This window comes from Haloleucobacter ellipsoideus (genome assembly GCF_052491725.1).
In genome coordinates this window covers 1-56202 of the sequence record NZ_JBQWAR010000020.1, presented here as the reverse complement: position 1 = coordinate 56202, position 56202 = coordinate 1, and the positions used below count along the sequence as shown (strand labels likewise).

Annotated in this window: 53 protein-coding genes and 2 tRNA genes (1 of these 55 only partly in view); 31 read left to right on the top strand and 24 right to left on the bottom strand. The window is 63.7% G+C overall.

Annotated elements, in window-relative coordinates; all coding sequences use genetic code 11:
- Positions 1-337 carry the start of a DUF3108 domain-containing protein gene (locus tag ACT6QG_RS12225; protein ID WP_444977853.1) on the bottom strand. Its footprint begins 554 nt before the window's first position, so the window shows 337 of its 891 coding nt (coding positions 1-337); its start codon is at positions 335-337; its stop codon lies beyond the left edge, outside the window.
- Between the two features lie 351 nt (positions 338-688).
- On the opposite strand from ACT6QG_RS12225, the gene infC reads away from it, so the two are divergent.
- The 13 genes from infC to ACT6QG_RS12160 all read left to right on the top strand — a co-directional run bounded on the left by infC (position 689) and on the right by ACT6QG_RS12160 (position 12627).
- Complete coding sequence (gene infC, locus ACT6QG_RS12220) at positions 689-1213, top strand: translation initiation factor IF-3 (protein WP_444977852.1); 525 nt, start codon at positions 689-691, stop codon at positions 1211-1213.
- A 351-nt stretch (positions 1214-1564) separates the two neighbouring features.
- The gene (locus ACT6QG_RS12215) at positions 1565-2155 is read left to right on the top strand and encodes a BA14K family protein (RefSeq protein WP_444977851.1); all 591 of its coding nucleotides are present in this window, start codon (positions 1565-1567) and stop codon (positions 2153-2155) included.
- A 236-nt stretch (positions 2156-2391) separates the two neighbouring features.
- On the top strand, positions 2392-2592 hold the full coding sequence (rpmI, locus tag ACT6QG_RS12210; protein ID WP_444977850.1) for a 50S ribosomal protein L35: 201 nt from the start codon (positions 2392-2394) through the stop codon (positions 2590-2592).
- 34 nt (positions 2593-2626) lie between these two features.
- A complete protein-coding gene (rplT, locus tag ACT6QG_RS12205) occupies positions 2627-2989 on the top strand; it encodes a 50S ribosomal protein L20 (RefSeq protein ID WP_444977849.1) in 363 nt (120 codons plus the stop codon).
- A gap of 277 nt (positions 2990-3266) precedes the next feature.
- Positions 3267-4376, top strand: a complete 1110-nt coding sequence (gene pheS / locus ACT6QG_RS12200) for a phenylalanine--tRNA ligase subunit alpha (RefSeq protein WP_444977848.1) — start codon at positions 3267-3269, stop codon at positions 4374-4376.
- Between the two features lie 16 nt (positions 4377-4392).
- Positions 4393-6807: a phenylalanine--tRNA ligase subunit beta gene (gene pheT / locus ACT6QG_RS12195; RefSeq protein WP_444977847.1), complete on the top strand. Its 2415-nt coding sequence runs from the start codon at positions 4393-4395 to the stop codon at positions 6805-6807.
- Positions 6808-7005: 198 nt separating this feature from the next.
- Positions 7006-8505, top strand: a complete 1500-nt coding sequence (locus ACT6QG_RS12190; RefSeq protein WP_444977846.1) for a phosphomannomutase/phosphoglucomutase — start codon at positions 7006-7008, stop codon at positions 8503-8505.
- 253 nt (positions 8506-8758) lie between these two features.
- On the top strand, positions 8759-8923 hold the full coding sequence (locus ACT6QG_RS12185; RefSeq protein WP_444977845.1) for a Flp family type IVb pilin: 165 nt from the start codon (positions 8759-8761) through the stop codon (positions 8921-8923).
- Between the two features lie 15 nt (positions 8924-8938).
- Complete coding sequence (locus ACT6QG_RS12180) at positions 8939-9415, top strand: A24 family peptidase (RefSeq protein WP_444977844.1); 477 nt, start codon at positions 8939-8941, stop codon at positions 9413-9415.
- An 83-nt stretch (positions 9416-9498) separates the two neighbouring features.
- The gene (locus tag ACT6QG_RS12175) at positions 9499-10866 is read left to right on the top strand and encodes a leucyl aminopeptidase family protein (protein ID WP_444977843.1); all 1368 of its coding nucleotides are present in this window, start codon (positions 9499-9501) and stop codon (positions 10864-10866) included.
- A gap of 26 nt (positions 10867-10892) precedes the next feature.
- A complete protein-coding gene (locus tag ACT6QG_RS12170) occupies positions 10893-11744 on the top strand; it encodes a C40 family peptidase (protein WP_444977842.1) in 852 nt (283 codons plus the stop codon).
- Positions 11745-11777: 33 nt separating this feature from the next.
- Positions 11778-12449 (top strand): YggS family pyridoxal phosphate-dependent enzyme, encoded by a 672-nt coding sequence (locus ACT6QG_RS12165; protein WP_444977841.1) that lies wholly within the window; start codon positions 11778-11780, stop codon positions 12447-12449.
- Positions 12450-12551: 102 nt separating this feature from the next.
- A tRNA-Glu gene (locus ACT6QG_RS12160) sits at positions 12552-12627 on the top strand.
- A 394-nt stretch (positions 12628-13021) separates the two neighbouring features.
- On the opposite strand, the gene ACT6QG_RS12155 is transcribed toward ACT6QG_RS12160, so the two are convergent.
- The 9 genes from ACT6QG_RS12155 to adh form a co-directional block, all read right to left on the bottom strand.
- Positions 13022-14611 carry a gamma-glutamyltransferase family protein gene (locus tag ACT6QG_RS12155; RefSeq protein ID WP_444977840.1) on the bottom strand — a complete coding sequence of 530 codons (1590 nt, stop codon included), beginning with the start codon at positions 14609-14611 and terminating at the stop codon, positions 13022-13024.
- A gap of 10 nt (positions 14612-14621) precedes the next feature.
- Positions 14622-15332, bottom strand: coding sequence for a GntR family transcriptional regulator (locus ACT6QG_RS12150; RefSeq protein WP_444977839.1), 711 nt, complete (start codon positions 15330-15332; stop codon positions 14622-14624).
- Positions 15329-16330 carry an ABC transporter ATP-binding protein gene (locus ACT6QG_RS12145; RefSeq protein WP_444977838.1) on the bottom strand — a complete coding sequence of 334 codons (1002 nt, stop codon included), beginning with the start codon at positions 16328-16330 and terminating at the stop codon, positions 15329-15331. Before ACT6QG_RS12145 ends, ACT6QG_RS12150 begins: the two co-directional genes overlap by 4 nt.
- The gene (locus ACT6QG_RS12140) at positions 16327-17370 is read right to left on the bottom strand and encodes an ABC transporter ATP-binding protein (RefSeq protein WP_444978278.1); all 1044 of its coding nucleotides are present in this window, start codon (positions 17368-17370) and stop codon (positions 16327-16329) included. Before ACT6QG_RS12140 ends, ACT6QG_RS12145 begins: the two co-directional genes overlap by 4 nt.
- A gap of 53 nt (positions 17371-17423) precedes the next feature.
- Positions 17424-18326, bottom strand: coding sequence for an ABC transporter permease (locus tag ACT6QG_RS12135; RefSeq protein WP_444977837.1), 903 nt, complete (start codon positions 18324-18326; stop codon positions 17424-17426).
- A gap of 1 nt (position 18327) precedes the next feature.
- Positions 18328-19281 carry an ABC transporter permease gene (locus ACT6QG_RS12130; RefSeq protein WP_444977836.1) on the bottom strand — a complete coding sequence of 318 codons (954 nt, stop codon included), beginning with the start codon at positions 19279-19281 and terminating at the stop codon, positions 18328-18330.
- 80 nt (positions 19282-19361) lie between these two features.
- Positions 19362-20984 (bottom strand): ABC transporter substrate-binding protein, encoded by a 1623-nt coding sequence (locus tag ACT6QG_RS12125; protein WP_444977835.1) that lies wholly within the window; start codon positions 20982-20984, stop codon positions 19362-19364.
- A 530-nt stretch (positions 20985-21514) separates the two neighbouring features.
- Complete coding sequence (gene adhP / locus ACT6QG_RS12120) at positions 21515-22543, bottom strand: alcohol dehydrogenase AdhP (protein WP_444977834.1); 1029 nt, start codon at positions 22541-22543, stop codon at positions 21515-21517.
- An 81-nt stretch (positions 22544-22624) separates the two neighbouring features.
- Positions 22625-24145 (bottom strand): aldehyde dehydrogenase, encoded by a 1521-nt coding sequence (gene adh / locus ACT6QG_RS12115; protein WP_444977833.1) that lies wholly within the window; start codon positions 24143-24145, stop codon positions 22625-22627.
- A 270-nt stretch (positions 24146-24415) separates the two neighbouring features.
- On the opposite strand from adh, the gene ACT6QG_RS12110 reads away from it, so the two are divergent.
- Positions 24416-26458, top strand: coding sequence for a sigma-54-dependent Fis family transcriptional regulator (locus ACT6QG_RS12110; RefSeq protein ID WP_444977832.1), 2043 nt, complete (start codon positions 24416-24418; stop codon positions 26456-26458).
- Positions 26459-26497: 39 nt separating this feature from the next.
- Here ACT6QG_RS12110 and ACT6QG_RS12105 read toward each other — a convergent pair whose 3' ends face one another.
- Positions 26498-27223, bottom strand: coding sequence for an IclR family transcriptional regulator (locus tag ACT6QG_RS12105; RefSeq protein WP_444978277.1), 726 nt, complete (start codon positions 27221-27223; stop codon positions 26498-26500).
- 378 nt (positions 27224-27601) lie between these two features.
- On the opposite strand from ACT6QG_RS12105, the gene ACT6QG_RS12100 reads away from it, so the two are divergent.
- Positions 27602-29689 (top strand): TonB-dependent receptor, encoded by a 2088-nt coding sequence (locus tag ACT6QG_RS12100; protein ID WP_444977831.1) that lies wholly within the window; start codon positions 27602-27604, stop codon positions 29687-29689.
- Positions 29690-29794: 105 nt separating this feature from the next.
- Here the strand turns inward: ACT6QG_RS12100 and ACT6QG_RS12095 are convergent, their stop codons facing one another.
- Complete coding sequence (locus tag ACT6QG_RS12095) at positions 29795-31084, bottom strand: NtaA/DmoA family FMN-dependent monooxygenase (protein WP_444977830.1); 1290 nt, start codon at positions 31082-31084, stop codon at positions 29795-29797.
- Positions 31081-31908: an ABC transporter ATP-binding protein gene (locus ACT6QG_RS12090; protein WP_444977829.1), complete on the bottom strand. Its 828-nt coding sequence runs from the start codon at positions 31906-31908 to the stop codon at positions 31081-31083. Before ACT6QG_RS12090 ends, ACT6QG_RS12095 begins: the two co-directional genes overlap by 4 nt.
- A 484-nt stretch (positions 31909-32392) precedes the next feature.
- Here ACT6QG_RS12090 and ACT6QG_RS12085 point away from each other — a divergent pair, with 484 nt between their 5' ends.
- From ACT6QG_RS12085 to ACT6QG_RS12070, 4 genes are all read left to right on the top strand, one after another.
- Positions 32393-33256: a siderophore-interacting protein gene (locus ACT6QG_RS12085; protein WP_444977828.1), complete on the top strand. Its 864-nt coding sequence runs from the start codon at positions 32393-32395 to the stop codon at positions 33254-33256.
- 61 nt (positions 33257-33317) lie between these two features.
- Positions 33318-34286, top strand: coding sequence for a Fe2+-enterobactin ABC transporter substrate-binding protein (gene fepB, locus ACT6QG_RS12080; RefSeq protein ID WP_444977827.1), 969 nt, complete (start codon positions 33318-33320; stop codon positions 34284-34286).
- Between the two features lie 9 nt (positions 34287-34295).
- Entirely contained in the window at positions 34296-35339 is a 1044-nt protein-coding gene (locus ACT6QG_RS12075) for a FecCD family ABC transporter permease (RefSeq protein WP_444977826.1), read from the top strand.
- A gap of 65 nt (positions 35340-35404) precedes the next feature.
- Positions 35405-36373: a FecCD family ABC transporter permease gene (locus tag ACT6QG_RS12070; protein ID WP_444978276.1), complete on the top strand. Its 969-nt coding sequence runs from the start codon at positions 35405-35407 to the stop codon at positions 36371-36373.
- A gap of 212 nt (positions 36374-36585) precedes the next feature.
- On the opposite strand, the gene ACT6QG_RS12065 is transcribed toward ACT6QG_RS12070, so the two are convergent.
- From ACT6QG_RS12065 to ACT6QG_RS12055, 3 genes are all read right to left on the bottom strand, one after another.
- The gene (locus tag ACT6QG_RS12065) at positions 36586-36987 is read right to left on the bottom strand and encodes a tyrosine-type recombinase/integrase (RefSeq protein WP_444978275.1); all 402 of its coding nucleotides are present in this window, start codon (positions 36985-36987) and stop codon (positions 36586-36588) included.
- An 88-nt stretch (positions 36988-37075) separates the two neighbouring features.
- A complete protein-coding gene (locus tag ACT6QG_RS12060; protein WP_444977825.1) occupies positions 37076-37519 on the bottom strand; it encodes a hypothetical protein in 444 nt (147 codons plus the stop codon).
- The gene (locus ACT6QG_RS12055) at positions 37516-37638 is read right to left on the bottom strand and encodes a hypothetical protein (RefSeq protein ID WP_444977824.1); all 123 of its coding nucleotides are present in this window, start codon (positions 37636-37638) and stop codon (positions 37516-37518) included. Before ACT6QG_RS12055 ends, ACT6QG_RS12060 begins: the two co-directional genes overlap by 4 nt.
- A gap of 155 nt (positions 37639-37793) precedes the next feature.
- Here ACT6QG_RS12055 and ACT6QG_RS12050 point away from each other — a divergent pair, with 155 nt between their 5' ends.
- Positions 37794-38033, top strand: coding sequence for a hypothetical protein (locus ACT6QG_RS12050; RefSeq protein ID WP_444977823.1), 240 nt, complete (start codon positions 37794-37796; stop codon positions 38031-38033).
- Between the two features lie 50 nt (positions 38034-38083).
- Here the strand turns inward: ACT6QG_RS12050 and ACT6QG_RS12045 are convergent, their stop codons facing one another.
- From ACT6QG_RS12045 to ACT6QG_RS12035, 3 genes are all read right to left on the bottom strand, one after another.
- Positions 38084-38269, bottom strand: coding sequence for a hypothetical protein (locus ACT6QG_RS12045; RefSeq protein ID WP_444977822.1), 186 nt, complete (start codon positions 38267-38269; stop codon positions 38084-38086).
- 42 nt (positions 38270-38311) lie between these two features.
- Entirely contained in the window at positions 38312-38797 is a 486-nt protein-coding gene (locus tag ACT6QG_RS12040) for a hypothetical protein (RefSeq protein WP_444977821.1), read from the bottom strand.
- A 78-nt stretch (positions 38798-38875) separates the two neighbouring features.
- Positions 38876-39559, bottom strand: a complete 684-nt coding sequence (locus ACT6QG_RS12035; protein WP_444977820.1) for an XRE family transcriptional regulator — start codon at positions 39557-39559, stop codon at positions 38876-38878.
- Between the two features lie 832 nt (positions 39560-40391).
- On the opposite strand from ACT6QG_RS12035, the gene ACT6QG_RS12030 reads away from it, so the two are divergent.
- From ACT6QG_RS12030 to ACT6QG_RS12015, 4 genes are all read left to right on the top strand, one after another.
- Positions 40392-40649, top strand: a complete 258-nt coding sequence (locus tag ACT6QG_RS12030; protein ID WP_444977819.1) for a hypothetical protein — start codon at positions 40392-40394, stop codon at positions 40647-40649.
- Between the two features lie 102 nt (positions 40650-40751).
- A complete protein-coding gene (locus ACT6QG_RS12025; RefSeq protein WP_444977818.1) occupies positions 40752-41999 on the top strand; it encodes a peptidoglycan-binding protein in 1248 nt (415 codons plus the stop codon).
- Complete coding sequence (locus ACT6QG_RS12020) at positions 41996-42358, top strand: hypothetical protein (RefSeq protein WP_444977817.1); 363 nt, start codon at positions 41996-41998, stop codon at positions 42356-42358. Before ACT6QG_RS12025 ends, ACT6QG_RS12020 begins: the two co-directional genes overlap by 4 nt.
- A 72-nt stretch (positions 42359-42430) precedes the next feature.
- Complete coding sequence (locus ACT6QG_RS12015; protein WP_444977816.1) at positions 42431-42790, top strand: hypothetical protein; 360 nt, start codon at positions 42431-42433, stop codon at positions 42788-42790.
- Positions 42791-42956: 166 nt separating this feature from the next.
- On the opposite strand, the gene ACT6QG_RS12010 is transcribed toward ACT6QG_RS12015, so the two are convergent.
- Together ACT6QG_RS12010 and ACT6QG_RS12005 are read right to left on the bottom strand one after the other, a co-directional pair.
- Positions 42957-43033, bottom strand: a tRNA-Arg gene (locus ACT6QG_RS12010).
- A 188-nt stretch (positions 43034-43221) separates the two neighbouring features.
- Positions 43222-43527 carry an ETC complex I subunit gene (locus tag ACT6QG_RS12005; protein WP_444977815.1) on the bottom strand — a complete coding sequence of 102 codons (306 nt, stop codon included), beginning with the start codon at positions 43525-43527 and terminating at the stop codon, positions 43222-43224.
- A 262-nt stretch (positions 43528-43789) separates the two neighbouring features.
- Here ACT6QG_RS12005 and ACT6QG_RS12000 point away from each other — a divergent pair, with 262 nt between their 5' ends.
- Both ACT6QG_RS12000 and ACT6QG_RS11995 read left to right on the top strand, forming a co-directional pair.
- Complete coding sequence (locus tag ACT6QG_RS12000; RefSeq protein ID WP_444977814.1) at positions 43790-44740, top strand: cation diffusion facilitator family transporter; 951 nt, start codon at positions 43790-43792, stop codon at positions 44738-44740.
- A gap of 414 nt (positions 44741-45154) precedes the next feature.
- The gene (locus ACT6QG_RS11995) at positions 45155-46234 is read left to right on the top strand and encodes a YeiH family protein (RefSeq protein ID WP_444977813.1); all 1080 of its coding nucleotides are present in this window, start codon (positions 45155-45157) and stop codon (positions 46232-46234) included.
- Between the two features lie 3 nt (positions 46235-46237).
- Here ACT6QG_RS11995 and ACT6QG_RS11990 read toward each other — a convergent pair whose 3' ends face one another.
- Positions 46238-47695 carry a metal-dependent hydrolase family protein gene (locus ACT6QG_RS11990; RefSeq protein ID WP_444977812.1) on the bottom strand — a complete coding sequence of 486 codons (1458 nt, stop codon included), beginning with the start codon at positions 47693-47695 and terminating at the stop codon, positions 46238-46240.
- Positions 47696-47913: 218 nt separating this feature from the next.
- Here ACT6QG_RS11990 and ACT6QG_RS11985 point away from each other — a divergent pair, with 218 nt between their 5' ends.
- Together ACT6QG_RS11985 and lepA are read left to right on the top strand one after the other, a co-directional pair.
- Positions 47914-48819: a LysR substrate-binding domain-containing protein gene (locus ACT6QG_RS11985; protein WP_444977811.1), complete on the top strand. Its 906-nt coding sequence runs from the start codon at positions 47914-47916 to the stop codon at positions 48817-48819.
- A 141-nt stretch (positions 48820-48960) separates the two neighbouring features.
- Positions 48961-50766, top strand: coding sequence for a translation elongation factor 4 (lepA, locus tag ACT6QG_RS11980; protein ID WP_444978274.1), 1806 nt, complete (start codon positions 48961-48963; stop codon positions 50764-50766).
- A gap of 63 nt (positions 50767-50829) precedes the next feature.
- On the opposite strand, the gene ACT6QG_RS11975 is transcribed toward lepA, so the two are convergent.
- On the bottom strand, positions 50830-51243 hold the full coding sequence (locus tag ACT6QG_RS11975; protein WP_444977810.1) for a hypothetical protein: 414 nt from the start codon (positions 51241-51243) through the stop codon (positions 50830-50832).
- Positions 51244-51353: 110 nt separating this feature from the next.
- Positions 51354-51860, bottom strand: coding sequence for a hypothetical protein (locus ACT6QG_RS11970; protein WP_444977809.1), 507 nt, complete (start codon positions 51858-51860; stop codon positions 51354-51356).
- Between the two features lie 363 nt (positions 51861-52223).
- On the opposite strand from ACT6QG_RS11970, the gene groES reads away from it, so the two are divergent.
- From groES to ACT6QG_RS11955, 3 genes are all read left to right on the top strand, one after another.
- Positions 52224-52511: a co-chaperone GroES gene (gene groES, locus ACT6QG_RS11965; protein WP_444977808.1), complete on the top strand. Its 288-nt coding sequence runs from the start codon at positions 52224-52226 to the stop codon at positions 52509-52511.
- A gap of 63 nt (positions 52512-52574) precedes the next feature.
- A complete protein-coding gene (groL, locus tag ACT6QG_RS11960; RefSeq protein ID WP_444977807.1) occupies positions 52575-54215 on the top strand; it encodes a chaperonin GroEL in 1641 nt (546 codons plus the stop codon).
- A 379-nt stretch (positions 54216-54594) separates the two neighbouring features.
- Positions 54595-55830, top strand: a complete 1236-nt coding sequence (locus tag ACT6QG_RS11955) for a benzoate/H(+) symporter BenE family transporter (protein ID WP_444977806.1) — start codon at positions 54595-54597, stop codon at positions 55828-55830.
- Positions 55831-56202 lie beyond the last annotated feature (372 nt).

Here is a 56202-nt window from a genome sequence, read left to right as displayed (position 1 = left end):
GGGGCACCATCTGCGCGCCATTGAGCGCGCCGCGCGCCGCAACCTGCCCCTTGCCGGAGGAGACGGCGCGCAGCGCGCCGGAGATTCGGCCCGAGCCGGATATCTCATAGGTTGTATCATCGGCCTTCACGGTGACCGCGCCGCGCCCGAGCTCCACCCCGCCGACCGTGAGCACATAGCGCGCATCCAGCCGCCCGGCTGCCGTGGCCGGCGCGCTGGCAAAAGTGATGCAGGACAGGGCGGCAAAGGCGGCGATGGCGCCGCGTGGCACCCTGCCCGCAGGCCGGATGCCTGAAGGAAAAAGGGCATGGAGAGATGTGGGGCGGACAAGGCTCATCTGTGGTTCCATCGGCCGCTGCGTTCTTTGCACGGGACTGTTTCCCCGCGAATGGACGCACGTGGAATCATTCTCTGCAATGCGGGTGGAAGGCGGCTGAACTGTGGCCTGGCTGGGAATGTGACCTTCACGACACGCATCTTCTTCCCGGAAGAACCGGATTTGCTGATTTCATAGCAGAGAAAGCTGCAAGGTCATTGACTTTGGGCACATTTATCCCGATCTTTCCAGCCTGTTCCCTGTCATGGGTTGTCATGAGGATGACATGCGCCGTTTCGCGCAATGGTCGTGCTCCCCCATTGGCATGGGGTATCGTTGTTTATTGAGGAGAGAAAAGCCATTCGCCGCCCCATGAGACCCGTCGCGCCGGAGAAGGATGGACCGCGCGTCAATGAGGAAATCCGCATCCGTGAAGTCCAGTTGATCGATCAGGACGGCCAGAACCACGGCGTCATGGGCATTCGCGATGCGCTGGCGCTGGCGCAGGAAGCAGGTCTCGATCTGGTCGAGATCTCTCCCAACTCCGCGCCGCCTGTCTGCAAGATTCTCGACTATGGCCGGTTCAAGTATCTGAACCAGAAAAAGGCCGCCGAGGCACGCAAGAAGCAGAAGGTGGTCGAGGTCAAGGAGATCAAGCTCCGCCCGGGCATCGATGACCATGACTATGAAGTCAAGACCCGGGCCATGCACCGCTTCTTCGAGGAAGGTGACAAGGTCAAGGTCACCCTGCGCTTCCGCGGGCGTGAGATGGCGCACCAGGACATCGGCTACAAGCTGCTCATGCGTCTGCGTGAGGAAATGGCTCCGGTTGCCAAGGTGGAGGCCGAGCCCATGATGGAAGGTCGCCAGATGATCATGGTTCTGGCCCCGCGCTGAACCGTCAGATGGTTCGCCTTTGTGCACGCCTGTGCGCAAGGCCGCCATTTCAGGAACAGGCCCGGCATGCCGGGCCTTTTTCATGTCCGCTCCCCCACGGATGCGTGGGCGGGCTTTAAGGGATGCGGCCCCATTGTGTCCGGTCCCGCGAAAAATCAACAGGATATGTCCGGAAATCGGCGAATTGCTGCCGCAGTCCCGGTGTTTCATAATCGGGCCTGGACGCTTGGGCGGCCCTGCTGATGCAGGGCGCCAGTCGCGCGGCCCGGATGGGACGGATCGTCCCGGTTCCGTGGAGCGGGGCTCATGCAGTCTGCATGTGAGGCGTCGATGACGGGAAAGGAAAACGTCATGTCGTGCACAACCATGCCGAACACAGCCATGGACGCGACCTCTGTAAAGCCGCGCGCATTCAGGCGTGCATCCATCAGCTGGGCCCTCGTGGCTTCCCTGTGCGCATCCAGCCTTGTCACGGCCGCGCCGGTGCGGGCCCAGTCGCTGAATGCCGCTGCCGCGCCGCTGGCCGGGCCGTTCACCGCTCCGGTTATCGAGGTGCAGGGTCCGCCTCGGGGCGGCTGGGGCGGTCCGCCGCCGCGCGGAGGCCATTATGGCCGCCCGGGTGGTCCGCCGCCGCGGGGCTATTATGGTCGTCCCCCGCCCGGTGCGTGGCAGGGCCCGCCGCCGCCCCGTCACGCGCGCTGGGGGTATCCCTATTGGCGCAACGGGGGCTGGTATTATCGCAACAACAATAATGGCGCCTGGATCGCGGCGGGCATCGCCGGTCTGGCGCTGGGCGCGGCGGCCGCCTCGGCCATGCGTAACAACAACAATAACGCGAACAATGCGGATATCGTCGCCTATTGCGCCCGCAAGTTCCGCTCCTACAACCCCAGAACCGGTACCTATACCGGTTATGACGGTCTCCAGCATCCCTGCCCGTGAGGCCGGATGTCCATCACTGGAAGGTCCGGGCCGCGCGCCCGGGCTGTCTTTCTTCGGCGGGATGACGGGAAAACGGGGGCGCCCCTTGTGTTTCGCCGGCTGATCCTGTAACGAAGCCTCCTCCCGAACAGGCCGGCGAAAAAGGGCTGCCGCGCCCGTTCAATCCGCTCAACAGCAACAAGAGGCTGGGCGTCGCGTGCCTTCACCGGCGCGTGGTTTCAGCCACGGAGAGCCAAATGCCCAAGATGAAGACGAAGTCGGGAGCCAAAAAGCGCTTCCGCCTCACGGGTACGGGTAAGGTCATTGCCGGTCAGGCAGGCAAGCGCCACGGCATGATCAAGCGCACCAACGATCAGATCCGCAATCTGCGCGGCACGACCATCCTGAGCGAGAGCGACGGCCGGTTCATCCGCAAGTACTTCCTGCCCAACGGCTGAGTTGGCGCAAAAAGCGATCTGAAGGAGCACCCGAATGGCCCGCGTGAAACGTGGCGTTACCTCGCACGCCAAGCACAAGAAGGTCTTTAAAGCCGCCAAGGGCTTTTATGGCCGTCGCAAGAATACCATCCGCGCTGCGAAGGCTGCCGTCGAAAAGTCGATGCAGTATGCCTACCGCGACCGCAAGAACAAGAAGCGCACGTTCCGCGCTCTGTGGATCCAGCGTATCAACGCTGGTGTGCGCGCGCTGGATCTGAACCTGACCTATTCGCGATTTATCGACGGTCTCGGCAAGGCCGGGATCGAGGTCGACCGCAAGGTGCTCTCGGATATCGCTATCCATGAGCCCGAAGCGTTCAAGGCCCTGGTGGAGAAGGCCAAGGCCGCTCTGGCCTGATTGCCCGCACGAGGCGCTCCGCCTCTTGCCGGCCGGACACTTCACCGTCCGCCTTTCCGAGACCGAACAAGCCCCGTGCGGTAACCCGTCCGGGGCTTTTCGCGTTGGAACGGGTGCCTCCGCGATGCGCCCGCTCCAGCCAGACATCCTGAATGGACCAGCCTTTCTCCTGTGCGGCTTTTGCCCTTCTGCGGGAAAGCGTTATGAAGCGCGAGCCAAGCGCACCGGCTAAAACGAATCTGTTTGCTGGCCGGGGTCCGAACCCAAGGTTGCTGTCATGTCCGAATCCGTGCTGAGCGATCCATCCACCCTGGAGGCCCTGGAGCGGGATATTTCCGCCGCCATCGCCGCCGCCGCCAGTGAGGCCGCGCTGGATGAGGTGCGCGTTGCCGCCGTGGGCAAGAAGGGCTCGGTGTCCGAACTGCTGAAATCCCTCGGTCGCATGTCGCCGGACGAGCGCAAGGTGATGGGCCCCGCGCTCAATGGCCTGCGGGACCGGGTGCAAAGCGCCATCGAGGTGCGCAGGAGTGCGCTGAAGGCTGCCGCCCTTGAGGCGCGCCTCGCCACCGAGAAGGTGGATGTGACACTGGCCGTGCGCGAAAGCCCGGCAGAGCTGGGCCGCATCCACCCCATCGCGCAGGTGATGGAAGAGCTGACCGCCATCTTCGCCGACATGGGCTTCTCCGTCGCCGAGGGGCCGGACATCGAGGATGACTTCCACAACTTCACCGCGCTGAACTTCCCGCCCGGCCACCCGGCGCGCGAGATGCACGACACCTTCTTCCTGCCGCCGGATGCGGAGGGGAACCGCAAGGTGCTGCGCACCCACACCTCGCCCGTGCAGGTGCGCACCATGAAGGCCGGCAAGCCGCCCATCCGCGTCATCTGCCCCGGCCGCACCTATCGCTGTGATTCGGACCAGACCCACACCCCGATGTTCCATCAGGTGGAAGGGCTCGTCATCGACAAGGGCGCGCATCTGGGCCACCTGAAGTGGATTCTCGAGGAATTCTGCAAGGCCTTCTTCGAGGTGGATGGCGTGAAGATGCGCTTCCGCCCCTCCTTCTTCCCCTTCACCGAGCCCAGCATGGAAGTGGACATCCAGTGCGACCGTTCCCGCCCCGGCGAGATCCGCTTCGGCGAGGGCAATGACTGGCTGGAGATTCTCGGCTGCGGCATGGTGCATCCCAATGTGCTGCGCAATTGCGGGCTGGACCCGGACGAGTATCAGGGCTTCGCCTGGGGCATGGGCATCGACCGCATCGCCATGCTGAAATATGGCATGAGCGATCTGCGCGCCTTCTTCGAGGCCGATGTGCGCTGGCTGGCCCATTACGGTTTCCGCCCGCTCGATTTCCCCACTCTGGCCGGCGGCCTGAGCGCCTGAACAGGAGGCTGGACCCATGAAATTCACTTACTCCTGGCTTCAGGACCACTTCGAGCCCTCCGCCTCCTTCGAGGAGATTGTCGAGCGGCTGTCCCTCATCGGCCTTGAGGTCGAAGAGGTCGAGGACAAGGCCAAGGCGCTTTCCGCCTTTGTGGTGGGCGAGATTCTCACCGCGCAGAAGCATCCCAATGCCGACAAGTTGCAGGTCTGCTCCGTGAAGGTGGGCGAGGGTGCCCCGCTTCAGGTGGTGTGTGGCGCGCCCAATGCACGGGCGGGCCTGAAAACCGTCTTCGCCGCGCCCGGCACGGAAATTCCGGCCAATGGCATGGTGCTGAAGGTGGGCAAGATCCGCGATGTCGAAAGCTTCGGCATGCTGTGCTCCGCACGCGAGCTGGGCGTTTCCGAAGAGAGCGAGGGCATCATGGAACTGCCGGCCGATGCGCCGGTGGGTGTGCCTTTCGCCGGGGTCATCGGGCTGGACGATCCGGTGATCGAGATTTCCGTGACACCGAACCGCGCCGATTGCCTTGGCGTGGCGGGTGTGGCGCGCGATCTGGCGGCAGCGGGCCTGGGTGAGCTGATGGCGCCGCACATCAAGCGGGTGGAGGGCAAGTTTGCCTCTCCCGTGAATGTGCGGCTCGATTTCGGCGAGACTCCCGCGCTCTGCCCGGCCTTCGCCCTGCGGGTCATTCGCGGCGTGAAGAACGGCCCTTCGCCGGAATGGATGCAGGAGCGCCTGCGCGCCATTGGCCTGCGTCCCATCAATGCGCTGGTGGACATCACCAATTTCATGACGTTCGACCGCAACCGTCCGCTGCATGTGTTCGATGCGGCCAAGGTCTCGGGCGATCTCGTGGTGCGCCGGGCGAAGGCGGGCGAGACCCTGCTGGCGCTCGATGGCAAGACCTATGAGCTGGATGACACCATGTGCGTCATCGCCGATGACAATGGCGTGGAGAGCCTTGCCGGTGTCATGGGTGGCGAGGCGTCCGGCTGCGATGAGACGACCGTTGATGTGGTGGTGGAATCGGCTCTCTGGGAGCCGATCAATATCGCCCAGACCGGCCGCAAGCTCGGCCTGAACTCGGATGCCCGCTTCCGCTTCGAGCGCGGTGTGGACCCGGCCTTCACCTTGCCGGGGCTGGATCTGGCGACCCATCTCATTGTCGACATCTGCGGCGGTGAGCCGTCCGAGGTGGTGCTGGCGGGTGCAATTCCCGACACGACCCGCACCATTGATTTCCCCCTTGCCGAGGTGAAGCGCCTCACCGGCCTTGAGGCCACGCAGGAGGAAATCCGCAAGGTGCTGGAAGACCTTGGCTTTGCCGTTTCCGGTGAGGCCCCGGTGCTTCAGGTGTCCCCGCCCTCCTGGCGGGCGGATGTGGAAGGCAAGGCGGACCTCGTGGAAGAGGTGGTGCGCATTCTCGGTCTTGAGCGCGTGCCGGCCACCGAGCTGCCGCGTGACGAGAATGCTCGCAAGCCCATTCTCACCACCCTGCAACTGCGCAGCCGCAAGGCCCGCCGCGCTCTGGCCGGGCGCGGCATGGTGGAGGCGGTGACCTGGTCCTTCCTCTCGAAGGCGCAGGCGGAACTGTTTGGCGGCGGCGCGCCGGAGCTGGCGCTCTCCAACCCCATCGCCTCGGACCTCTCCGACATGCGCCCCAGCCTTCTGCCGGGCCTCATCCGTTCGGCGCAGGCCAATGCGGCGCGCGGCTACCCGGATGTCGCGCTATTCGAGGTGGGGCAGGTGTTCACCGGCGACAAGCCGAAGGACCAGTTCCAGCATGCCACCGGCATCCGCCGCGGCACGGCGCGCCCCAATGGGGCAGGGCGTCACTGGTCCGGCAATGCCGGTTCCGTGGATGTGTTCGATGCCAAGGCCGATGCCATCGCCGCGCTGGCCGCGATGGGTGCGCCGGTGGCGAATCTCCAGATCAGCCTTGATGCCCCCGGCTGGTATCATCCCGGCCGTTCGGGCACGCTGCGGCTCGGCTCCAATGCCATGGCGCATTTCGGCGAGATCCATCCGGCCGTGCTGGAGGCGCTGGATGTTTCCGGCCCGCTGGTGGGCTTCGAGATCGTGATGGACCGCATCCCCGAGCCGAAGGCCAAGCCGACCCGTGCCCGGCCCCAGATCGATCTGTCGCCCTTCCAGCCGGTGCGGCGTGACTTCGCCTTCGTGGTGGCGCGTGACGTGGCCGCGGCGGATATCCTGAAGGCCGCGCAGGGGGCGGACAGGAAGCTGGTGGCCAGCGCCAGCGTGTTCGACATCTATGAGGGCCCGGGCGTGGATGCCGACAGGAAGTCGGTGGCGGTGGAGGTCACCCTCCAGCCGCGTGAGCGCACCCTCACGGACAAGGACCTTGAGGAGGTGGCGGGGAAGATCGTCGCCGAGGTCACGAAAAAGACCGGCGCAACCCTGCGCGGGTGATGTCGGGAGGGGCGGGCCTGCAGGTCCGCCCCTCTTTTGCGCATGGCGCATGGCCGGCTGCTATCGTTCGGCCATGATTTTCATGTTATCCGGCCCCAGCCGAGGGTGCGGGCCGGTTTGCGGGCCGCATGTCATCAGCAACAGAACAAAGACGCGCGCCTGAAGCGGACGCGCTGTCCTGCCGCGCGGAGAAACCCCATGTTTCCGACCCCGAAGCCTGTCCTGACGCCCAACACCTATGCTTATGAATCCGAGCCCATGGTGAAGCCGACGGGCTTCCGCGAATATGATGCACGCTGGCTGTTCCAGAAGGAAATCAACCTGATGGGCGTGCAGGCGCTGGGCATGGGCCTTGGCACCTTGATGTATGAAATGGGCGTGCGGCCGGAACTGGTGACCGGCCATGATTTCCGCTCCTATTCGGCCTCCATCAAATATGCGCTGGCCACCGGCCTGATGGCGGCGGGCATCAAGGTCCATGATATCGGCCTTGCCATGTCGCCCATGTCCTATTTCGCCCAGTTCGCGCTGGATGTGCCGGCGGTGGCGATGGTGACCGCCTCGCACAATGACAATGGCTGGACCGGCGTGAAGATGGGCGTGAACCGCCCGCTCACCTTCGGCCCCACCGAGATGACGCGCCTGAAGGAGATCGTGCTGGGTGCGCAGTTCGATCTGCGCGGCGGCGGTTCCTATCACTTCGTGGAAAACTTCCCCGATGTGTATGTGAAGGACCTGACAGACCGGCCGAAGTTCAAGCGCAAGCTGAAGGTGGTGGTGGCCTGCGGCAATGGCACCGCCGGCGCGTTCGCGCCGCGCATCATCGAGGCGCTGGGTGCGGAGGTCATTCCGCTCGATTGCGAACTGGACCACACCTTCCCCAAATACAACCCGAACCCCGAAGACATGGAAATGCTGCACGCCATGCGCGATGCGGTGCTGGAGCACAAGGCAGATCTGGCGCTGGGCTTCGATGGCGATGGCGACCGCTGCGGGGTGGTGGACAATACGGGTGAGGAAATCTTCGCCGACAAGATGGGCGTGCTGCTGGCGCGCGATCTGGCCAGGCTGCATCCCGGCTCCACCTTCGTGGTGGATGTGAAGTCCACCGGCCTGTTCGCGACCGATCCGGAACTCATCAGGCTGGGTGTGAAGGCCGATTACTGGAAGACCGGCCACTCCTACATGAAGCGCCGCGTCAACGAGACCGGCGCGCTGGTGGGCTTCGAGAAGTCCGGCCACTATTTCTTCAATGCCCCCGTGGGTCGCGGCTATGACGATGGCCTTGTCTCGGCCATTGCGGTGCTGGACATGCTGGACCGCAATCCGGGCAAGTCGCTTTCCGAACTGCGTGACGGGCTGCCCAAGACCTGGTCCTCGCCCACCATGTCGCCCCACTGCGCCGACGAGACCAAATATGGCATCGTCGATCAGGTGGTGAAGCATTACGAGAAGCTGGCCGCCGAGGGCGCGCTGGTGACAGGGCAGAAGATCCGCGATCTGGTCACCGTCAATGGCGTGCGCGTCACCACGGAGGATGGAAGCTGGTGCCTGCTGCGCGCCTCCTCCAACAAGCCCGAACTGGTGGTGGTGGTGGAAAGCCCCGTCTCCGAGGCGCGCATGCGCGAGATGTTCGCCGAGATCGATGGCGTGCTGCGCACCCACCCGGAAGTGGGCGCCTATAACCAGACCATCTGAACAGGCTTTTCCGCACCGCATGGGCGGGGGCATGCATTCAGGCGGTGGCGCTGGCGGGCGCCACCGCCTTTTTGTTGTTCGGCCCGGTTGGGGGAAATGCGCAGGAAGCATTAACCCTTGTGGCAATCCTTCTGTGCGCGGGGGCGCGCTGGCGGCCGATATTTACTTCCCCTCAAGGGGCGCGCGCCTAGCGTTCTGGAAACGCGGCAGAACGTGCCGTGTGGCTTGTTCAGGCTTGGTGCGGAAACGTGTGATGCAGACCCTTTTGTCCCGCTTTATCCGTGAAGAGGATGGTTCCACCGCCCTCGAATATGGCCTTATTGCCGCGGGCCTTTCCATCGCCATCGTGACGGTTCTGGCGCAGATCATCGCCACATTCTCCCGTCTGAAGGCGGCCAGCGCCGCGGCCGGGAACTGAGAGCCGGGGATGGCGGTGGCGCAGTTCATCCTTCTTGGGGTTTATCCGGCGCTGCTGTGTGCGGCCATCGGAACGGATATTGCCCGCCGCATCATTCCCAACCTTCTCATTCTGGCCTTGCTGGCCGGCTTCGCCATTCTCGCCACGCAGGCGCCTCTTGGAGACTTGCGCCTGCGCCTGATGGTCGCGGCGGCGGTGACCGCCATCGGTTTCGTGTTCTTCTCCCATGATCTGATCGGCGCCGGTGATGCGAAATTCGCTGGCGCGCTCACCTTGTGGATGGACCCGGCACAGGTGCCGCTGTTCATCATCGCATGCAGCACCATCGGGGCGCTGCTCACTCTGGCGGTGACATTGCGTGCGAAAGGCCATGCGCTGTCCCGCCCGGTGGCGTTTCTCACCCGCGCCGGCCACAGCGTGCCTTATGGCGTGGCGCTGGCGGGGGCCGGGCTGATGCTGCATCCCTGGTCCAGCCTCATGGCCATTGGTTGAGAGCTGCTGGCGGCGCGAGATGGGCTCATGCCTCTTCGCCTTGCGCGCGGGACGTGCTACCCCGCTGGGCAAGGAGTTTCGTGATGCTGGATTGCCTTTCCATTTCTGCCGCCGAAAGCCTGCCCGTCTGGTGTGTGAGCAAGGCGGGTTTCCCGGAATTTGAACTGCCCGCCGCCGTGCGCCGCTTTGCGGAAGGCGCTGGCTACAAGGCCGAGGCCGGAAAGCTGCTGCTTGTGCCGGGCGCGGATGGTGCGCTGGGGGGCGCGCTGTTTGGCGTTTCCACCGAGAAGAGCGCGGACCCCTTTGCCGCCGGCGCCCTTTCCGGCCTGTTGCCGCCCGGCCTGTGGCGGCTTGAGGGTGATGCGGGCGATACCCGTCTGGCCACGCTGGCCTTCGCGCTGGGGTGCTATCGCTTTACCCGTTATGGCAAGAGCGCGGCGCCCGCCGTGCGCCTTGTGGTGCCGCAGGGCGTGGATGGGGCGGATATCTCCCGGCAGGCGGAGGCGGTGTTCCTCACCCGCGATCTCGTCAATACCCCGGCGAACGACATGGGCCCGGCCGAGCTGGAAGCCGCCGCCCGCACGCTGGCGCTGCGCCATGGCGCGGATGTGCGCGTCATCACCGGTGATGCATTGCTGGCCGAAAATTTTCCGCTGATCCATGCCGTGGGCCGGGCTGCCACCCGTGCGCCGCGCCTCATCGACATCACCGCAGGCCCCGCGGATGCACCCAAACTGACCCTGGTGGGCAAGGGCGTGTGTTTTGACACGGGCGGGCTCGATCTCAAGCCCTCCGCCGCCATGCTGCTGATGAAGAAGGATATGGGCGGGGCCGCCAATGCGCTGGGCCTTGCCCATCTTCTGCTGGCGCGCGGGGCAGGGCTGCGGCTGCGGGTGCTGATTCCGGCGGTGGAAAACAGCGTGGCCGGCGATGCCTTCCGCCCGGGGGATATTCTGCAAAGCCGCAAGGGCATTTCGGTTGAAATCGGCAATACGGATGCCGAAGGGCGGCTGGTGCTGGCCGATGCGCTGGCGCTGGCGGATGAGGACAAGCCGGATCTGCTGGTCGATTTCGCCACCCTCACCGGTGCGGCCCGCGTGGCGCTGGGCCCGCAATTGCCCGCGGCCTTCACTGATGATGAAGAGCTTGCCGCCGGCCTTGCCCGCCATGCGCAGGCGGAAGATGATCCGCTCTGGCGCCTGCCGCTGTGGGCCCGCTATGCCGGCATGCTGGATTCGAAGGTGGCGCAGACCAACAATGTCTCTTCCGGCGGCTTTGCCGGAGCCATCACGGCAGCGCTGTTCCTGCAGAAATTCGTCGAGAATGCCGCAAGCTGGCTGCATCTGGACCTGTTTGCATGGAACCCTTCCTCCCGTCCCGGACGGCCGGAGGGCGGCGAGGCGCAGACCATTCGCGCGCTGGATGCCCTCATCCGCGAACGGCTGGGCTGACAGGCCGCGAGCTTGTGGAGAGATCCATGGATTTGCCCGAGGGTTATGATCGCCGTCTGACACCTGCGCGCGGGGATGTGGCGGCGGCGCATCTGCGCGGCATCATCCCTGCCGGACGTTATGTTGAAGGGCAGGCGCGCCGCGTCATCGCCACCCGCGCCCCGGTGCGCAATGCCCCCCGCGGCGATGCGGGACTGGAGACCGAGGCCCTGTTCGGCGAGGCGGTAACGCTGTTCGAGGATGGGGGCGAGGGCTGGGGGCTGGTGCAGCTGGAGGGGGATGGCTATGTGGGCTACATGCCCATGGAGGCGCTTTCCCCCGGGCCCGCGGCCGCGCCCACCCATCAGGTGAGCGCATTGCGCACCCTCGTGTTCCCGGCAGCGGATATCAAGCGGCCGCCGATTCTGGATCTGTGTTTCGGCAGCCTTGTGGCGGTGCGCGAGATGCGGGGCCGTTTCGCCATGACGGAGCAGGGCTTTATTCCCGCCGTCCATCTCGCTCCGCTGACGGCCCGTGAGAGTGATCCGGTGGCGCTCGCACTGCGCTTTCTGGGTGTGCCCTATCTGTGGGGCGGACGCTCCAGCCTGGGGATCGACTGTTCCGGCCTGGTGCAGACGGCGTTGCAGGCCTGCGGCATCACCGCCCCGCGTGACAGTGATATGCAGGAAAAGGCTTTGGGCCAGCCGCTGTCACCAGAAGGGCCGTTCCGGCGCGGCGATCTGCTGTTCTGGCCGGGGCATGTGGCTCTGGTCGAGGATGAGGAAACGATCCTGCACGCCAATGCCTTCCATATGGCTGTGGCGCGCGAGACACTGACCGATGCACTGGCGCGGATTGCTGCTTCCGGCACGCCGCTGCGCAGCGCAAGACGCATATGAGAGCCGGCGGATGCGCCGCTGCAAGGAGGAGTGATGGTGGGCCAGACAATGAGCGCCGCGCGCCTTGAGGATGTACGCCATGCCGTGGCCACGGCCTGTGAGGAGGCCGGCCGCAAGGCGGATGAGGTCAGGCTGGTTGCCGTTTCCAAAACCTTCAGCGTGCCCGAGATCGAGCCGGTTCTGGCGGCCGGGCAACGCGTTTTCGGCGAGAACCGGGTGCAGGAGGCCCGCGAAAAATGGCCGGCCCTGAAAGAGGCCTGGCCGGATGTGGAGCTGCATCTGATCGGGCCGCTGCAATCCAACAAGGCGCGTGAGGCCGTTGAGCTTTTCGATGTGATCCATACGGTGGATCGCCCGAAGATCGCCGCGGCCCTTGCCGCCGAGATGGAACGGCAGGGCCGCGCGCCACGCCTGTTCATTCAGGTGAATACCGGTGCGGAGCCGCAGAAGGCCGGTATTCTGCCGCAGGATGCCGATGCCTTCATTGCCGAGTGCCGGGATACACACCGGCTGGAAATCGCCGGCCTGATGTGCATTCCCCCCGTGGAGGCCGTGCCCGACCCGCATTTTGCCCTGCTGGCCAAAATTGCGGCGCGCAATGGGCTGAAGGAGCTTTCCATGGGCATGAGCGCTGACTTTTCCGCCGCCATCCGGCAGGGCGCGACCCTTGTGCGGGTGGGCAGCGCCATTTTCGGCCAGCGGTGAAGGGGGAGTTATCCCCCGCTCCGTGCATTTTCAGCCGGATAAAGTTCGCCGACCCCTTGCACACCCTCGCGAAGGCAGATATAGGAAACGCCTTCGCGAGACGCTCCCATCGTCTAGCGGTCTAGGACGTCGCCCTCTCACGGCGAAAACAGGGGTTCGAGTCCCCTTGGGAGCGCCAAAGTCCTTAAGCCCCAATGGCTTATAGGAATGGTTTCCGGAAACTGGCCGCTGTGCCTTCCGAAGTGAAGCCAGCCTCATAACAGCACTCATTCCATTCTCCGCAAGGCTCTTTTGCCTGGCCTTTCCATGTCCTTGGCGTGAATTGGGCCATGTGATCTGCGAATGCGCAGGCCGGATCTCGACTGTCGGGCTGAGCCCTGCATTCCGGCAGCTGTATAAATCCCTGCATATCGGCCGGGCGAGACAGCCCGCCTGACAAGGCCGCAGTCCTCGGTATCCGGGTGGGGACATCGCCCGCGACAGTATCGCGGAGGCCATCCGCGCCCATGCCATATGGCGGGCCCGGACAGGGGCAGGTTCAGGATGATGGGCGCAGGTGGGGCCGCGCGGTCTCACCATGAGGCGACGCTGCCATCACTGCGCGGGTCCTCTCCACCCTCGATCCAGCCATCGGGGTGCAGCACCAGTGCGCCGGCGTGGCCCATGCGCTCATCGAAATCCGCCACAACCTCCACCGGGTGGCCCATGGTGCGCAGCGTATCGACAATCTCTGGCGCATAGCGGGATTCGAGCTTCAGCGTGGTGCTGTATTCGGCCCATGTGCGGCCCAGCAGCCAGCGGGGGGCCGCCACGGCCGAGCGGATATTGTGCCCGCCCCAGATGTAGCGCGAGAAGAGCGCGGCCTGTGTCTGTGGCTGGCCTTCGCCGCCCATGGTGCCATAGACAAGCAGGCGGCCATCAGCCAGCCGGGCCATGGCCGGGTTCAGCGTGTGGAAGGGTTTGCGGCCGGGTGCGAGAGAGCGCAGCTTGCCGGGCGCGAGATCGAACGAGCAGCCGCGATTCTGCCACCAGATTCCTGTTTCCGGCAGCACAACCCCGGAACCGAACTCGAAATAGATGCTCTGGATCATACTGACAGCGCGCCCCTCGCTGTCAATGACGCCCATCCATGTGGTGTCGCCATCGCTCACCGGGGCGGGCCATGGGCTGGCGCGGTCCAGCGGAATGGCGGCGGCGCAGGCGGCAATCGTCGCCTCATCCAGCAAATGCGCGGGGTCGATGGTCATCTGCCCGGGATCGCCAATATGGCGGTCCCGCAGGATGAAGGCCTGCTTGGTGGCCTCCACAAGGCCGTGAATGCCGGGCACATTGTCCGGTGACCAGCCGGGCTGGCGGATGCGGTCATAGATGGCCAGGATGAGCAGGGAGGCCAGCCCCTGCGTTGGCGGGGTCATGTTGAAGAGCTGGCCGGCCGCGATGCGCGTTTCCAAGGGAGCCTTCAACTCTGCCCGGTGGGCTTCTAGGTCCGAGAGCATGATCGGGCTGCCCACGGCAGCAAGGTCCCGGCCGATGCTGCGGGCCAGATCCCCGGTGTAGAAGTCCTGGGCGCCCGCATGGGCCAGCTGTTCAAGGGTTGCCGTCAGTGCCGGGAAATGGTGGCGCTGGCCATAGGATGGCACTTGACCATCCTGAAGGAAGGTGGCGCTGAAGCCGGGCTGGGGTTCCAGCTCGGCCCGCTTGGCGCGGGTGTTCTCTTCCTGGCTGTGGGTGACGGGAAAGCCCGCGCGCGCATAATGGATGGCGCTTTCCAGCAGCCGGGCAAAGGGCAGCTTGCCGCCCCATGCGGTGCGGCTGTGCTCATGGGCTGCACCCCAGCCGGATATGGTGCCGGCCACCGTGTTCGCCGCCAGCGGGCCGCGCCATGGAATGGTGCTGAGGCCGGCATAGAGTTCCGGCCCCACATATGCGCCCGCGGCCCCACAGGCATCAATGGCCCGCATGGGGGCGCCCGGGGCATGCAGCAGCCAGAAGCCATCGCCACCGATTCCGGTCATGTGCGGATAGACCACCGCCAGTGTTGCCGCCATGGCGATGGTCGCCTCGATGGCATTGCCGCCCTCCCGCAGGATGTCGAGGCCGGCCTGGGAGGCAAGGGCGTGCGAGGCAACGGCCGCGCCGCGTGTTCCGAGGATGGGGTTCATGGGGTGTCCTTCACCGTGATGCGGCACGAACCGGCTCGGCAACCGGGGCCGACCACGCGGCGGAGGTCAGCATTGCGGCATTTCTGGCCGCCAGAAGATGGGTGCGCATTTCCCGGTATGCGGTGCTGGCATCATGTTTCACGAGGGCATCGACAATGGCGCAATGTTCCTCGAAGGATGCGCTCATGCGCTCCAGATTGCGGAACTGCACCCGGCGAAACGGCGCCACGCGATTGCGCAGATTGAGGGTTGTCTCGATCAGGATACTGTTGTGGCAGCCCTGGAGCAGGCTGTGGTGGAAGTCGCGGTTGGCGGTGTCATACTGGTTGATATCGGCGGTTTGCAGGGCCGCGCGGCTGATCTCATGAATATTGACCAGATGTTGCAGTTCATCCGCGCTCATGCGCACGGCGGCATGGCGCGCGCATGAGGCTTCCATCTCGCCAATCGCCTCGAAGGCCATGTCGAGTTGCGCCGTGGAAAGATAGATGACAACCGAGCTGCGATTGGGCCGTGTTTCCACCAGCCCCATGCTGGAGAGCTTTTTCAGCGCCTCCCGGATCGGGGTGCGGGAGACCTGATAACGCTCCGCGAGCGAGACCTCGTCCAGCCGCGCGCCGGGGGTGAAGGTGCCAACCACGATTTCATCGGCGATGGACTGGCACACCTCATCGGCCAGGCTGCCACGGTGGCGGGAGTGTTTTTCAGGAAGTCCCGTCATTGCACATCCTCCATTTGCCCTGCGGTCATTTGCCCTGCGGTTATGCGCCAGCAGCTGACAGAGCCTCCGGCCGTTGCCGTGGCGGGGGGGGGGATGTGCATCCGGCAGCGCTCATCGGCCAGGGCGCAGCGCGGGGCGAAGGCGCAGCCTGCGGGCAGGTGGGCCAGATCCGGCGGGGAGCCGGGAATGGCGGCAAGGGGCGCCCCACGATCCTCGGGGCCGACGGTGGCCGCCAGCAGGCCGCGCGTATAGGGATGCTGCGGGGCGCGCACGATATCGCGCACCGGCCCTTCCTCGACAATGCGACCGGCATACATCACCGCAATCCGGTCCGCGACCTCGACCGCCGCCGCGATGTCATGGGTGACGAAGATCATCGACATGCCGGTTTCCCGCTGCAACTGCCGCAGCAGCAGAAGCACCTGAATCTGCACGGTGGCATCCAATGCGGTGGTGGGCTCGTCCGCCAGCAGCAGTTGCGGCTGGCAGGACAGGGCGAGGGCGATCATCGCCCTCTGCCGCATGCCGCCGGAAAGCTCGTGCGGAAAGGCATCAAGGCGGGATTTGGCCTGCGGAATCTGCACATGCTCCAGCATCTGGAGCGCGCGGGCGCGGGCCGCCTCGGATGACATTTTCTCATGGGCCTGAACCGCCTCGGTGATCTGGCGGCCAATGGTATAGACCGGATCGAAGGCCAGCCCCGGCTCCTGAAAGATCATGGAGACCTTGCCGCCGCGATAATGTTCCAGAGCCCGGCCGCGCAGGGCCAGCACATCATCGCCATCCATGGTGATGCGCCCGTTGATGCGGGTGCGCTTTTCCGGGTGCAGGCGCAGCAGGGTGCGCAGGGTGACGCTCTTTCCGGAGCCGGATTCCCCCAGCAGGCACAGCACCTCGCCCTTGTTGAGCTCGATATTCACGCTGTTGAGGGCGCTGGCGGTGCGCGATCCCGTGAACTGCACGGTGAGATCCTGAATGGAGAGCAGGGGCGCGTTCATGCGGACAATCTCCCGGATGCGGCGCTGTGGCCGGAGGTGGGATCATTGAGATGGCAGGCGGCCAGATGCGCGGCATCTTTCCCGACCGGGATCAGCGCCGGCGCATGGCTGGCGCACACGCCCTCGGCAAAGGCGCAGCGGTCGCGGAAGCGGCAGCCGCTGGGCGGGTTGATGGGGTTTGGCGGATCACCGCTCAGGGGCGGGGCCTGTGTCCGGTTGTCCGGGTCCATGGACGGCACGGCCGAGAGCAGGGCGCTTGTATAGGGATGGGCCGCCGCGCTGTAGATGCGCTCCACCGGGCCGGATTCCACCACCTGCCCCAGATACATCACCATCACCAGATCGGAGATGTAGTGCACCACATGCAGGTCGTGCGAGATGAACAGATAGGTGAGGTTGCGTTCCGCCTTCAGCTCCTGCAACAGATTCAGCACCTGCGCCTGCACCGACTTGTCGAGCGCGGCGACCGATTCATCGAGGATGATGAGACGCGGATCGAACGCCAGCGCGCGCGCGATATTGATGCGCTGGCGCTGGCCGCCCGAAAGCTCGTGCGGATAGCGGTTGGCGAACTGGTTGGGCTCCATTCCTGTGCGCGCCAGCAGGTCGCGCGCCAGCTTCATCGCCTGCGCGGCCGCCATGCCATGCACCCGCGGGCCGAAGGCGATGGTCTCGGCGATGGTCATGCGCGGATTGAGCGAGGCGAAGGAGTCCTGAAACACCATTTGCAGGCTGCGACGGAACTCCTTGTGGCTGAGTGTCCGGAAATCCTGAAGGGACTCGCCGTCAAAGATCATCTCGCCGGAATCGGCCTTCATCAGATGGGCGATCAGGCGGGCGGTGGTGGACTTGCCGCAGCCGCTCTCGCCCACAATGCCCAGCGTCTTGCCCTTGGGCACGCTGAAGCTGACATTATCAACCGCATGCACCACCCGCTTTTCGCGCGAGAGGAAACCGCCGCGCACGGGGAAGTGCTTGGTCAGCCCCTCCACGATGAGCAAGGGCTGGGCCGGTCCGCCACGATCCCCGGGGCCGGGCATGGTGCCGGCGATGGCCGGTGAGGGGGTGGAGATGTTGGTGTCCTGAAGCATCGTCATGAGCGGTTATCCATGGCGGAGCGCACGCTGTCGGCGAGCAGGTTGAAGGCGATGGACGTGACAAAGATGAACGCGCCGGGCAGGGCCGCGACCCATGGGTTGCTGTAGATGGCCGAGCGCAGCGTGTTCAGCATCAGCCCCCATTCCGGCTCCGGCGGCTTCACGCCAAGACCAAGGAAGGACAGGCCGGAGGCGAGGATCATGCTCACCGAGAGCAGGCCCGTGCTGTAGACGAACACCGGCCCCAGCACATTGCCCAGCACATGCACGCGGATGATGGTGAAGGCGTTCGCCCCGCTCATGCGCGCGGCCTCGATATAATCGAGCTTGCGCACCTGCGTGGTGGCGCTCTCGGCCACGCGCACCACCTGCGGCACGAACACCAGCGTGAGCGCGATGAGGCAGTTGCTCATGCCTGAACCGAGCGCGCCGGAAATCGCCACCGCCAGCAGCACCGAGGGGAAGGCATAGAAAATATCCAGCGTGCGCATGATGAGCATGTTGATGCGCCCGCCCACATAGCCCGCGAACACGCCGATGAGCGAGCCGAAGACAAAGGCAGCCAGCACCGGGACAACGCCCATGAGCAGGGAGAGCCGCCCGCCATGCATCAGGCGGGTGAGCATGTCGCGCCCCAGCTCATCCGTGCCGAGCGGATAGCCAGGGCTTCCGACGGGGAGAAGGCGGCGGATCATGGAGCCCTTGTAGGGATCCGCCGGGGCGATCCACGGCGCGAGCACGGCGGCGGCGATGATGAGCAGCAAGACGCTGGCGCTCAGCCATGCCGTACGGTCGCGCTTGAGGCGCTGCCAGACCGTGGACCAGTAGCTGCGGCTCGGGGTGGAGATGACCGGGGGCGTGATCGCGATGGAGGTGGAGAGTTCAGAGGTTGCGGCCATGTCAGGCTCTCCCCATGCGCGGGTCGATCAGGGGCTGAAGGATGTCCACCAGCAGGTTGAGCACCACGAAGAACATGCACAGCACCAGAATGGTGCCCTGAAGCAGGGGCATGTCGCGCTGGAAGATGGCGGCGTTCAGCAGGAAGCCGGTACCGGGCCATGCGAACACCGTTTCCACCAGAATGGAGCCGCCCATCAGGTAACCCACCTGCAGGCCGGCCACCGCCAGCACCGTGGGGGCCGTGTTCTTCACAATGTGGAAGAAGATGCGCCGCCCGGAGAGGCCGCGCGCCTGAAGGGCGGTGACGAATTCCTGCTGGAGCGTGTCGGAAACCAGCGCCCGCACCGTGCGGGTGATGATGCCCATGGGAATGACTGCGAGGGTGAGGGCCGGCAACACCAGATAGCGCATGTGGTCCCAGTCCCACTGCCAGGCCGATGATCCGCCGGGCCCCGCGCCCATGGCCGGAAACAGCGGCAGCCAGATGGAGAGGCAGATAGTCAGCACCAGCCCCAGCCAGTAATGGGGGATGGAGACGCCGATGACCGAGGAGCCGGTGGCCATCCGGTCCAGCAGGCTGCCGTGATAATAGCCGGCGATTGCACCGAGAATGCAGCCGATCACCACGCCGATCAGCGCCGCCGCCCCGGCCAGAAGCAGGGTGTTGCCCACCGCCTTGAGCACCTCCCCCACCACCGGACGGCCCGTTGCGATGGATGTGCCCAGATCTCCCTGCACGGCATGCAGCAGCCACAATGCATATTGAACGATCAGGGGGCGATCGAGCCCATAGGCCTCGCGCAGGGCGGTGATGACCTCTTCCGGCGCATCGGCCGGAGCGATGGCGTTGAGGGCATCGCCCGGCGCCAGATGCACCAGCGCGAAGGAGACGACCGTCACGCCCAGTGCGATCGGGATCGCATACAGGACACGTTTGAGCATATAGGCCAGCATGGCAGCATCTTTCTGAGGTGGGGGCCGGAGCGTGCGCGCCGACCCCGTCTGCAGGCTCGGGCGGGGTTACTTCTGCGGGCTCACTTCTTGTCCGCTCCCATGCCGATGGTGGTCAGGTCCTGGAACCAGTGCTGGGCCTGGGTGAACTTCTGGACCTTGGGGGACAGGGCATGCGGGTTCACGTCGTGCACCACCCACAGCATCAGCGCGTCATCGACCATGCTCTGGTGCACGAAGGCGAGAAGCTCATCCTGCTGCTTGGTGTCGAAGGTGGTCTGGATCTTCTCGATGGCCTCATCGACCTTCGGATTGGCGTAGCCGCCCCAGTTCACGCCCTTGGGGGCCACATAGCCGGAATAGGCGAAGCGGGTGAGGGCGTAGAAGGGATCAGCCGTCACATAGCCAAGATTGATGGCGGTGATGCCCTTGCCGGCATTCATCTCGTTCTGTGCCCCGGCGCGCCAGTGCAGATAGAGATTCTCCAGCTCCACCACCTCGAAGGTGACATCGATGCCGACCTCGGCGAGGCTCTGCTGGACGAACTCGTTCATCGGCAAGGAGAGCATCTGCCCGGTGCCGCCCTGGGCAATGATGACCTTGGCCTTCAGCGGCTTTTCCGGGCTGTATCCGGCTTCCTTCATCAGGGCTTTGGCCGCTTCAGGGTCATACTTGATGTCGAATTCAGGCTTGCCGAACCACGGGCTGGTTTCATCCACCTGCCCCTTGGCGGGGGTGGCCAGACCGCTGAGCAGGGCCACCACGGAGTCGCGGTCCACGGCCATGTTCGCCGCCTTGCGCACGCGGATGTCGGCCCAGGGCGAGCCTTCCTGCGTGGAGAAGTGATAGGGCCACACATGCGGGGTAACGTTCTGGACGATCTTGAAGCCGTTGCCCTTCAGCTGGGGCAGCACATCCGGCGGCGGGGTTTCGATGATGTCCACCTGCCCGGTCAGCAGGGCATTGGCGCGGGTCATCGCATCGGGAATGGGCAGCAGGATGATGCGGTCTGTCTGCGCCATGCGGTTGGCGTCCCAGTAGGCCGCATTCTTCACAAGCTCCGCGCGCTCACGCGGCACCAGCTTGTCGAGCTTGAAGGGGCCGGTGCCGGAAGGCGTGCTGGCGAACCTGTTCCAGTCGCGGCCCACGGCCTCAAACTGGGCGGGGCTGGAAATGAGGAACCATGGCAGCTGATAGGGGAAGAGCGCGTCAACCGCCTTGGTGGTGATCTCGACCTTGTTGCCGTCGAGCTTGCGGTATGAGGCGATGGAGGGAATGCGCGGCACAACCTGCGCCGCCTGCTTGGCATCGAATTGCGGGGACTTGCTGTCGAGGACCTTGTCGAGGTTCCAGATCACCGCATCGGCATTGAAATCGGAGCCATCATGGAACTTCACGCCATCGCGGATGGTGAAAATCCACTTCTTCGGGTCCGCGGGGTCCACGTCCCATGCGGTGGCAAGGCCGGGAACGAGCTTGCCGGGCCGGTCGCCCACATTCGCCTCCCATGCGATCAGCGGGTCGTAAATCGTGTGTCCGGTGAACTGATAGGCGCCCGCGCCGCGGTCGGGCTGGCCGGTGGTGAGGGGAATATCCGCTATTGAAATGCCATAGCGGGCGACGGTTTCCGCATAGGCGGTGCCACACAGCATGAGGGCCGCGGGAACTGCCGCCAGCCAGCTGGAAAGTCTCTTACGTCCTCGCATATCGTCCATCTCCACACAGGTCTATGGGATGGAAATTGCATGCAGCGTGCCATGGCGCTGCAGCGCGTAAATGTATTTTGGAACTGTCTTAAATCGCGGAACTATTCCCTGTTCTGTACGGCTTCCGGGGTTCGTGCAGTGCACCATCACAAAAAATGGGCATGTCCATTTTGTGTGCAGTTTGGGCAGTTTTTGTCACTCAGGGGCAAAATTGCATGCAATCCCGCCGGCCATGACAAGGGCTCTGACACCGCGTGCAGGTGCGCTATCCGGCGATGTGCGGGACATGATGTCGATGGTTTTTTGAGAAAGTGGGGGCGCCGCATTGCGGGCGGCGTGGGTCTCGGGGGAGCCTATTGGCGGGGTCCGGCGTTCCTCATGTCGAGGATCGGGCCGCTGGGACCGAAAGGCTCCTGAATGCAGGGCAGGGGGATGATGATCCGCCCGCGCGATGTATCGCGACCCGGCGCGTCTTGCCCCGCAACAGTGCGGAAGGAGCCCGGCGCGGGAGCGCGCGCCGGGCCTGATGGTCAGGATGCGAAATCGAGCACCACGCGGCCTTCGATCTGGCCGGCGCGCATGCGGTCGAACACGTCGTTCACATTCTCCAGCCTGTCGGTGGAGACGGTGGCGTGAACCTTGTCCTCGGCGGCGAACTCAAGGGATTCCTCAAGGTCCAGCCGCGAGCCGACGATCGAGCCGCGCACGGTCACGCCATTCAGCACCATGCCGAAGATGTTGAGCGGGAAATCACCCGGAGGCAGCCCGTTCAGCGAAACCGTGCCGCCCCGCCGCACCATGCCCAGCGCCTGCTCGAACGCCTTGGGTGAAACAGCCGTCACCAGCGCGCCATGCGCTCCGCCAATCTCCTTCTTGAGGAAAGCGGCCGGATCGGTATTGCGGGCATTCACCGTCACCGTCGCACCCAGGCGGCGGGCCAGATCCAGCTTGGCGTCATCCACATCCACGGCCGCAACATTGCGGCCCATGGCCTTGGCATATTGCACGGCCATGTGGCCAAGGCCGCCAATACCGGAAATCACCACCCAGTCTCCAGGCTTGGTGTCTGTCACCTTCAGGCCCTTGTAGACGGTCACGCCCGCGCACAGCACCGGGGCGATCTCCACGAAGCCGACATTCTTGGGCAGGTGGCCGACATAGTCCGCATTGGCGAGGGCATATTCGGCAAAGCCGCCATTCACCGAATAGCCGGTGTTCTGCTGCTCCTCGCACAAGGTCTCCCAGCCGCCCAGACAGTGGGTGCAATGGCCGCAGGCGGAGTAGAGCCAGGGAATGCCGACCCGGTCACCTTCCTTCACATGCTTCACGCCGGCACCCACCGCGACCACATGGCCCACACCCTCATGGCCGGGAATGAAGGGCGGGTTGGGCTTGACCGGCCAGTCGCCCTCGGCGGCGTGCAGATCGGTATGGCATACGCCGCAGGCCTCGATCTTCACCAGAATGTCGCCCGCATTCGGGCGCGGAACGGGGACTTCCTCAATGGTCAATGGCTGGCCGAAAGCCCGTACAACGGCGGCCTTCATGGTCTTGTCCATGTTTTCCTCCCTGTCGATGATTGGCCCGGCATCCGCCGGGGAGAGAAGGCAGGGCGGTGTTCCGTCCTGCCTGATCGGGGATCAGAAGAAGCCAAGCGCCTTGGGGCTGTAGCTCACCAGAAGATTCTTGGTCTGCTGGTAGTGGCTCAGCATCATCTTGTGGTTCTCGCGCCCGATGCCGGACTGCTTGTAGCCGCCAAAGGCCGCATGGGCGGGATAGGCATGGTAGCAATTGGTCCACACGCGCCCGGCCTGGATGTTGCGTCCCATATGGTAGGCGCGCGCGCCATCACGGGTCCACACGCCGGCACCGAGGCCGAACAGCGTGTCATTGGCCAGATGCAGCGCCTCATCCTCGTCCCTGAAAGTGGTGACGGACACCACCGGGCCGAAGATCTCCTCCTGGAACACGCGCATGGAGTTGTGCCCGCGGAACACGGTGGGCTTCACATAGAAGCCCTCGGCCAGATCGCCATCGAGCAGATTGCGCTCGCCGCCGATGAGCACTTCCGCGCCCTCATCCCGGCCGATGTCGAAATAGCCGAGGATCTTGTTGAGCTGCTCCTGCGAGGCCTGCGCGCCGACCTGTGTCGCCGGGTCCAGCGGCGAACCCTGTTTGATGGCGGCGACGCGCTTCAGCGCCTTCTCCATGAAGCGGTCATAGACCTTTTCCTGAATCAGCGCGCGGCTGGGGCAGGTGCACACCTCGCCCTGGTTGAAGGCGAACATGACGAAGCCCTCGATCGCCTTGTCGAAATAGTCGTCATCTTCTGCCGCCACATCATTGAAGAAGATGTTGGGAGACTTGCCGCCCAGTTCCAGCGTCACCGGAATGAGGTTCTGGCTGGCATAGTTCATGATGAGCCGACCGGTGCCGGTCTCGCCGGTGAAGGCGATCTTGGCGATCCGCTTTGAGGAGGCCAGCGGCTTGCCGGCCTCAAGCCCGAAACCGTTGACGATGTTCAGCACGCCGGGGGGCAGGAGATCGGCGATCAGCTCGGCGAAGACGAGGATGGAGGCCGGGGTCTGCTCCGCCGGCTTCAGCACCACGCAGTTGCCGGCGGCCAGTGCCGGGGCCAGTTTCCATGCCGCCATCAGCAGCGGGAAGTTCCAGGGAATGATCTGGCCCACCACGCCGAGCGGCTCATGGAAATGATAGGCGATGGTCTCCGGATCGATCTCGCTCAGCGCCCCTTCCTGAGAGCGCACGCAGGATGCGAAATAGCGGAAATGGTCGATGGCGAGCGGCACGTCGGCAGCGGTCGTCTCGCGGATGGGCTTGCCATTGTCCCATGTCTCGGCCAGCGCCAGCAGGGAGAGATTGTCCTCCATCCGGTCGGCGATGCGGTTGAGAATGAGCGCGCGCTCGGCGGCCGGCGTGCGGCCCCAGCTCTCGCGGGCGGCATGGGCGGCATCCAGCGCCTTCTCGACATCCTTCTCGTCAGAGCGGGCGACCTCGCACACCACCTTGCCGTTCACCGGCGAGATATTCTCGAAATAGCGCCCTTCCACGGGCTCCACAAAGGCCCCGCCGATGAAATTGCCATAACGCGCCTTGAAGGGCGCCTGGGCGGGGTTGGACAGGAATGCCGGCTTGTTCATGTGTTTCCTCCCGAATTATGTTTTCTCCCCACTCCAACGCACCGGGCGTGCCAGATTTCCATCCCGCCGGTGAAAATCGTCATTGCATCGCGGTAAGTGTTTGTGTGGTTATGACTTTGAGAAAGTTTGGAAAAGATGTGAAACAGGGTGGCTGGACGGACCCCTGAAAGCTGTGCGACAGTTCCCAGGAAAAGCAGCAACAAGCTGCGACACCTGTTGCAATGTGCGACACATCTGTCGCCGGGGAGTGGAACGGAGCCAAGGGAGCCGATGCCATCCGCCTTCACCCTATCCAGCCGTTCCGGGCCGGCCATGCCCGAGCTGCAATCGGTCCGTAACCGTTTTTTCTCCGGCATTCCGGTGCCGGAAAATGCGGTGCCAGCCCCGATCCTGCGCTCATGGACCCGTTGCGCCGGGCGTGGCCAGCCATCGGCCAGCCAGATCGGCGAAGGGCCGATGACCGCCCATGAGCTGCGCATTCTGCGACAGATGCATGAGGAACTGCGGCTGCGCTGCCGCCCGGAGCTGGAAACCCTGCATGCCAGCGCGCGCAGCACCGGCTCGATCGTCATTCTGACCGACCCGGACGGGCTGGTTCTCGATACGGTGGGCAGTGCGGATTTCGCCGACCGGGCAGCCCGCGTGACCCTCCAGCCCGGAGCGGACTGGAGCGAGAGCGCCCGCGGCACCAATGCCATCGGCACGGCGCTGATGGAGCGCGGTGCGCTGGAGGTGCGCGGGGCCGAGCATTATGCCGATTCCCACCGCATTCTCAGTTGCGCCGCCGCCCCGCTTCTGGACCCGCGCGGGGAGCTTGTGGGGCTTCTGGATATTTCCGGCCCGGCCAGTGTCGATCATCTCCACGCCCTGGCCCTTGTGCGTCTTGCCGCGGATCAGGTGGAGCACCGCATGTTCGAGGGCGCCTTTGCCGGGCATGATGTGGTGCGCTTCCATCGCGACCGCCATTTTCTCGGCACCCCGCGCGAGGGCATTCTCGTCTTTGCCAATCACCGGCTGGTGGCGGCCAACAGCTCGGCCCTCGCCCAGCTCGGTCTGGGCTGGGATGCGCTGGATACGCGCCGCTTCTCCGAACTGTTCGACACCAGCCCTGCCCGCGCGCGCGAGACCGGGCAGATGCGCAGCCTTTCGGGAGATATGCTGCATGTCCGGGCGGAGCGTCCTGATGAGGCGCGCCGGTCCGCCCGGCCCGCCGGCGCCCTGACTGCCGCACCATCCGCCCGGCAGGGCCCGGCCCCGGTAGCGCCGGAAAGCGCCGGGCGCGAGACACCCGCGCCCTGTTTCGATCCGCAAACCGCACAAGCCCTGACCCGCGCCGTGCGCCTTCTGGATGCCGGTGTGCCGGTTCTGGTGCAGGGGGAAACCGGGACGGGCAAGGAGGTGTTCGCCCGCCAGATGCATCAGCGCAGCACCCGTGCCGGTGCGCCCTTCGCCGCCGTGAACTGTGCCGCCCTTCCTGAAGGGCTGATTGAGTCCGAACTGTTCGGCTATGAGGACGGGGCCTTCACCGGTGCGCGCCGGGCCGGCTTCAAGGGCCTGCTGCGCGAGGCGGATGGGGGGGTGCTGTTCCTCGATGAGATTGGCGACATGCCGCTGGGCCTGCAAACCCGCCTGTTGCGCGTGTTGCAGGAAAGGGAGGTGATGCCGCTTGGCGGGGCGCGCCCCGTGCCGGTGGATTTCCAGCTCATCTGCGCCTCGCACCGTGATTTGCGGGCGCTGGTGGAAAGCGGTGCATTCCGGGCCGATCTCTATTTCCGTATCGCCCAGTATACGGTCGCCCTGCCGGCCCTGCGCACCTTGCCGGAGCGGGAGGCGCTGGTGGTGCGGTTCTGGCGGGACATGGCGGGCGAGGGGGAAAATGCGCCGCGCCTGTCTCAGGCCTGCCGTCTGCGGCTCGCGGACCATGACTGGCCGGGCAATTTCCGCCAGTTCATCGGCACGCTGCGGGTGTTGCGGGCATTGGCCGAGCCCGGCGAGGTTCTCGATGTGGACGCACTGCCCGCCGACTTGCGCGCCACGGCTCCCGTCTCACCCTCTCCGGCTGCCTGTGCGGATGCCGACATCGGGGGTGTTGCCGGCCCGCTTCCCCGGTCGGGAGGGCGGGGGACCGGCATCCCGGAACAGGCGTCCATGGATCTGGGCGCGATGACCCTTGCCGCGATGACAGACATGCTGGACGCATGCCATGGCAATGTCTCGCAGGCAGCCCGCCGCCTCGGCATTCACCGCAGCACGCTGCATCGCCATCTGGCGCTGGCCGGGGTGAAGAGGCGCGGGACTTCCGGCCGGGGGTGAGCCGGAGCCGCGGTTCTGCATCTGTGTCGAGAACCGCGCCTAGCTGCCGCCGGATTCAAATGTCGCCTGCCGTGCCGCCTCGAACAGGGCTTCGCGATGCCCGTGCTCCTCCGCGATCGTGATGAAGGAGACCGTGGTCACTACGCAGGCGAGTTCATTCTGCGCATTGAAGACCGGCGCGGCCTTGCCGGCCAGCATGGAAAAGAGATGCTCGTTCAGCTCCGCCCCTGAAGCGGCGCGGATATCCGCCAGGGTCTTGCTCCGGGGGGCGGTGCCGCGGAAGCCGGGGGGCTGCATCTTCTGGGCGGCGGCGATGCTGGCCTTGTCCATATAGGCCTGGAACACGAGGCCGCAGGCGGAATTGTTGACCGGCAGAATGTCCCCTAAAGAAACCGTGCTGATGAAGAAATCGGCGTTGCGATACCAGCGCACCACGGTGGGGCCGCGCTCTGTCCAGATGACGACACCGCAGCTTGCGGCGATCTGGAGAGAGAGGGACTTCATGTTGCGTGCGGCGATCTCGATGGGATCGATCCGGCGCATGGCGCGCACGCCAAGATTGAGCGCGGCTGGCCCAAGATCATAGCGCGCTGTCATCTCGTCCTGCACCACAAGGCGCTCCAGCACCAAGGTCTGCATGTAGCGATGGGCGGTCGACGCGCTGGTTTTTGCCGCGCGCGCAATTTCGCCAAGCGCCATCGGGCGTTCCGAGCGGGCGAGCACATCCATAAACCGTGCCGCAATGGACACGGACTGCACGGTCATGGGGCGTTTGCTCAAGATTGCCGTCTCCTCGTTCCGGGCCGTGCTCGTCTCGTCCTCCCCGCGACTCAGGGGCATGACGGTGGAAAGAGAGCGCACTTCCATGTTGTGACCATAACCAAGATCCGGGGCGGGGGAAGATGGGAAAAGGGCGGGTTCCGGCCAATGCCAAAAACTATGGAATTTCTGTAAGCTAAGGGCAATTCCAGCCAAGATCAATTACTTGCGCGGCGCTTCCTTGACGGCAGGCGCGGCGTGCACGCAAACGGCGTTTGCTCATGTTGACATGCGAAATGCGTCATGCAATGTGGAATTCATAATCATTCGCAAGCTACGGTCCGCTCCCAGCCAGCGATCCTTATTGGATAGACGGGGCCCCACATGTCTTTGAAGTTTGTCGTGCCGCTGGCGCGCGGTGTCAGCATGCTCGCAATCCTTGCAGCCACGCCTGCGCTTGCGCAGGAAGATGATGCCATTGCAGGGCGCGAGGGCACGATTGTTCTGGATGCCATTACGGTGACCGGCGAGAACATGGAGCGCGACATGAAGGATACCTCATCCTCTGTCGCGGTCATCACTGCGGAACAGATCCGTGCCAACCGCACGGGTGACAGCTCCATCTCGCAGGTCGTCAACAGCACGCCGAACGTTGTCTATCCCGACACGGTGAGCATGCCTGTCATTCGCGGCATGGACTCGCAGGGGCCGAATACGGGTGCCGGTGCGTTCTTCGCCGGCACCGTGCCGCGCGCCACCATCAATATGGATGGCCATTATCTCAGCTATAACGAGTCCTATTTCGGCGCGGCATCCAGCTGGGATGTCCAGAATGTGGAAGTCTTCCGCGGACCGCAGACGACCTCGCAGGGCGCGAATGCCATTGCCGGCGCCATCATCGTCAATACCAAGGACCCGACCTTCACGCCTGAAGCGGCCTATCAGGCCGAGATTGGCAGCTACAATTCCAAGCGCGTATCGCTGGCCTTTTCCGGCGCGCTGGTGAAGGACGAACTGGCCGCGCGTGTCGCGCTCGACTATTCCGGCCGTGACACCTTCATCAATTATGTGAACCCGCAGTTCAATTCGCAAAATACCGATCTCGACTTCAGCAACCTGATGGGGCGCGTGAAGCTGCTGTGGACACCCACGAACATTTCCGGGTTTGAAGCCAAGCTCACCTATTCCCACAACAAGACGAACCGCCCCAGCCAGGAGGCGGCCAGCGAGCCCTTCGAGGATCTGGAGAGCATGGCGGCGACCATGCCGACATGGAAGCAGCATACGAATACCGGTGTTCTGGACCTGAAATATGATTTCCAGAACGGCTATCAGATTTTGAACCAGACCCAGTATTCCAGCACATCCGTGCGCCGGAGCCTGAATAAGGCGTATGATGGTAATGCAGATGTCGACCAGAAGAATGTTTCCAATGAAACACGCCTTCTGTTCGGTCAGGCGGAAGATAATCTGAGCGGTGTGGCCGGGCTCTATTATGCCAACACCAAATCCGACGAGAAGCTTTATCTGCGCGGCACGTCGAGCTTTGATGACACCAAGGACAATCTGGGCATCTTCGGCGAGGCCAACTACCGGCTGACGGAAAAGTGGACGCTGACCGGCGGCCTGCGCTACCAGCAGGACCATGTGCAGCGCGTGGGCCGCTCCACCTTCACGCGCACGCCGGTGAATTATGACGAAACCTTCTCCGCTTTGCTGCCGAAGGTCTCCCTCTCCTATGCGCTGACCCCGGAATGGACGGTGGGCGCCATGGTCAGCCGTGGCTACAATCCCGGCGGCGTGTCGCTCAATCTGAACTCCGGCCGCTGGATGCAGTTCGAGGAAGAAACGCTGTGGGACTATGAGCTGTTTGTCCGTGCCAATCTCATGGACAACAGGCTGTTCCTGAACGGCAATATCTTCGTGATGGATGTGAAGAACATGCAGTTCAACATCCCTGTCGTGATTTCGCCGGGCGTTTCGCAGTCCTACACCATCAATGCCGAGAAGGCGAAGTCCTATGGCGCGGAAATGAGCGTGGACTGGCGGATTGCCGACAGCTTGATGGTGCAGGCCGGCGTGAGCCTTCTGCATACCGAGATCAAGGAAGTTCTGGACAATACCGATCTGAATGGCAATGCCTTCCCCAAGTCTCCGGCCGTGATGTTCAATGTCGGCGCGATCTGGGATGTGACCGACAAGCTCAATATTGCAGGACAGATCCGCCATCTGGCCGGCTATTACTCGAACGTGGCCAATACTCCGGCCTACAGGGTTGACCCCTATACGGTGACCGACCTGCGCGCGAGCTATGCCTTCAATGATGGCTTCCAGCTCTATGGCTATGTGAAGAACCTGTTCGACGTGCGCTCTGCGACCTATATCCAGCAGAACCGCAGTATTGCCGGTGGTATCGAGGCCAGCATGCTGGAGCCCCGCATGCTCGGTATCGGTGTGCGCGGCACCTTCTGAGTGTCTTCTGATCACGTCTGATCGGGCATGAAAAAACGCCCGCTCCCGGAAAGGGGAGCGGGCGTTTCGTGTTTTGCAAACGCTCTTTTGCGCTTTGTCCGCGCGTCAGCCGGCCCCGAGATGCGCCCGCAGGGTGGCGCCGGAATAGTCCGAGCGGAAAAGGCCGCGCCGCACCAGTTCAGGCACCAGCTTTTCAAAGAACAGCTCCAGTGATTGCAGCGAGCCGCCGGGCAGGGCGATGAAGCCATCCAGCGCCCCGGCCTCGAACCAGGCCTCGATCTCATCCGCCACATCCGCCACCGTGCCGACACTGACCCAGTGCGCCGAGCCAATGACTTCGGGGCGCTCCAGAAGCGCGTCCACCCGCGGGGCATGCAGCTCGATATAGCGGCGCAGCAGATCGGCATGGGTGCGGCTGCGCACCGTTTCCGGCAGAGGGGGAAGCAGCCGGGTTGTCACGCGGTCTTCCGGCGCAAGATGGGCAATATCCACCCCCAGAATATCCTTCACCGCCTCAAGGCGCTGTTCCCGGGTGAAATGCGCATGGGCGCGCCGATGCTGTGCCCATGCCTCCTCGCGCGTTTCGGCAAGGAAGAAGAACAGGCCCGGCAGAACCCGAACCGCATCCGGGGAGCGGCCATGTTTTTCAGCACGCTGGCGCAGGTCCGCGCGCAGCTCGATGGCGGCGGACATGTCCGGCGTTGATGCAAATGTCGCATCGGCCACAGATGCCGCAAAATCGCGCCCGGTATCCGATGCGCCGGCCTGGAACAGGAGCGGGTCGCCGGCCTCATGCCCGGCCACATTGAGCGGGCCTTTCACATGGAAGAAGGCGCCTGCATGATTGATGGGCGCGACCTGTGAGAGGCCATCTTCCGCCGTCAGTGCGCCATGGGGATAGCTGTGCCACAGGGCGCGGACGATCCCGGTGGATTCGGCAGCCTTGCGATAGCGCGTCTGTGTCGGGGGCATGGGGTCCGTCCCGAAATTGTCCGCGCCATCGAGGGAGGTGACGATGTTCCAGCCCGCCCGCCCGCGACTGAGCCAGTGCAGGGTCTGGATTTGGCGGGCGATGATATAGGGCGGGTTGAAGGTGGTGGAGGCGGTGGTGACGAGCCCGATCTTTTCCGTCGCGCAGGCTATGGCTGTCATCAGCAGGGTCACATCCAGCCCGGTGAAGGCCGGCGATGTGCCCGATTTGCCGCGGCGCATGGCGAGCGTGTCGGGCTTGAACACGAAGTCGAGTTTCGCCCGTTCCGCCTTCTGCGCCAGATCGGCATAATATCCGGCGGGATCACTTCTGTGCCGCTCGGTTTCATGCGGTTCCGGCGCATGGCCGATGGTCCATGTTTCCGTGAGGCTGAGGCCGATATGCATCTGCCTTTTCTGGGTCATGTGCGCAGGTCCTGGCTTGTCCGGGTGTGAGTGGCCTGTGCTGCCGCGCGCCCCTTCGGCACCACCAGAGGGGTGCCGGAAACCGGATCGGGAATGATGACGCAGGGCAGGCCGAAAACGGTTTCGATCAGTTGTTCATGAACGATGTCGGCAGGCGCGCCCTCGGCGACAATCCGGCCGTCACGCATCGCGATGAGATGGGTGGCATAGCGGCAGGCCTGGTTCAGGTCATGCAGAACCGCGATGATGGTGCGGCCATTGCGGTTGAGCTCGGCAAGCAGCTCGAGCAGCTCGATCTGATGGGCGATGTCCAGATAGGTGGTGGGCTCGTCCAGCAGCAGGATGGCGGTTTCCTGCGCCAGTACCATGGCGATCCACACCCGCTGTCGCTGTCCGCCGGAAAGCTCGTCCACGGTGCGGCCCGCCAGCTCGCTGATGCGCGTGGCCGCCATGGCCGTGCGCACCGCCTCCTCGTCCGCCCTCGACCATTGCCGCAGGAAGGACTGGTGCGGATAGCGCCCCCGGGCGACCAGATCCTCCACCGTGATGCCATCGGGTGCGGTTGATGTCTGGGGCAGCAGACTCAGCCGCCGGGCCACCTCGCGCGCCGGAAAGGTGTTGATGGCGCGCCCGTCCAGCACCACATCACCGCGCACCGGCCGCAGCAGGCGGGAAAGGGCGCGCAGCAGGGTCGATTTTCCGCAGGCATTCGGCCCGACAATGACGGTGAAGGAACCGTCCTGGATTGTCACCGACAGGTTTTCCGAGATCGTGCGCGCATCATATTTCAGGGTGATGGCGTCGGCGCTCAGGCGCTGGCTCATGGGAGATCCTTACGCATGGCCGGTGATCTGGAGAAGAAAGTGTTCATATGCCGGATTCCCGGTCATGGGGTGATTGAGCGTGCGGGGTGCGGTTCATCGGGCATGAAAATTCAAGCACAGGAAAGATGTGGCTGTCCGGATATGGGAGTCAGTTTGTAGCTTTTAAAAAGTAACGGGGCGCAATATCCCGCCCGGTCATGCGGAATGCGGGGCGGGAAGGGCATGAATGGCGCGTGCTTACCATGATATATTGCCCTTATGAAGCAGGTGGAGCCCCCTTGGCAGGCTGTTTTGAATCGCTCAAACCTCTCGCTCCCGGCATCAAATCATATTGCATGGCGGAATGTAATTCGTAATGTGGAATGGTGACGCGCCTGATCGGCGCATTGCGGGCATGGCCCGTTTCCGGTGTGCGGAAAAGTTTCCGATGGTTTCGCGATGGTCCTGAAAAGGCATGGCGGCCATTTCCAGGAGGATGATTGTCATGGGTGGCTCGCGCGGCGAAAGCGTCGAGGATCGTCAGGGTTTGCTCGCGCAAGATGATCATATGCGCGATATGGAGCGCATTCAGATGGAGGTGGTGAGCATCACCCGCCCCACGCCCACCGTGGCGCGTGTGACGGCCCGTATCGCCCCGACCAATCCGGATGCGTGGTGCCGCCCCAACCTTGCCATGCGGATCGAGGTGGAGACCCCCGAGGATGCCCGCCCGGTTTCCCGTGTCTATACGGTGCGCAGTTTCGACCCCGAGCGCAGCACGATCGAGATCGATTTTGTCGTCCACCCCGATGACAGCCCCGCCATGCGCTGGCTGGCGCAGGCCGGGCCGGGCACGAAAACATGGTTTGTCGGCCCGCGCCCCCACTTCCTGCCGGATTATGAGTGCGGGCGAAAGATCGCCATCTTCGCCGATGAAACGGCCATTCCCGCTGTCTATGCCATTCTGAATGCGTGGGAGCAGCCGGCGCGCGGCGTGGTCTATGTCGAGACGACCGACAGGGCCGCCTTCGAGGAGCTGCCGCAGGTTCCGGGCGTTGAGAACCACCTCTTCCTGCGGGGAGAGGATGAGCAGCCGGGCAAGACCCCCTATCTGCTGGATGCCGCGCAGGCCCTGCCGGAGCCCGGTGCGTGGAGCATCTGGGCGGCGGGTGAGCGTGAGGTGGCGCGGGCCATCCGCAAATATTTCGAGGGCCATGGGCTGGGGCGCGATGAAATGCGCGTTTTCGGCTATTGGCGCCACGGCGTCAGCAGCTCGCAGATCGACCGCGCCCGCCTTGGCCACTATAGTGGCATCCGTGCCCGCGGTGAGGGGCTGGAGCGGTTCGAGGATCTCGACCTGCCCGTGTGATTTCCCGGAAGGCGTGGTGCCCGGCATCACGCCTTTTCGCGCGTTTTGAACATGAAGACTGATGATGCATTTCACCCGATACGCCCTGACCGTTGCGCTGGCCGCCCTGTTCCTTGTCCCTGGCCCGCATCTGGCGCGCGCGCAGGACGCGCCATGGCCGCGCACCATTGCGCATGAGGCCGGTGTGGTGGTGGTGGAGAAGCCGCCGCAGCGTATCGTGTCCACCACTCCGAGCGTGACGGGCATCGTTCTGGCCATCGGCGCGCCGCTCGTGGCCACCGCGGCGACGACGCCCACCCGGCTGACCGACGCGAAGGGCTTTTTCTCGCAATGGGCGCAGGTGGCCGATGAGCGCGGCGTCAAGGTTCTGTACAAGAGCCTGCGCTTCGACCCGGAAGCCATCATCGGCGCAAACCCGGATCTGGTGATCATCTCCTCCACCGGCGCGGACAGCGCGGTGCAGCATTATGCCGAACTGGAGGCGCAGGGCATTCCCACCCTGGTCGTCAACTATTCCAACCAGAGCTGGCAGGAGATCGCCACCCGGCTCGGGGTTGCCACCGGGCATGAAAAGGGTGCGGCGGACGCCATTGCCCGCTTCAATGACCATGCGGCACAGGTGGCCGCAGGGCTGGATATTCCGGATCTTCCGGTGAGCATTGTCGGCTACAATCTGGGGGGCAGCTATTCCATCGCCCGGCCGGAGAGCCCCCATGCCCAGCTTCTCTCCTCGCTGGGCTTCAATGTGGTGGGGCTTCCCACCCACCTCTCCGCGCAGGTGACGCGGCGGTCGGATTTCGAGTTCGTCTCGCGCGAGAATCTCACGGCCGCCATTGGCGGGGACGTGGTGTTCCTGCTGAATGGAACGGATGCGGATGTCGAGGCCTTTCTGGCCGATCCGGTTCTGGCCAATCTGCCGGCCGTGCGGGAAAAGAGGGTTTATCCTCTTGGCCCCACATCCTTTCGGATCGACTATTATTCGGGCCGCGAGATGATCGATCTGGTTGCGCAACATTTCCGCAAGCACTGAGCCGTTTGAATGAGTGTTGAGGCGACAGCCGGCCGGGCCCACCGGCACAGGGCCCTGGCCTGGCGGCGCTGGGGTTTGCCCGGCGCGCTGGTGCTGCTGCTGGCCGGCATGGTGCTGAGCATCGGCATCGGCTCGCGCCCGGTGCCGATGCAGGAGATCATCTCCGCATTCCGGGCCTATGATGCCCACAATGACCTGCATCTCATCATCCGCACATTGCGGGTGCCGCGCACGCTGGTTGCCGTCATGGCCGGGCTGGCGCTGGGGGTTGCCGGGGCGATCATGCAGGCGGCAACCCGCAATCCGCTGGCAGAACCGGGCCTGCTCGGCATCAATGCCGGAGCGGCCCTCGCCGTGGTGCTGAGCGTGGCGGTGTTCAACATCTCCACCATGGCGCACTATGTGTGGTTTGCCTTTCTGGGCGCAGGGCTTGCAGGGGTCGCGGTGTTTCTGCTCGGGCAGGCGCATGAGGCCGGCACCAATCCCGTGCGGCTGGTTCTGGCCGGGGCGGGGCTCACGGTCATGCTGGGCTCGGTCACCGGCATCGTGCTGCTGAATGTGCCGCTGACGGTGTTCGACAATTTCCGCAACTGGTCTGCCGGCTCGCTTGAGGGGCGGGGCAGTGACGTGCTGGGGGTGCTGGCGGTTTCGGTGGCGATCGGGATGGGAGTTGCCTTTTCGATTGCCGGAAACCTGAATGCGCTGGCGCTGGGGAAGGATCAGGGGCTGGCGCTCGGGGTGAATGTGCGGGCCACATGGTCCCTGTCCTGCCTGAGCGTGATGCTGCTGGCGGGTGCGGCGACGGCGGCCGCCGGGCCCATCGGCTTTGTCGGGCTGGTGGCGCCGCATGTGGCGCGCATGATCTGCGGGCCGGACTATCGCTGGATCCTGCCCTATTCGGCCGTTCTGGCGGCGATCCTGCTGCTGGGGGCGGATGTGATCGGGCGGATCATCGCCATGCCATCGGAGGTCGCGGCAGGCATCATCGCCTCGCTCATTGGCGGGCCCTTCTTCGTCTTTGTGGTGCGGCGCTTCAGGCTGAACAAGCTATGAGCGCGCCCCTTCCATCGTCTCTCCGGCTTGGCCCGGTTTCCTTCCGCTACCGGGCGCGCTCCATCATGGTGTGCGGTTTGCTGCTGGCGTGCCTGCTGGCGCTGGCGGTGGTGCTGCTGGGGACGGGCACGCTGTCCTTCACCCCGGCGCAGGTGATCTCCAGCCTGATGGGGGGTGGAGATCATGCGATGGCGGACCGGGTGATCCAGCGCATTCGCCTGCCGCGCGTGCTCACCGCCCTTCTCGTGGGGGCCTCGCTGGGCATGGCCGGCTCGATCTTCCAGTCCATCTCGCGCAATGCGCTGGGGTCGCCCGATATTATCGGCTTCACCTCCGGGGCGGCGACAGGCGCGATCGTGCAGATCATCCTGTTCAATGCCGGGCCGCTGGAAACCGCGCTGGCGGCGGTGGTTTCGGGGCTGCTGACCGCGGTGCTGGTGTTCGTGCTCTCCCTCAAGGGGCGCAGCACCGGGGGCTACCGTCTGGTGCTGGTGGGCATTGGCGTCGGGGCCATCCTGTCCGGCCTGAATACGGTGCTGCTGGTGATGGGCGATCTGGATCAGGCCATGTCGGCCCAGATCTGGCTTGCAGGCTCGCTCAGCACGCGCACATGGTCTCATGTGGTGCCGGCCGCCATCGGATTTGTGGTGATCGCACCTGTCGCCATCATTCATGCCCGGCAGGTCAACCTGATCGAGATGGGGGATGATGCCGCCCTTCAGCTGGGTGTTTCAGTGGAGCGCACAAGGCTGGTGGTGGTGATTGCAGCTGTTGCCCTCACCGCGCTGGCGACAGCGGCCGCCGGCCCCATTGCCTTCATCGCCCTGGCCGGCCCGCAGCTTGCCCGGCGCCTGACGCGTGCGCCCGGCGTGCCGCTGGTGGCCGGTGGGCTGATGGGGGCGGTGCTGCTGCTGGCAGCGGATCTTCTGAGCCAGCGCCTGCCCTTGCAGATCAACATGCCCATTGGCCTGACAACGGGTCTGCTGGGCGGCTTCTATCTGCTGTGGGTTCTGGTGCGCAGCCGGAAGATATAGGCTGCATCAGCATCTCCACCCGCGAGCCCCGCATCATTGCAAGGATGGGCAGGGGCGGGAGGGCGGCCAGAGCCGCCGGCGATATCATGGCGTCTTTGGGCATCCAGTCAGCAATTGCGGACGGCGGGAAGCTGTAAGAGCGTATGAATGGCGACCCCAGCAGGGTTCGAACCTGCGACCTAGTGCTTAGAAGGAAGTTTTTCTAGCGCTTTTTATCCCTTATCTTTCATAGCGCTGCGGGCCTGCTGCGGTTCTTGTTCGGGACTTTTTCGGGACTTTGTGCGACGATCGTGTTCAGCGCGACGAACCGCCTCGTCAGCTTGGCGTGCTCGCATTGCTTCTGCGACGTCGTCCTTCATGGCGTGCGCGTACCTCATTGTGGTTTTGATATCTGTGTGACCGAGCATTTCTTGCACTGCCTTTAGATTTTTTGATGCACGCAGTGTTCGGGTCGCACCAGTGTGACGCAGGTCGTGTATGCGCAGATCGTTAAGGCCCGCCTTGGCGACCGTTCTGGAAAACCTCGTTCCAAATCCCGCATATGTTATGGGATATCTCTGCCCCCGAACGAAGTCTCGCCCGGATCGTGCACACTTGCGGGTTCGCTGTGCCACATAGGTGAACACAAACGTTTCGTGGTGCCCTTGTAGCGGCCACAGGATTTCAGTGATTTCAGGTGTGATCGGGATGATATGTGGCTGATCAGGGTGCCTGCATCCATAGACAGCAGACGGGCAGCACCCACCAACGCAGGCCGCGCTTGGGTGAATAGACCGCGGTGGCGAATGTGTTGCGTGAGCCCTGAGGGCCAGCGACAAAGAGCCAGTCTCCATCCTCATATACGACCCCGTGGCCGATGCTGATCCCGTCGCCGATGCTGGCCCCGTCGCCGATGCTGGCCCCGTAGCCGATGCTGGTCCGGGGGCCGATGCTGGTCCGGGGGCCGATGCTGGCCCCGTCGCCGATGCTGACGTCCTTGCTGATAACCGCGTTCGGCCAGACAACTGCATCCGCAGGGATCGTTACGGATGGATCAACATTCGCGGACACAGCGACGATGCCGCCCCCTGTTCCGTCCGGGTTCTTCCAGCGCCGTGCTTCAGCTCCGCGCCAACCACCGAATTTGTGGGTGAATGTCTCGCTCATGCCACCACCCCCGCGAGAGAGGCGAGCACGTCAGCCCAGAGATAGAGCGATGTGCAGAGGGCAGTGAATGCGATGCCCGCAGGCAGTTCTCGCAGGGTGTCGGTGAAATCGGTGAGCATGGCGGGTCTCCCGTGGTGATGGGCAAACCATAATGGGCAAATGCCCGCCACGTCAACATCAAAAATGGGCAAAAGCCCAATTCTGCCCATTCTCCTAATTGTTCTTGATTTGTTCGCAACCCTGAGTCAGCGTTAGGCCATTCAGGGAGGGGCCCATGACTCAACAGGTGATCTTTTCAGTGATTGCATTTTCGACGGGCAAGCGGGGGCGCATCATCGGCCGAACGCCCGTGCAGGCACGCGATGAAGGTCACGCCCGGCGCACGGCAGAGCGCCTCAGCGCGCGGCATGTAGGCGTGATCGCCACAGCCTGCGTAGTGGATATAGAGGCGGAAAGTTGGGGCGAGCCAGTAGTGCTGGCCAGCTATGGGCAGGTACCGGATATGGAGGCATGAAAAAGCCCCGCCGGAGCGGGGCTTCCAAACTGAATTATATAATTAGGCGGTCAGCCGCAGGCGCTTTTCAGCCTCGCCTTGTCAGGCTGCTCGCCCCCAGAGCTAGGGTTGTCGGTTTTTGCAGGCTTTCTACGAAGCGCCGCATTAATTTCCGGGTCACGGGTCCACGCGCGGACATGACCGGAAAGCCGCTTCTGGGCGCCTGTCATCAGCTCAATTTGCCGATCTCTGTCCATGAATTTCTCCTGCGATCCTTATGGATCCAAACACTGCCATTTTCATCCAATTCGGTCCATATACCAAATATGCTGACCGTGGAATGAATTTGGGTGGCTTACTTTATATCCGCATGCCTCCACCGTTTGAGCAACCCTATTGTGCTTTAAAAGCGCCGGCTGCGGCAAATTAGCGTCATGCGTACACATATATATGCGACTTGGTTGTGTCATTTTTACGAGGTTCGCTACGCAAACTAAAATTACGCTTAGCACCGATCCTCGATCAAGGCCCTGAATAATATGTGAAGTTGCTTTCCCCGACCAGAACGTCGTTGGCTCTTCATCCGCATAGGCGTCCGCCGCGAGAATGCAAAAGATAAGTTCGACATCACCCCCACCACCTGGCTCTAAGCAAACCATTGCCGAGTAAATGGTGTCATCCTCATCATCGACGCCTATCCGAACTATTGCGACGCGGCTACTGCCCCGCTGAGCAACCTCAACATCAAAGCTATTGCCAGTCAGCGTACAGACAAAGCCCATCATTCACTCCCCGAGGGACAACCGATGCGCTGCATATAATTATAAGGATCGGAGGGCAACCTAAACAATCCTCCTACAACCTCACCCCCGCCTCTTATAGCTCCCGACCACAACGTGGCACGTCTGCCAGTCGCCCTTAAGCACCGACCACTCGCGGGGTGGGTTGAACTGCTTCAGGTGCCATTCGTCGGCATTCCATCCAACCAGGCGCTTCACCATTGCCTCGGCATTGCCCTCGATTGAGCCGCCGTGGAAATGGTCGAAGAACACAGCATCGCGCCCCCTCACCGGCGGAAGCCCCGGATGGATCAGGAGCATGTCTCCCTGCTCATAGACCGGCTCCATGGAATCGCCGCTCACCAGCATTCCATACGCACCGGGAACGCCCTCCAGAATGGATGGCCGCTTCACATATTCCACGGGGTCGGTCGTGATGATGAGGTTGCCATCACCCCCTTGCGCCGCCCCATAGATTGGGAAATCGCGCGCGCCTACCAGCACGTGGCCGGGGATAATGGTGGGCTTGAAAGTCGAGGGGCGAGCATTGGCGTCTGGAGCTGGTGATGCTGACGCGTCTTCAGTCAGCCACTCAGGCGGGTGTCCGAGAACAACAGCGACGCGGCGCAGATTCTCCAACTTCCCACGATTCCGCTTAAGCGCGTCGCGGACATAAGTCTCATTCAAGCCAGCAGCTAGCGACACCTCTTTCATGTCGCGGGCCTGCCGCTCGATCTCATCAGCCAGTTTTTTTCGCCAGTCGCTCATGATGGGAAATTGCCCACAAAATTAGCTTATGTCGAATGGGAAAAAGCCCATTGAATTGGCGGGCATTTGCCCATTAAATTATCCCTATGAGTGAGACAGAAAAACTCCTGCGCGAAATCGAGGTGTTCCTTAAGTCGGCCACGATCTCGGCAACGACTTTCGGACGCAAGGCCGTCAACGACGGGAAGCTTGTCCCGCGTTTGCGCGGCGGTGGATCTGTGACCCTCGACAAGGCTGCGCACATTCGACGTTGCATTGCAGCCATGTCCGCCCCCGAACAGCGGAGGGCGTCATGATCTCACACCTCCACACCCATCATGCTGCGCACCTCGCGCGCCAGTTCGCGGATCATGGCCGCAATGCCGGGTTCATCATCGCGGCGGTAGCGCGCCTCACTCTCCATCAGGGCCAAGGCGGCGTCAATATCGCCAGGACGCTCGAATTTCCAATGAATGCCATATGGCCCTCCCGGCCAAACTGGGCCGCGACATGCGCGTCCCTCTTTATTTGTCCGCGCTGGACAAGGTGACCCCCAGCGGCCGACCCGCCAAAGTTGTCCGCTGGGGTTTTTGAGTACGAAGAGCCGTCCGACCCTCAAATCAGACGATACGAGGGTCGGAGATGAAATTTTCACAATTCTCATGTGAGCGCAAAATGGCCGCCTTAACTGCAACCGACGAAATGAGTGTTGGCCTTCGCCGCCTCGCGGAGCCGGTGCGGGCTGGTGAAAGCATCAAGCTTCTTATCGCACGTGCCGCACGCCGGGCGGGTATGACCTATAGCCGGGCTTATGAATGCTGGTACAGGCGAGCCAGGGTGGACGTATGACGGGGTGCAATTCCATGAGCCCAAGACAGACGCAGCGCCCGCCAGCGTCTCGCGCCGCCAATTCCGCCTGCAATTGCTCGCGCTGGGCCTGCTGGATCAAGTCGAGGGCTGGATAGATGCCCAGCCGCTGGCAACCCAGATCGCCTATGAAAGCAGCGCCACGTTCGTGCGCGACGACACCATGATGCAGGCGGGGTTTGATGCGCTGGGGTTTGAGCCGGCGCAGGTGGATGCGTTTTTCGCGGCGGCTGCGGGGCTGTGAGGCTGCCGTAAATCTCCGCCTGCCCAGCCCGCCTCGCGTGGGCTTTTTTGTGCCCGGCCGCCTCTCGCGCGCCGGGTTTTTTGTTGCCTGAAAGGAGGCAATATGTCCCGCGCGGTTGATTATGTTCGCCGTTTTGCCCCCCGCGCTCGCCCACAATATGTGGCGGCGTTCGAGGGGGGTGATGCGCTTTTTCTGAAATATGGGGTGAAGACGCCTCTGCGGCTCGCGCATTTTCTGGCGCAGGTGCTGCACGAAACGGGCGGGCTCACGGTCCTGCGCGAGAGCGGGAACTATTCCGCAAAACGCATTCTGGAGGTGTTCGGCGTGGGCCGGCATTCCGCCCGTGTGACGCAGGCTGAGGCGGGGCGGCTCGCCGGCAATGGGCCGGCCCTGTTCGAGCGGGTCTATGGGCTGGGCAACCCGGTCAAGGCGCGGGCGCTCGGCAATATCGAGGCCGGTGACGGCTGGCGGTTCCGGGGCAATGGAATCATGCAGACCACGGGGCGGTTCAATCACGCCCTGATGGGCCGGCAGGCGGGGCTCGGTGACCTGTTCGAGCGGGAGCCGAACGCGGTGACAGCGGCCGAATATGCGCTGATCCCCGCGCTGGTCGAGTGGCAGCGGGGTGGCTGCAATGCCCTGGCCGACGCCAATAACCTGCTGGGCATTTCCCGTGTCATCAATCTGGGCAACGCCAGGAGCGCGGCCATGCCGAATGGGATGGATGACCGGCGGGCGTGGTTCAACCGGCTGTGGCCGGCGATCCGCGATGGCGGCTTTTCTCTGGCGCAATCTGATGGCCCCGTCACGATCGCCGATGTGGACCCGGCGGACGGCCTGTCTGCCGGCGAGATCCGCGCCGTCCAGCAGCGGCTGCGGGATCTGGGCTATTCGGAAACGGGCCGGGTGGATGGGCTGTGGGGGCCGCGCACCATTGCCGGGCTGAGCGCATTTCAGGCCACATCTGGCCTGCCCGTTAGGGGGGCGCTGGACAAGAGCACGGCGGCAGCCCTCACCACGGCGGGGCCGCGCCCGGTGGCAGAGGAGCGCGCGCGCGTGACGGCGCAGGATCTGGCGCAGCGCGGGGACGTGGTTGTCAAATCGACCGAACGTATCCGCCTCGGCTCAATCCTGATGATGCTGGTCTCGGTCATTGTGGGGATCGCTGACCAGATCACGGCGGCGCTGGGCTATCTCTCGCCGATCCAGTCCGCGCTGGGTGAGGTGCCGCCCCTGCTGTGGGCGCTGCTGGTTCTGGTTCTCGCGTTCGCCCTGTGGTGGACGGCCCGCAAAGGGGAGCGGGCCCGGGTGGATGCGGTGCGGCGGGGCGTGGATGCGGGGCCGGCATGAGCGACATTCTGGCATTCCTGATCGGCGGGCACTGGTGGCCCGCCGTCATTCTTCTGGCCGGCGGGCTGGGCTTCGGGGCGATTGCGCTCCGGTTCGGCCTGCGCCCGGCCGTGGCGTGGGGCATTGCGGCCGCCGCGCTGTTTGTTGACCAGCGGGCCGCCATTCGTGGCGCCCGTGCCCAGAGAGAACAGGACAGGGCGGATGCGGAGCGGCGGGCAAAATTGCGGGAGCGCGCGGCGGGTGAGCTGGCGCAGATTGATGCTGATGAGCTGCGCCGGCGCGCTGCTCGCTGGGTGCGCGACAATGGGGGCGGCGCCGGAGACCGAGTGCCGGGGGCGCGATCCGATCCTGATCAATGAGGCGGTGATTGCGGCACTGGACCGCGACCAGCTCGCGCGGCTGGTCGCTCATAATGAAACGCTGGAGCGCGAATGCGGGGCCAGGCCCCCGAGGGGGCGGTGATGACAACAGAGGTACAGGCGGCAGCGCGGGCGTCAGATGAGCCAATCGTTATCACGCGGCGGGAGCTGGTTTCTCTCGTCGAGGATGCGGCAGAGGAGGCTGGCCTTCGGGCGGCGCGGCGCGCCCTTCAGGAGGTGGGGCTTTCCATCTCCGATGAAGGGCGGCGCGAGGAAATGCGCGCAGACCTGACGCACCTGCGCAAGTGGCGGCGGGCGTTTGACCGCGCGGCGGTGACGGTGGGCACCGCCCTGCTTATCGTTGTGGTGGGTGGACTGGGCAGCGTCCTGTGGCTCGGCTTCAAGCTGCACATTCTGAAGGAGCCGCCGTAGGGCAGGGGCATTGGCTCGAATCTAGGAACGAATAACGAACATTCTTCGGGAATTTTTCGGGACTTTCTGCGACGAAACTCCCAGACTTGCCCCTTTTGTTCCTGTTTCATCATGCGTTGGTTATGTGCCGGTTGGCTATTAACAATCTGAAATATAATGAAAAAGGTGGCGACCCCAGCAGGGTTCGAACCTGCGACCTAGTGCTTAGAAGGCACTTGCTCTATCCAGCTGAGCTATGGGGCCGGCGCTTTGTCCCGGCGATGGGTGGGGCGGGGAACGCCCGTGCCACCGGCAGTCCTTGTGCGGGCCGGGCATATGGCGCGATGCCAGCGTGAATCAGGCCCGATCAGCACATTCATGAAAAGACATGCCGCACGCCGAAAAGCAACGGGCGCACCGGAGCGCGCCCGTCCTGTGCGGAAAAGCCGCTGTCAGTGTGTCCACTGGCCCATGCGGTTGAAGGTGAAATTGTCGGAATAGGCGATGCGGGCCCGCTTCGGCTCATGCGGCTCATATACCCGATAGGGAATGTTCTCCCGCTCGGCATAGGCCACGGCCTCTTCCTTCGTTTCGAAGGTGAGGTGAATCTGGCTCCGCGCGTCGGTGGTGGAGGTGTAGCCCATCAGGGGCTCGACCTGGCGCGCCTTTTCGGGTTCGAATTCAAGCACCCAGTGCTTGGTCTTGGCGATGCCAGACTGCATCGCGTTGCGCGAAGGCTTGTAGATGCGTGCAACCATGTCTCTCAGCCCGGATCAGTGTACCCGCCTGGTCCGGCACACGAAGCGCCGGTCCTTGGTGAAGTTCTATAGTGGGATGGCGCGGTTATGACAACCAATGCCCGGCATTGGCCCCCAGCCCTTCCCGCATGCCCTTCCGTAAGGCCATGAGCCAGAAGCAGAGGGGCTATCGGTCCGGCAGAATAGCCATTTGCCTGCTGACAGGTTAAATGTGCACTTCCACGTTCATTTCAAGATCATCAGTGTATCAGGATCCTTTTCCATGCCCCTCACGCCCCAAGAGCATCGCTGGAATGAGCAGAATGTGCTCGCGGCCTCCATTGCGGTGACCATCCTTCTGGCCGTGATCGGTGTTGTGTTTGGTTTTATTTCCGGCTCGCTCTCCATCGCGTTTGATGCGGTTTACAGTTTGATTGACGCCAGCATGAGTGTACTGGCGCTTTTCGTTGCCCGCCTCATTATGACTTCGGCGACCTCGGGCCATCTGGCCCGCAAGTTGCAGAACCGATTCACCATGGGCTTCTGGCATCTGGAACCCATCGTGCTGGGTCTGAACGGCACCATTTTGCTGACGATTGCCGTCTATGCGCTCATCAACGCCATCAACAGCCTGCTGGATGGCGGAAACGTGCTGGTGTTTGACGAGGCCATCCTGTTCGCGGCCTTCGCCTTTTTCATCAGCACCTTCATGACCGGGCTGGAATATGTGCTGAACAAGCGCATCCGTTCCGATTTCATCGCGCTCGATATCCGCTCATGGCTGATGTCGGCCTGTATTTCGGCGGCGCTGCTGGTGGCCTTCTGCATTGGCTATGCGGTGCAGGGCACACCCTATGAGTGGATGTCGGTCTATGTGGACCCGTTCACTCTGGCGGTTGTCTGCGTCTTCATCATTCCGCTGCCCATCGGCACTGTTCGCCAGGCCTTTTCGGAAATCCTGCTGGTCACCCCGCCGGATCTGAAGCGGCAGGTGGACGAGATTGCCGCTGCCGCGGTGAAGCGTCATGGCTTTCTCTATTACCGCGCCTATGTCGCCAAGGTCGGGCGAGCCAAGCAGATCGAGATCTATTTCGTCGCCCCGCCGGATGCCCCGCCCCGTCGACTGGAGGAATGGGATATCATCCGTGACGAGATCGGCGATGCCATCGGTGATGAGGGGCCGGACCGCTGGCTGACCATCGCCTTCACGGCGGACCCGGAATGGGCCGAATAGGCCGCCCGCACTGCCCCAAACAGGCCGCCCACCCCATGGGCGGCCTGAGGTTTTTTCAGGTCCCTTGTTCGCCATCGAATCGCGCCAGCGCGCTTCGTCCGGCTGATCCGCGCATGGGCGCCATGGAACGGGGGCGGATGGCGGATGGAGAGCAGGCCGGGCGGCCATATCAACATTCTTTTTCTGCATTTTAGGGTTGCAAGGGGGCGTGCAGCGGTGCGCGGCGTTCTTGCGGGCATTCCTCGCAAAGGCTGATGGGCGCTGCATTTCCCCATTTTTCGGCCGTGAAATCTCCGGATGCAGGCAATAATCAATCTGAATTTTCGATCAAATGTAGAAATATAAGCATGTTGATTGATTATTTTGCCGCATCAATCCTGTTCCTGTCACGCAAAAGGCGTGCGGGAGCATGTGATGTTCAAGGATCAGAGTGCCTCGTCCTCTCATGAGGACACGTCCATGGTGGAGCAGCCCGCATCCGCTGCCCGACCCTTTCTGACGCAGGTTTTCGGGGGCATTCTCCCCGGCCTGGGGCTGACCCTGGCCATCGCCCTGTGTGCCTATGGGGTGCGGCTGGTGCCCGGGCTGGAGTTTTTCAGCCCGCTGGTCATCGCCATCGTCATCGGCATGGCTTTTCACAATCTGGTCGGCACGCCGGCCATTGCGACACCGGGGGTGAAGTTCGCCCTGCGGCGCATTCTGCGCTTCGCCATCATGCTGCTGGGCCTGCAACTCACGTTCGAGCAGGTGCGCATGGTGGGTGGCACGGGTTTCCTGATCGTGGCCGTGGTGCTGTTCGCCAGCTTCTTCTTCACCCGCCGGGTCGGGCGGATGATGGGGGTGGACGCAAAACTCTCCGAACTCATCGCCTCCGGCACGGCCATTTGCGGGGCATCCGCGGTCATCGCCACCAATACGGTCACCCGCGGGTCGGATGAGGATGTGGCGTATGCGGTGGCCTGCGTCACCGTATTCGGCTCGCTCTCCATGCTGCTGGCGCCGGTGCTCCTGCCTTATACCGGCTTTGACGCGCAGGCATATGGCCTGTGGACCGGCTCTGCCATTCACGAGGTGGCGCAGGTGGTGGCGGCCAGTTTCCAGGGGGGGCAGGAGGCCGGAGAGTTCGGCACGGTGGCCAAGCTCTCGCGCGTGATGCTGCTGGCACCGCTGGTCATCGGCCTTGGGGCGGTGGCGGTGTGGCGCGCGCGGGGCGACAGGAGCGCCGGCCATGCCAGCCCGCCCCTGCCGTGGTTCGTGTTCGGCTTCGTGGCCCTTGTCTTCGTGAACAGCACAGGGGTGGTGCCGGCAGATGCCAAGCCGCATCTGGCAACCCTCACCACCTTCCTTCTGGCGGTGGCGCTGGGGGCGATGGGCCTTGAGACGGATATTCGCAAGCTGCGCATGAAGGGCCTGCGTCCGCTGGCCCTGGGCGCGGTGGCCTGGCTGTTCATCTCCGTCCTCAGCTTCGTGCTGATCACCCTGTTCATGCAGTAGGGGCTATCCGGCCAGGGTGTTCTTGTAGATGCGCCCGTCCTTCATGATGAGCCTCATGTTCTTCTCCGGGTCGCTGATCAGGGAGATGTCTTCGAGCGGGTTGCCATCGATCGCCAGAATGTCGGCATAGGCCGCCGGGGCGAGAACACCGATCCGCCCCTGATAGGGCGCGCGTCCGCCGGAAAGGGCCAGCAGTTCCCCATTGGCGCTGGTGGCCATGCGCAGGGCGCCGTCATTGCCCAGCCAGCGGGCGGTCTTGGCCAGTTGCCGCCCCTGTGTGCGGGTGCCTTCGGGATTGAACAGAATGTCGGTGCCCCAGGCCATGCTGATATCGAACCGCTGGCCCAGCTCGAAGGCATGCACCGTGCCTTCGGCAATCCTCTCCTGCATGGCCCTTTGCTCGGGCAGGCTCTTGGGGTTGGAATCATCATCGGCAAGGAAGGGCTGGATGCTCCACCATGCACCCGTATCCGCCATCTGCCGCACCGCCTCCTCATCGGCGAGCTGGCCATGCTCGATGCAGCGCACGCCATTGGACAGGGCCCGCTTGATGCCGGGGGCGGTATAGACATGCGCACACACATAGGTGCCCCAGTCCGACGCCGCCTCGACCGCGGCGCGGATCTCGCCACTGGTGAACTGGATGGAGTCGAGCGGGTCATAGAGCGAGGAGACCCCGCCCCCGACCATGATCTTGACCTGGCTCGCCCCCAGCATCAGCTGCTCGCGGGTGCGGCGCAGCACTTCCGGCACGCCATCCGCTATGGCGGAGATGCCGGCCTTTTCCGCATCGCTCATGCCCATCTCGAATGCCCGGGGCAGCTCCCGGCGGGAGCGGAAATCACCATGGCCGGAGGTCTGCGAGATCATCGCCCCGGAGGGAAAGATGCGCGGCCCGGCGATGCGGTTTTCATCAATCGCCCGCTTCAGCGCGAAGGAGGGGCCGCCCGCATCCCGCACGGTGGTGAACCCGCGCAGCAGGGTTTTCTGCGCTTCCTCGGCAGCGACGAGATGGAGATAGGCGACATCCGCCGTCATCGCGACAGTGAGCGGAATCGCGGCCAGAATGGTGTGCCAGTGGGCATCGATCAGGCCGGGCATCAGGGTCATGCCGGTGCAGTCGATCACCTCGGCATCGGCAACGGTTTCATCCGCGCCGGGCAGGGCCTTGATGCGCCCGTTCTCCACCAGAATGCTCCGCCCCTCCAGCAGGGAGGAGGAGAGGCCATCGAAGATGCGGCCATTGCGCAGCAGCACGGGGCGGGTGACGGGCTGGGCGAAGGCCGGGGAAATGGCATTCAGCAAGGGCGCGCTGGCGAGCGCGGCAAGCCCGCCCAGCACCGCGCGGCGGCTCATCGCATGGGTGATCCGGGCGCAGGCGCGCTGGACATCCGGATGCATGCAGGCACAGCCCATGCCATGGGAAAGATGCTTGTACTTGTGAGACTTCACCCAACGCATGGGGCCTCCAAATCAGCCGGCCAGAAGAAGATACAGGGTGCGGCCTTCAGGCGAATGAGACAAGCGCTTCTCCTGAAGGCGCCCCCGCATGAGGGGGCAGGGGCACTTGTGCACCCTGCCATTGGCACGCACTATGCGGTTTCCGCACATTTTTTGATCCATGCCGGGCAACGCCCCGCGCGCCTGAACATGCACCGGGAAAAGGGACAGGCCGAGACATGACACTGGAACAGCTGCGTGTCTTTGTCATGGTGGCGGACCAGCTTCACATGACCCGCGCCGCCGAGCGCCTGAACATGACGCAATCGGCCGTCAGCGCATCGGTTGCGGCGCTGGAGGCCTCCTGCGGCCTGCTGCTGTTCCATCGCATCGGCCGCCGCATCGAGCTTTCCGAGGAAGGTCGCCTGTTCCGCGCCGAGGCGGAGGCCGTGCTGGCCCGGGTTGCGGTGGCCGAAACCGTGCTGGCGGATCTTTCCGGCATGCGACGCGGGCGGCTGGTCATCCATGCCAGCCAGACCATCGCCAATTACCGTCTCGGCCCCCTGCTGCACCGCTTTCACAGCCTGTATCCGCAGATCGAGCTGGAAGTGGCGCTGGGCAATACGGCGCAGGTGGTTTCGGCGATTCTGGAAGGCGGGGCCGATCTTGGCTTCGTGGAGGGGGAGGTGGCCGCCGCGCAGATCGCCCGCCTTGCGATTCCCGGAGACCAGCTCGCGCTGGTGGTGGGGCGGGACCACCCCTGGAAGGGGCGCGCCAGCATTGCCCCGCAGGATCTGCTGGAGGAACCCTTCGTGCTGCGGGAGGCGGGCTCCGGCACGCGGCAGGTGTTCGAGGATGCCTTGCGCGGTGCGGGCGTGGACCCGGCCGCCCTGAAGGTCTCGCTCGCTTTGCCGTCCAATGAGGCGGTGCTGAGCGCGGTTGCGGCGGGGGCGGGGGCGACGGTGATTTCCGATCTGGTGGCCGCCGCGGGCCTTGCCGCCGGAACGCTGCATCGCCTGCCCCTGGCCCTGCCGCCACGGCGCTTCTATGCCCTGCGCCATTCCGACCGCTACCATTCGCGCGCCGCCCGCACCCTTCTGGATCTGGTGCGTGGCAAGGAGGCGGAAGAGCGGACGGAGGGGTGATTCGCTCCCGGTGCGGCCCGTGCCCCGGCAGGGCGCGCATTGCCCCTGCGGCAGGAGGGGAGCGCGGCAATGGGCGTGGATGTCGCCTCGGCCCGCATGTATCCGCTTGTCGCTACACGCGGCCAATGCTATGCGGCGCAGATGACCGCCAGCGCTCAAAAGAACATCCGCAACTTTTCCATCGTCGCCCATATCGACCATGGAAAGTCCACCCTTGCCGATCGGCTGATCCAGATCACCGGTGGGCTGACCACCCGTGAGATGACCGATCAGGTGCTCGACAATATGGATATCGAGCGCGAGCGCGGCATCACCATCAAGGCGCAGACCGTGCGCCTCTCCTACAAGGCGAATGATGGTGAGACCTATACGCTGAACCTGATCGACACCCCCGGCCATGTCGACTTCGCCTATGAGGTGAGCCGCTCGCTCGCCGCCGTCGAGGGCTCCCTGCTGGTGGTGGATGCCTCCCAGGGCGTGGAGGCGCAGACGCTGGCCAATGTCTATCAGGCCCTCGACAATGATCACGAGATCGTCCCCGTCCTCAACAAGGTGGACCTGCCTGCCGCCGAACCGGAAAAGGTGAAAGCGCAGATCGAGGACGTGATCGGTATCGACGCCTCCGATTCCATCGGCATTTCGGCCAAGACCGGGCTGAATGTCGATCAGGTGCTGGAAGCCATCGTCACCCGCCTTCCAGCGCCTGTGGGGGATCGCGCGGCCCCCCTCAAGGCCCTGCTGGTGGACAGCTGGTATGACACCTATCTCGGCGTGGTGGTGCTGGTGCGCATCATCGATGGCGTGATGAAGAAGGGCCAGCGCATCAAGATGATGGGCTCCGGCGCTGTCTATGACATCGACCGGGTGGGCGTGTTCACCCCCAAGATGGTGGCGATGCAGGAGCTGGGCCCCGGCGAGATCGGCTTCCTCACCGGCTCGATCAAGGAAGTGGCCGACACCCGCGTGGGTGATACCATCACCGAGGACAAGCGCTCCTGCGCCGAGGCCCTGCCGGGCTTCAAGCCGGCCCAGCCGGTGGTGTTCTGCGGCCTCTTCCCGGTGGATGCGGCAGACTTTGACGACCTGCGCGCCGCCATGGGCAAGCTGCGCCTCAACGATGCCAGCTTCTCCTACGAGATGGAATCCTCGGCCGCGCTCGGCTTCGGCTTCCGCTGCGGCTTCCTCGGCCTGCTGCATCTGGAGATCATTCAGGAGCGGCTGGAGCGCGAGTTCAATCTCGATCTCATCGCCACCGCGCCTTCGGTGGTTTATGAAATCTCGCTCTCGGACGGTTCGGTGATCGACCTGCACAACCCGGCGGACATGCCGGACGTGATGAAGATCACCGAGGTGCGCGAGCCCTGGATCCGCGCCACCATCATGACGCCGGACGAGTATCTGGGGTCTGTGCTCAAGCTGTGCCAGGACCGGCGCGGCAACCAGATCGAGCTCACCTATGTCGGCTCGCGCGCCATGGTCACCTATGACCTGCCGCTGAACGAGGTGGTGTTCGACTTTTATGACCGCCTGAAGTCCATCTCCAAGGGCTATGCCTCGTTCGACTACAACATCACCGATTACCGCGCCGGTGATCTGGTGAAGATGTCGCTGCTGGTGAATGCCGAGCCGGTGGACGCGCTCTCCATGCTGGTGCACCGCACCCGTGCGGAAAGCCGCGGCCGGGTGATGTGCGAGAAGCTGAAGGATCTCATTCCCCAGCACATGTTCCAGATCCCGATCCAGGCCGCCATTGGCGGCAAGATCATTGCCCGCGAGACCATCCGCGCTTTGCGCAAGGATGTGACCGCCAAGTGCTATGGCGGTGATATCAGCCGCAAGCGCAAGCTGCTCGACAAGCAGAAAGAGGGCAAGAAGAAGATGCGCCAGTTCGGCAAGGTGGAGATTCCGCAGGAAGCCTTCATCGCCGCGCTCAAGATGGATGAGTGAGGCGGCCTTCGCCGCATTCCGGGCATGGAAGGTGGGCGGGGGATGTCTCCGCTCACACGCGCCTCAGTAGGAGCGCAGCTTGATGCCCCAGCGCCCCTGCTCGCAGGTCACGATCCACATATTGCCGTGGCTGCTGATCACCGAACCGTCCCGGCGGTTCCGGCTGTACACAACATGCATGTGCACCTTGCGCGGGCTGACAAGCACCGCCTCCTGACGCTGGTATCGCGTTTCGGCCCAGCCCGTCTTCCGGCTCAGCTCATCAAAGAAGGACGCCGGCAGTTTGCCCGGCTCCTCCCAGATCACCAGCTCTTCGCCGGACAGGATGACATGCGGGAAATGCAGATATGCATCCATGCCCGCAAGATCCCGGACATTGAAGCGGCTGGTGAAACCATTCAGGCAGGCCACCGCCGCCGCCACCATCTCCGCTTCAGGCCCGTTGTCGTCCCGCGGCTGGAAAAGAGCATCCGACATTTTCTGTCTCCCGGGCATCCTGTTCCGGCTGCGCGCCCGTCGCCTGAATGACAAACCCCCGCCTGCATGACAGACGGGGGTGTCCACAAAACCGGAAGAGGGCGCCAGCCTCAGGGGCAGCGCACATAGATCATGGTGCCATAGCGCCCGGCCACTTCCGGATCGACCCATTTGAGCACCATCACATCATTGTCCTTGCGCAGGATCTGGCGATCGCGCGGGCCGCCGGCCGGGTCTTCAGGCGGGCCAAGATAGGTCGGGCCGCCGGCCGCCTTGGAAACGACCTCGGTCAGCTTGTTGTCATCGGCCAGATACATCAGCACGCCGCCATGGTTGCCGCCGGTGATGACATAGGGGTTCGAGCACTGGCCGCGCGCCTGCCGTTCTGTCCGGGTGGCGTCATCCGGGCGGTGATAGGAGGCAAGGCCCCAGCGCCCGATGAACTGGTCCGGCGGAATCGGGCTGCTATATTGCGGGAGGGCCGGGGCGGGAGGCTCCATGACGCCGGTGCTGCAAGCGGCGAGGGTCAGCGCCATGACGGCCACCGCGCCACCGGTCAGAACGGGCCGGGAGCTGCGTGCGGTGCGCGCGTTCGTCCATGCAAGCTTCGCATTCATGAGTTACTCTGAGGCCTCCGCCGTCTTTGTTCCGGTTTCACGCCGTTTCCATCACTGCCTGCCGGGAGCTTATCGCCTGAGGGCCTGGGCGTCGATGCAGGAAAACGACCGAGAGTGAGCGTGCCGAAACGCCACTGTCTTTACCATAGCGCAGATCCGTTACTGGTTCGTATCTCTCTGCAATGGCTTGATTTGCCTGTTGTGGACGCAAAAAACGAAAAAAGTTGGGACACAGCCCCCTTGTCCCGTCTTGACGGACAGGGAGCGGGTGCTTATCTGCGGCTCGTGTCTGGCACTCGCCTCGTGAGAGTGCTAGCAACGGCCTGTCCAGGCCATAATCCAGTTTCGATGAGGAATTGATCCATGTCCTTCCGTCCCCTGCATGACCGCGTGGTTGTGAAGCGTATCGAGGCCGAGCAGAAGACCGCTGGCGGCATCATCATTCCTGATACCGCCAAGGAAAAGCCCCAGGAGGGCGAGGTTGTGGCTGTAGGCCCCGGCGCACGTGACGAAGCCGGCAAGCTGGTGCCCCTCGATGTGAAGGCGGGCGACCGTGTGCTGTTCGGCAAGTGGTCCGGCACCGAAGTGAAGATCAACGGTGAAGACCTGCTCATCATGAAGGAAAGCGACATCCTCGGCGTTGTCGGCTGACACCATTTGATGCTGGCCCCCATGGGCCGGAACTGCTGATAAAAACCAATTCAGGAGGCCATTATGGCTGCCAAAGACGTCAAGTTTTCTGCCGATGCGCGTGAGAAGCTGCTGCGCGGCGTGGATATCCTTGCCAATGCCGTGAAGGTCACGCTCGGCCCGAAGGGTCGCAATGTGGTGATCGAGAAGTCCTTCGGCGCCCCGCGCATCACCAAGGACGGTGTGTCGGTTGCGAAGGAGATCGAGCTCGAGGACCGCTTCGAGAATCTCGGCGCCCAGCTCGTACGTGAAGTTGCCTCCAAGACCAACGATCTGGCTGGCGACGGCACCACCACGGCGACCGTTCTGGCCCAGGCCATCGTGAAGGAAGGCGCCAAGGCGGTTGCCGCCGGCATGAACCCGATGGACCTGAAGCGCGGCATCGATCTGGCCGTGGCTGCTGCCATCAAGGACATTCAGGGCCGCGCCCGCAAGGTGTCCGCTTCTTCCGAAGTGGCGCAGGTTGGCACCATCTCCGCCAATGGCGACACCGACATCGGCGAGATGATCGCCCATGCCATGCAGAAGGTCGGCAACGAGGGTGTCATCACCGTCGAGGAAGCCAAGACCGCCGAGACCGAGCTGGATGTCGTTGAAGGCATGCAGTTCGACCGTGGCTATCTCTCCCCGTATTTCGTCACGAATGCGGAGAAGATGATCGCCGATCTGGAAGAGCCCTACATTCTCATTTTCGAGAAGAAGCTCTCCGGTCTCCAGCCGATCCTGCCGGTTCTGGAAGCTGTCGTGCAGTCCGGCCGTCCGCTCGTCATCATCGCCGAGGACGTGGAAGGCGAGGCTCTGGCCACGCTCGTGGTCAACAAGCTGCGTGGCGGCCTGAAGGTTGCTGCCGTCAAGGCTCCGGGCTTCGGCGATCGCCGCAAGGCCATGCTGGAAGACATCGCCATCCTCACCGGTGGTCAGGTGATCTCCGAGGATCTCGGCATCAAGCTTGAGAACGTGACCCTGGCTGACCTCGGTCGCGCCAAGAAGGTCATCCTCGAGAAGGAAAAGACCACCATCGTCGATGGCGTTGGCGAGAAGGCCGGCATCGAGGCGCGCGTCGCCCAGATCAAGGCCCAGATCGAGACCACCACGTCCGACTATGACCGCGAGAAGCTCCAGGAGCGTCTGGCCAAGCTCGCTGGCGGCGTTGCCGTCATCCGCGTCGGTGGTTCCACCGAAGTGGAAGTCAAGGAGAAGAAGGATCGCGTGGACGACGCGCTGAACGCCACCCGCGCTGCGGTGGAAGAAGGCATCGTCCCCGGTGGCGGCGTGGCCCTGCTGCTCGCCAAGCAGGCTGTCGAGGCCCTGTCCTCCGACAATGCCGACATTGCTGCCGGCCTGAAGATCGTCCTGCGCGCCCTTGAGGCCCCGATCCGCCAGATCGCCCAGAATGCTGGCGTTGAAGGCTCCATCGTGGTCGGCAAGGTGCTCGAGAGCAAGGATCCGAACTTCGGCTTCAATGCCCAGACCGAAGAGTATGTGGACATGATCGCCACCGGCATCGTGGACCCGGCCAAGGTCGTGCGCACCGCCCTGCAGGACGCTGCCTCCATCGCGGCTCTGATCGTGACCACCGAGGCTCTGGTGGCCGAGCTGCCGAAGAAGGAAGCGGCTCCCGCCATGCCCGGCGGCATGGGCGGCATGGGTGGCATGGACTTCTGATCCAGCCCTCCGCGGATATGAGTATGAAGGCGCGACCCTCAGGGTCGCGCCTTTTTTCATGCCCGGACGTCTGTCCGGATGCCATGGCGGGATCAGGGGGGCAGAATCGCCCGCATGCGGGTGAAAGGCAGGAGGCGCCAGGAGGGGTGGCTTGGGTGCCCGCTTAGAGGGCATCACGCCCTGAAGCCGGGCCATATTGATGAATAGGCGCAGGAGACATTTCCGGCCGGGGAGGATGATGGGTCGGAATCCGGCTGTCAGTCTGGTTGTAATGGTCTGGTCATCTCTTCAAAAATGGATGGAAATAACAGGCCATTTGTCAGCTAGAACCCATGGGAGGAATTGGCCGCATATCAGGATTCAGGGGCGCACGATCATCATGTCCACCCGCTCGCCGTCACCATCTCCCATCCGTCTGAATGATCTGACGCATCCCGTTGTTGCGGGCATGATTTCGGTCATCGTCAATTATGGGGGCACATTCATTCTGGTGTTTCAGGCCGCGCGTGTCGCCGGGCTGAGCCCGGAACTCACGGCATCGTGGGTGTGGTCGGTTTCGATCGGTGTTGGCCTGACCGGGCTCATTCTGAGCTGGCACTATCGCGAGCCGATCATCACCGCATGGTCCACCCCGGCGGCGGCGTTTCTTGTCACCGCGCTCGCCACGACCCCCTATGAGGAGGCGATCGGGGCCTACATGATCTCGGCTGTCGCTTTCGCCCTGCTGGGCCTCTCCGGATATTTCGAGCGGGTCATACAATTGATTCCACCCGGAATCGCCGCGGGCCTGCTGGCCGGAATCCTGTTGCAGTTCGGCATCGGGGCCTTTGGCGGAGCGAGCGTTGATCCGCTGCTGGTTGGCCTGCTCATCGTGGCCTATGTGCTGTTGAAGCGATTCTCCGCCCGTTATGCGGTGGTTGGCATTCTTGGGCTGGGGCTGGTGTTTCTCGTCACGCAGGGGCGGGTGGACCTGTCCGGTCTCGAGCTTCAGTTCGCCGCGCCAGTCTTCACAATGCCCGCCTTTTCCCTGAATGCGCTTTTGAGCGTGGCGCTGCCGCTGTTCCTCATCACCCTCACCGGTCAATATATGCCGGGAATGCTGGTGCTGCGGAATGACGGCTTCAGGACAAGTGCGAATCCCATCGTCACCGTCACGGGGCTCGGCTCGCTCATCATGGCGCCATTCGGCTCTCACGCCTTCAATATTGCGGCGATCACGGCTGCAATCGCCACGGGCCGGGAGGCGCATGAAGATCCTTCCAGACGCTGGATCGCCGGTATTGCGGCGGGAATCTTCTATATTCTGGTCGGGGTGTTCGGGGTGACGCTGGCCGCGGTCTTCATGGCCTTCCCGGCAACCTTCATCACGACGCTGGCCGGTCTGGCGCTGCTCGGCACCATTGGCGGAAGCCTTTCCAGCGCCATGGCGGACCCGGCCTATCGCGAGGCGGCGCTCATCACCTTTCTGGCGTCGGCCGCCAATATCAAGCTGCTTGGTATCGGAGGGGCATTCTGGGGGCTGGTCATCGGCCTTGTGGCATATGCGGTTTTGAACGGACGTTTGCCGCGCCGCGCAAAGACTGAACTGGCGGTGGGTGAAGAGGCCGCCGAATGAAGGCTCCAAAGAGTGCTGTTCCAGGTCAGATTCTCTGACCGGTTTGCGAAAAAGGGAGGTGATCCGGCGGCAAAACCCCGATATCCGGTTCACCTCCACGGCTGGCGCGCCTTTTTTCCACATTTTGGAAGTTTTTGATATTGTTTATGAAAGCGGGGAATAGGGCGGTATTTTCCCCAGGGTGTCATCTGGGTTTCATTTTTGTTTGCGGGGCGGGTTGACGGTTTTGGTTGGGTGGTTCTATAAAGCGCTCACCAACGACGAGCCAGCGCCGCTCACCGCAAGGGAACGGCGCGCTGGGTCGTCTCTGAAGCTTCCCAGCTTGACTGAGTTCGGGTTTTCCGGTTAGTTAGCCGGGCGAGGAAGTTTCTG

Coding starts and splice junctions, on each gene's coding strand:
- infC (WP_444977852.1), top strand. CDS start 689: ATGAGACCCGTCGCGCCGGAGAAGGATGGACCGCGCGTCAATGAGGAA.
- ACT6QG_RS12215 (WP_444977851.1), top strand. CDS start 1,565: ATGTCGTGCACAACCATGCCGAACACAGCCATGGACGCGACCTCTGTA.
- rpmI (WP_444977850.1), top strand. CDS start 2,392: ATGCCCAAGATGAAGACGAAGTCGGGAGCCAAAAAGCGCTTCCGCCTC.
- rplT (WP_444977849.1), top strand. CDS start 2,627: ATGGCCCGCGTGAAACGTGGCGTTACCTCGCACGCCAAGCACAAGAAG.
- pheS (WP_444977848.1), top strand. CDS start 3,267: ATGTCCGAATCCGTGCTGAGCGATCCATCCACCCTGGAGGCCCTGGAG.
- pheT (WP_444977847.1), top strand. CDS start 4,393: ATGAAATTCACTTACTCCTGGCTTCAGGACCACTTCGAGCCCTCCGCC.
- ACT6QG_RS12190 (WP_444977846.1), top strand. CDS start 7,006: ATGTTTCCGACCCCGAAGCCTGTCCTGACGCCCAACACCTATGCTTAT.
- ACT6QG_RS12185 (WP_444977845.1), top strand. CDS start 8,759: ATGCAGACCCTTTTGTCCCGCTTTATCCGTGAAGAGGATGGTTCCACC.
- ACT6QG_RS12175 (WP_444977843.1), top strand. CDS start 9,499: ATGCTGGATTGCCTTTCCATTTCTGCCGCCGAAAGCCTGCCCGTCTGG.
- ACT6QG_RS12170 (WP_444977842.1), top strand. CDS start 10,893: ATGGATTTGCCCGAGGGTTATGATCGCCGTCTGACACCTGCGCGCGGG.
- ACT6QG_RS12165 (WP_444977841.1), top strand. CDS start 11,778: ATGGTGGGCCAGACAATGAGCGCCGCGCGCCTTGAGGATGTACGCCAT.
- ACT6QG_RS12155 (WP_444977840.1), bottom strand. CDS start 14,611: ATGAACCCCATCCTCGGAACACGCGGCGCGGCCGTTGCCTCGCACGCC.
- ACT6QG_RS12150 (WP_444977839.1), bottom strand. CDS start 15,332: ATGACGGGACTTCCTGAAAAACACTCCCGCCACCGTGGCAGCCTGGCC.
- ACT6QG_RS12145 (WP_444977838.1), bottom strand. CDS start 16,330: ATGAACGCGCCCCTGCTCTCCATTCAGGATCTCACCGTGCAGTTCACG.
- ACT6QG_RS12140 (WP_444978278.1), bottom strand. CDS start 17,370: ATGCCCGGCCCCGGGGATCGTGGCGGACCGGCCCAGCCCTTGCTCATC.
- ACT6QG_RS12135 (WP_444977837.1), bottom strand. CDS start 18,326: ATGGCCGCAACCTCTGAACTCTCCACCTCCATCGCGATCACGCCCCCG.
- ACT6QG_RS12130 (WP_444977836.1), bottom strand. CDS start 19,281: ATGCTGGCCTATATGCTCAAACGTGTCCTGTATGCGATCCCGATCGCA.
- ACT6QG_RS12125 (WP_444977835.1), bottom strand. CDS start 20,984: ATGCGAGGACGTAAGAGACTTTCCAGCTGGCTGGCGGCAGTTCCCGCG.
- adhP (WP_444977834.1), bottom strand. CDS start 22,543: ATGGACAAGACCATGAAGGCCGCCGTTGTACGGGCTTTCGGCCAGCCA.
- adh (WP_444977833.1), bottom strand. CDS start 24,145: ATGAACAAGCCGGCATTCCTGTCCAACCCCGCCCAGGCGCCCTTCAAG.
- ACT6QG_RS12110 (WP_444977832.1), top strand. CDS start 24,416: ATGCCATCCGCCTTCACCCTATCCAGCCGTTCCGGGCCGGCCATGCCC.
- ACT6QG_RS12105 (WP_444978277.1), bottom strand. CDS start 27,223: ATGACCGTGCAGTCCGTGTCCATTGCGGCACGGTTTATGGATGTGCTC.
- ACT6QG_RS12100 (WP_444977831.1), top strand. CDS start 27,602: ATGTCTTTGAAGTTTGTCGTGCCGCTGGCGCGCGGTGTCAGCATGCTC.
- ACT6QG_RS12095 (WP_444977830.1), bottom strand. CDS start 31,084: ATGACCCAGAAAAGGCAGATGCATATCGGCCTCAGCCTCACGGAAACA.
- ACT6QG_RS12090 (WP_444977829.1), bottom strand. CDS start 31,908: ATGAGCCAGCGCCTGAGCGCCGACGCCATCACCCTGAAATATGATGCG.
- ACT6QG_RS12085 (WP_444977828.1), top strand. CDS start 32,393: ATGGGTGGCTCGCGCGGCGAAAGCGTCGAGGATCGTCAGGGTTTGCTC.
- fepB (WP_444977827.1), top strand. CDS start 33,318: ATGATGCATTTCACCCGATACGCCCTGACCGTTGCGCTGGCCGCCCTG.
- ACT6QG_RS12075 (WP_444977826.1), top strand. CDS start 34,296: ATGAGTGTTGAGGCGACAGCCGGCCGGGCCCACCGGCACAGGGCCCTG.
- ACT6QG_RS12070 (WP_444978276.1), top strand. CDS start 35,405: ATGGTGTGCGGTTTGCTGCTGGCGTGCCTGCTGGCGCTGGCGGTGGTG.
- ACT6QG_RS12060 (WP_444977825.1), bottom strand. CDS start 37,519: ATGAGCGAGACATTCACCCACAAATTCGGTGGTTGGCGCGGAGCTGAA.
- ACT6QG_RS12055 (WP_444977824.1), bottom strand. CDS start 37,638: ATGCTCACCGATTTCACCGACACCCTGCGAGAACTGCCTGCGGGCATC.
- ACT6QG_RS12050 (WP_444977823.1), top strand. CDS start 37,794: ATGACTCAACAGGTGATCTTTTCAGTGATTGCATTTTCGACGGGCAAG.
- ACT6QG_RS12045 (WP_444977822.1), bottom strand. CDS start 38,269: ATGGACAGAGATCGGCAAATTGAGCTGATGACAGGCGCCCAGAAGCGG.
- ACT6QG_RS12040 (WP_444977821.1), bottom strand. CDS start 38,797: ATGATGGGCTTTGTCTGTACGCTGACTGGCAATAGCTTTGATGTTGAG.
- ACT6QG_RS12035 (WP_444977820.1), bottom strand. CDS start 39,559: ATGAGCGACTGGCGAAAAAAACTGGCTGATGAGATCGAGCGGCAGGCC.
- ACT6QG_RS12025 (WP_444977818.1), top strand. CDS start 40,752: ATGTCCCGCGCGGTTGATTATGTTCGCCGTTTTGCCCCCCGCGCTCGC.
- ACT6QG_RS12020 (WP_444977817.1), top strand. CDS start 41,996: ATGAGCGACATTCTGGCATTCCTGATCGGCGGGCACTGGTGGCCCGCC.
- ACT6QG_RS12015 (WP_444977816.1), top strand. CDS start 42,431: ATGCGGGGCCAGGCCCCCGAGGGGGCGGTGATGACAACAGAGGTACAG.
- ACT6QG_RS12005 (WP_444977815.1), bottom strand. CDS start 43,527: ATGGTTGCACGCATCTACAAGCCTTCGCGCAACGCGATGCAGTCTGGC.
- ACT6QG_RS12000 (WP_444977814.1), top strand. CDS start 43,790: ATGCCCCTCACGCCCCAAGAGCATCGCTGGAATGAGCAGAATGTGCTC.
- ACT6QG_RS11995 (WP_444977813.1), top strand. CDS start 45,155: ATGTTCAAGGATCAGAGTGCCTCGTCCTCTCATGAGGACACGTCCATG.
- ACT6QG_RS11990 (WP_444977812.1), bottom strand. CDS start 47,695: ATGCGTTGGGTGAAGTCTCACAAGTACAAGCATCTTTCCCATGGCATG.
- ACT6QG_RS11985 (WP_444977811.1), top strand. CDS start 47,914: ATGACACTGGAACAGCTGCGTGTCTTTGTCATGGTGGCGGACCAGCTT.
- lepA (WP_444978274.1), top strand. CDS start 48,961: ATGACCGCCAGCGCTCAAAAGAACATCCGCAACTTTTCCATCGTCGCC.
- ACT6QG_RS11975 (WP_444977810.1), bottom strand. CDS start 51,243: ATGTCGGATGCTCTTTTCCAGCCGCGGGACGACAACGGGCCTGAAGCG.
- ACT6QG_RS11970 (WP_444977809.1), bottom strand. CDS start 51,860: ATGAATGCGAAGCTTGCATGGACGAACGCGCGCACCGCACGCAGCTCC.
- groES (WP_444977808.1), top strand. CDS start 52,224: ATGTCCTTCCGTCCCCTGCATGACCGCGTGGTTGTGAAGCGTATCGAG.
- groL (WP_444977807.1), top strand. CDS start 52,575: ATGGCTGCCAAAGACGTCAAGTTTTCTGCCGATGCGCGTGAGAAGCTG.
- ACT6QG_RS11955 (WP_444977806.1), top strand. CDS start 54,595: ATGTCCACCCGCTCGCCGTCACCATCTCCCATCCGTCTGAATGATCTG.